Annotated in this window: 57 protein-coding genes and 1 pseudogene (2 of these 58 running past the window's edge); 21 read left to right on the top strand and 37 right to left on the bottom strand. The window is 40.0% G+C overall.

Annotated elements, in window-relative coordinates:
- On the top strand, positions 1 to 1,614 hold the 3' portion of the coding sequence (locus ACIGG7_RS15540) for a peptidoglycan D,D-transpeptidase FtsI family protein (protein ID WP_397550207.1). 183 nt of this gene lie to the left of the window's left edge; 1,614 of the gene's 1,797 nt are visible here — the last part of the coding sequence; the start codon falls outside the window, past its left edge; the stop codon is at positions 1,612 to 1,614.
- Between the two features lie 181 nt (positions 1,615 to 1,795).
- Here ACIGG7_RS15540 and ACIGG7_RS15535 read toward each other — a convergent pair whose 3' ends face one another.
- On the bottom strand, positions 1,796 to 3,040 hold the full coding sequence (locus tag ACIGG7_RS15535; protein ID WP_397550206.1) for an esterase/lipase family protein: 1,245 nt from the start codon (positions 3,038 to 3,040) through the stop codon (positions 1,796 to 1,798).
- 1,287 nt (positions 3,041 to 4,327) lie between these two features.
- Positions 4,328 to 4,864 (bottom strand): ribonuclease H-like YkuK family protein, encoded by a 537-nt coding sequence (locus ACIGG7_RS15530; RefSeq protein ID WP_224940727.1) that lies wholly within the window; start codon positions 4,862 to 4,864, stop codon positions 4,328 to 4,330.
- Positions 4,865 to 5,350: 486 nt separating this feature from the next.
- Here ACIGG7_RS15530 and ACIGG7_RS15525 point away from each other — a divergent pair, with 486 nt between their 5' ends.
- The 11 genes from ACIGG7_RS15525 to ACIGG7_RS15475 all read left to right on the top strand — a co-directional run bounded on the left by ACIGG7_RS15525 (position 5,351) and on the right by ACIGG7_RS15475 (position 15,302).
- Positions 5,351 to 6,430, top strand: a complete 1,080-nt coding sequence (locus tag ACIGG7_RS15525; RefSeq protein WP_397550205.1) for a glycosyltransferase — start codon at positions 5,351 to 5,353, stop codon at positions 6,428 to 6,430.
- Positions 6,431 to 7,317: 887 nt separating this feature from the next.
- Positions 7,318 to 7,794 (top strand): GNAT family N-acetyltransferase, encoded by a 477-nt coding sequence (locus ACIGG7_RS15520; protein WP_397550204.1) that lies wholly within the window; start codon positions 7,318 to 7,320, stop codon positions 7,792 to 7,794.
- A 191-nt stretch (positions 7,795 to 7,985) separates the two neighbouring features.
- A complete protein-coding gene (locus ACIGG7_RS15515; protein WP_397550203.1) occupies positions 7,986 to 8,792 on the top strand; it encodes an undecaprenyl-diphosphate phosphatase in 807 nt (268 codons plus the stop codon).
- Between the two features lie 120 nt (positions 8,793 to 8,912).
- Positions 8,913 to 9,245: a DUF6678 family protein gene (locus tag ACIGG7_RS15510; RefSeq protein ID WP_397550202.1), complete on the top strand. Its 333-nt coding sequence runs from the start codon at positions 8,913 to 8,915 to the stop codon at positions 9,243 to 9,245.
- Between the two features lie 77 nt (positions 9,246 to 9,322).
- Positions 9,323 to 10,036 carry a hypothetical protein gene (locus tag ACIGG7_RS15505; RefSeq protein ID WP_397550201.1) on the top strand — a complete coding sequence of 238 codons (714 nt, stop codon included), beginning with the start codon at positions 9,323 to 9,325 and terminating at the stop codon, positions 10,034 to 10,036.
- A 152-nt stretch (positions 10,037 to 10,188) separates the two neighbouring features.
- Positions 10,189 to 10,551 carry an SH3 domain-containing protein gene (locus ACIGG7_RS15500; protein ID WP_397550200.1) on the top strand — a complete coding sequence of 121 codons (363 nt, stop codon included), beginning with the start codon at positions 10,189 to 10,191 and terminating at the stop codon, positions 10,549 to 10,551.
- 901 nt (positions 10,552 to 11,452) lie between these two features.
- Positions 11,453 to 12,295 (top strand): tyrosine-type recombinase/integrase, encoded by an 843-nt coding sequence (locus ACIGG7_RS15495; protein ID WP_397550199.1) that lies wholly within the window; start codon positions 11,453 to 11,455, stop codon positions 12,293 to 12,295.
- Between the two features lie 142 nt (positions 12,296 to 12,437).
- A complete protein-coding gene (locus ACIGG7_RS15490) occupies positions 12,438 to 14,093 on the top strand; it encodes a M3 family oligoendopeptidase (RefSeq protein ID WP_397550198.1) in 1,656 nt (551 codons plus the stop codon).
- Positions 14,094 to 14,161: 68 nt separating this feature from the next.
- Positions 14,162 to 14,425 carry a CPCC family cysteine-rich protein gene (locus tag ACIGG7_RS15485; protein ID WP_397550197.1) on the top strand — a complete coding sequence of 88 codons (264 nt, stop codon included), beginning with the start codon at positions 14,162 to 14,164 and terminating at the stop codon, positions 14,423 to 14,425.
- Between the two features lie 123 nt (positions 14,426 to 14,548).
- Positions 14,549 to 14,746 carry a DUF6366 family protein gene (locus tag ACIGG7_RS15480; protein WP_397550196.1) on the top strand — a complete coding sequence of 66 codons (198 nt, stop codon included), beginning with the start codon at positions 14,549 to 14,551 and terminating at the stop codon, positions 14,744 to 14,746.
- 79 nt (positions 14,747 to 14,825) lie between these two features.
- Positions 14,826 to 15,302 (top strand): DUF4367 domain-containing protein, encoded by a 477-nt coding sequence (locus ACIGG7_RS15475; protein ID WP_397550195.1) that lies wholly within the window; start codon positions 14,826 to 14,828, stop codon positions 15,300 to 15,302.
- Positions 15,303 to 15,849: 547 nt separating this feature from the next.
- Here the strand turns inward: ACIGG7_RS15475 and ACIGG7_RS15470 are convergent.
- From ACIGG7_RS15470 to ACIGG7_RS15425, 10 genes are all read right to left on the bottom strand, one after another.
- On the bottom strand, positions 15,850 to 16,308 hold the full coding sequence (locus ACIGG7_RS15470) for a staygreen family protein (RefSeq protein WP_397550194.1): 459 nt from the start codon (positions 16,306 to 16,308) through the stop codon (positions 15,850 to 15,852).
- A gap of 63 nt (positions 16,309 to 16,371) precedes the next feature.
- Positions 16,372 to 17,136, bottom strand: coding sequence for a hypothetical protein (locus tag ACIGG7_RS15465; protein ID WP_397550193.1), 765 nt, complete (start codon positions 17,134 to 17,136; stop codon positions 16,372 to 16,374).
- A 158-nt stretch (positions 17,137 to 17,294) separates the two neighbouring features.
- A complete protein-coding gene (locus tag ACIGG7_RS15460; RefSeq protein ID WP_224940731.1) occupies positions 17,295 to 18,716 on the bottom strand; it encodes an alanine/glycine:cation symporter family protein in 1,422 nt (473 codons plus the stop codon).
- 263 nt (positions 18,717 to 18,979) lie between these two features.
- Positions 18,980 to 21,418, bottom strand: coding sequence for a DNA topoisomerase IV subunit A (gene parC, locus ACIGG7_RS15455; RefSeq protein ID WP_397550192.1), 2,439 nt, complete (start codon positions 21,416 to 21,418; stop codon positions 18,980 to 18,982).
- A 3-nt stretch (positions 21,419 to 21,421) separates the two neighbouring features.
- Entirely contained in the window at positions 21,422 to 23,392 is a 1,971-nt protein-coding gene (gene parE / locus ACIGG7_RS15450) for a DNA topoisomerase IV subunit B (protein ID WP_397550191.1), read from the bottom strand.
- A 281-nt stretch (positions 23,393 to 23,673) separates the two neighbouring features.
- Positions 23,674 to 24,081, bottom strand: coding sequence for a CoA-binding protein (locus tag ACIGG7_RS15445; RefSeq protein WP_224940734.1), 408 nt, complete (start codon positions 24,079 to 24,081; stop codon positions 23,674 to 23,676).
- A gap of 201 nt (positions 24,082 to 24,282) precedes the next feature.
- The gene (locus ACIGG7_RS15440; protein ID WP_224940735.1) at positions 24,283 to 25,182 is read right to left on the bottom strand and encodes a glycine betaine ABC transporter substrate-binding protein; all 900 of its coding nucleotides are present in this window, start codon (positions 25,180 to 25,182) and stop codon (positions 24,283 to 24,285) included.
- Positions 25,183 to 25,205: 23 nt separating this feature from the next.
- On the bottom strand, positions 25,206 to 25,862 hold the full coding sequence (locus tag ACIGG7_RS15435; protein WP_224940736.1) for an ABC transporter permease: 657 nt from the start codon (positions 25,860 to 25,862) through the stop codon (positions 25,206 to 25,208).
- Positions 25,859 to 26,842: an ABC transporter ATP-binding protein gene (locus ACIGG7_RS15430; RefSeq protein WP_397550190.1), complete on the bottom strand. Its 984-nt coding sequence runs from the start codon at positions 26,840 to 26,842 to the stop codon at positions 25,859 to 25,861. Before ACIGG7_RS15430 ends, ACIGG7_RS15435 begins: the two co-directional genes overlap by 4 nt.
- Positions 26,843 to 27,038: 196 nt before the next feature.
- A complete protein-coding gene (locus ACIGG7_RS15425) occupies positions 27,039 to 28,316 on the bottom strand; it encodes a purine/pyrimidine permease (protein WP_397550189.1) in 1,278 nt (425 codons plus the stop codon).
- A 199-nt stretch (positions 28,317 to 28,515) separates the two neighbouring features.
- Here ACIGG7_RS15425 and plsY point away from each other — a divergent pair, with 199 nt between their 5' ends.
- Positions 28,516 to 29,100 (top strand): glycerol-3-phosphate 1-O-acyltransferase PlsY, encoded by a 585-nt coding sequence (gene plsY / locus ACIGG7_RS15420; protein ID WP_397550188.1) that lies wholly within the window; start codon positions 28,516 to 28,518, stop codon positions 29,098 to 29,100.
- Between the two features lie 226 nt (positions 29,101 to 29,326).
- Positions 29,327 to 30,481 carry a CapA family protein gene (locus ACIGG7_RS15415; protein WP_397550187.1) on the top strand — a complete coding sequence of 385 codons (1,155 nt, stop codon included), beginning with the start codon at positions 29,327 to 29,329 and terminating at the stop codon, positions 30,479 to 30,481.
- 55 nt (positions 30,482 to 30,536) lie between these two features.
- Here ACIGG7_RS15415 and ACIGG7_RS15410 read toward each other — a convergent pair whose 3' ends face one another.
- On the bottom strand, positions 30,537 to 30,797 hold the full coding sequence (locus tag ACIGG7_RS15410; RefSeq protein WP_397550186.1) for a hypothetical protein: 261 nt from the start codon (positions 30,795 to 30,797) through the stop codon (positions 30,537 to 30,539).
- A gap of 119 nt (positions 30,798 to 30,916) precedes the next feature.
- Between ACIGG7_RS15410 and ACIGG7_RS15405 the strand changes: the two genes are divergently transcribed.
- Positions 30,917 to 31,207, top strand: coding sequence for a HesB/YadR/YfhF family protein (locus ACIGG7_RS15405; RefSeq protein ID WP_224940741.1), 291 nt, complete (start codon positions 30,917 to 30,919; stop codon positions 31,205 to 31,207).
- A 50-nt stretch (positions 31,208 to 31,257) separates the two neighbouring features.
- Here ACIGG7_RS15405 and ACIGG7_RS15400 read toward each other — a convergent pair whose 3' ends face one another.
- The 7 genes from ACIGG7_RS15400 to acnA form a co-directional block, all read right to left on the bottom strand.
- Positions 31,258 to 31,563: a hypothetical protein gene (locus ACIGG7_RS15400; RefSeq protein ID WP_397550185.1), complete on the bottom strand. Its 306-nt coding sequence runs from the start codon at positions 31,561 to 31,563 to the stop codon at positions 31,258 to 31,260.
- Between the two features lie 71 nt (positions 31,564 to 31,634).
- A complete protein-coding gene (locus ACIGG7_RS15395) occupies positions 31,635 to 32,051 on the bottom strand; it encodes an acyl-CoA thioesterase (RefSeq protein WP_397550362.1) in 417 nt (138 codons plus the stop codon).
- 184 nt (positions 32,052 to 32,235) lie between these two features.
- Entirely contained in the window at positions 32,236 to 32,454 is a 219-nt protein-coding gene (gene tlp, locus ACIGG7_RS15390; RefSeq protein ID WP_224940743.1) for a small acid-soluble spore protein Tlp, read from the bottom strand.
- Between the two features lie 76 nt (positions 32,455 to 32,530).
- Positions 32,531 to 32,674 carry an acid-soluble spore protein N gene (locus tag ACIGG7_RS15385; protein ID WP_044336998.1) on the bottom strand — a complete coding sequence of 48 codons (144 nt, stop codon included), beginning with the start codon at positions 32,672 to 32,674 and terminating at the stop codon, positions 32,531 to 32,533.
- 103 nt (positions 32,675 to 32,777) lie between these two features.
- On the bottom strand, positions 32,778 to 32,924 hold the full coding sequence (locus tag ACIGG7_RS15380; RefSeq protein ID WP_098354592.1) for an FbpB family small basic protein: 147 nt from the start codon (positions 32,922 to 32,924) through the stop codon (positions 32,778 to 32,780).
- Positions 32,925 to 33,088: 164 nt separating this feature from the next.
- Positions 33,089 to 33,676, bottom strand: a complete 588-nt coding sequence (locus ACIGG7_RS15375; RefSeq protein ID WP_397550184.1) for a peroxiredoxin family protein — start codon at positions 33,674 to 33,676, stop codon at positions 33,089 to 33,091.
- 145 nt (positions 33,677 to 33,821) lie between these two features.
- A complete protein-coding gene (gene acnA, locus ACIGG7_RS15370; protein WP_397550183.1) occupies positions 33,822 to 36,533 on the bottom strand; it encodes an aconitate hydratase AcnA in 2,712 nt (903 codons plus the stop codon).
- A gap of 320 nt (positions 36,534 to 36,853) precedes the next feature.
- Here acnA and sspO point away from each other — a divergent pair, with 320 nt between their 5' ends.
- Complete coding sequence (gene sspO / locus ACIGG7_RS15365) at positions 36,854 to 37,003, top strand: small acid-soluble spore protein O (RefSeq protein ID WP_224940746.1); 150 nt, start codon at positions 36,854 to 36,856, stop codon at positions 37,001 to 37,003.
- Between the two features lie 152 nt (positions 37,004 to 37,155).
- On the opposite strand, the gene ACIGG7_RS15360 is transcribed toward sspO, so the two are convergent.
- Complete coding sequence (locus ACIGG7_RS15360; protein WP_224940747.1) at positions 37,156 to 37,413, bottom strand: hypothetical protein; 258 nt, start codon at positions 37,411 to 37,413, stop codon at positions 37,156 to 37,158.
- 115 nt (positions 37,414 to 37,528) lie between these two features.
- Between ACIGG7_RS15360 and ACIGG7_RS15355 the strand changes: the two genes are divergently transcribed.
- The gene (locus ACIGG7_RS15355) at positions 37,529 to 37,669 is read left to right on the top strand and encodes a small acid-soluble spore protein P (RefSeq protein ID WP_397550361.1); all 141 of its coding nucleotides are present in this window, start codon (positions 37,529 to 37,531) and stop codon (positions 37,667 to 37,669) included.
- A 41-nt stretch (positions 37,670 to 37,710) separates the two neighbouring features.
- On the opposite strand, the gene selA is transcribed toward ACIGG7_RS15355, so the two are convergent.
- A complete protein-coding gene (gene selA / locus ACIGG7_RS15350) occupies positions 37,711 to 39,123 on the bottom strand; it encodes an L-seryl-tRNA(Sec) selenium transferase (protein WP_397550182.1) in 1,413 nt (470 codons plus the stop codon).
- Between the two features lie 100 nt (positions 39,124 to 39,223).
- On the opposite strand from selA, the gene ACIGG7_RS15345 reads away from it, so the two are divergent.
- A complete protein-coding gene (locus ACIGG7_RS15345; RefSeq protein ID WP_224940749.1) occupies positions 39,224 to 39,616 on the top strand; it encodes an Hsp20/alpha crystallin family protein in 393 nt (130 codons plus the stop codon).
- A 380-nt stretch (positions 39,617 to 39,996) separates the two neighbouring features.
- On the opposite strand, the pseudogene ACIGG7_RS15340 reads toward ACIGG7_RS15345, so the two are convergent.
- Positions 39,997 to 40,185 (bottom strand): annotated as a pseudogene (locus ACIGG7_RS15340) (Rdx family protein); the annotation flags it as partial.
- Positions 40,186 to 40,413: 228 nt separating this feature from the next.
- Here ACIGG7_RS15340 and selD point away from each other — a divergent pair.
- Positions 40,414 to 41,466: a selenide, water dikinase SelD gene (gene selD / locus ACIGG7_RS15335; protein ID WP_318246403.1), complete on the top strand. Its 1,053-nt coding sequence runs from the start codon at positions 40,414 to 40,416 to the stop codon at positions 41,464 to 41,466.
- Positions 41,467 to 41,491: 25 nt separating this feature from the next.
- Here the strand turns inward: selD and ACIGG7_RS15330 are convergent, their stop codons facing one another.
- The 4 genes from ACIGG7_RS15330 to ACIGG7_RS15315 form a co-directional block, all read right to left on the bottom strand.
- A complete protein-coding gene (locus tag ACIGG7_RS15330) occupies positions 41,492 to 43,711 on the bottom strand; it encodes an AAA domain-containing protein (RefSeq protein ID WP_397550181.1) in 2,220 nt (739 codons plus the stop codon).
- Between the two features lie 125 nt (positions 43,712 to 43,836).
- Positions 43,837 to 44,472 carry a lytic transglycosylase domain-containing protein gene (locus ACIGG7_RS15325; protein ID WP_397550180.1) on the bottom strand — a complete coding sequence of 212 codons (636 nt, stop codon included), beginning with the start codon at positions 44,470 to 44,472 and terminating at the stop codon, positions 43,837 to 43,839.
- A 147-nt stretch (positions 44,473 to 44,619) separates the two neighbouring features.
- Complete coding sequence (locus ACIGG7_RS15320; protein WP_172655644.1) at positions 44,620 to 44,742, bottom strand: YjcZ family sporulation protein; 123 nt, start codon at positions 44,740 to 44,742, stop codon at positions 44,620 to 44,622.
- A gap of 218 nt (positions 44,743 to 44,960) precedes the next feature.
- Positions 44,961 to 46,490, bottom strand: coding sequence for a glycine betaine uptake BCCT transporter (locus ACIGG7_RS15315; protein WP_397550179.1), 1,530 nt, complete (start codon positions 46,488 to 46,490; stop codon positions 44,961 to 44,963).
- Positions 46,491 to 47,077: 587 nt separating this feature from the next.
- Between ACIGG7_RS15315 and ACIGG7_RS15310 the strand changes: the two genes are divergently transcribed.
- Positions 47,078 to 47,206 (top strand): hypothetical protein, encoded by a 129-nt coding sequence (locus ACIGG7_RS15310; RefSeq protein WP_263628068.1) that lies wholly within the window; start codon positions 47,078 to 47,080, stop codon positions 47,204 to 47,206.
- Positions 47,207 to 47,281: 75 nt separating this feature from the next.
- Here the strand turns inward: ACIGG7_RS15310 and ACIGG7_RS15305 are convergent, their stop codons facing one another.
- Positions 47,282 to 47,854, bottom strand: coding sequence for a 3D domain-containing protein (locus ACIGG7_RS15305; protein ID WP_397550178.1), 573 nt, complete (start codon positions 47,852 to 47,854; stop codon positions 47,282 to 47,284).
- A 310-nt stretch (positions 47,855 to 48,164) separates the two neighbouring features.
- The gene (locus ACIGG7_RS15300) at positions 48,165 to 48,968 is read right to left on the bottom strand and encodes a 3D domain-containing protein (protein ID WP_224940753.1); all 804 of its coding nucleotides are present in this window, start codon (positions 48,966 to 48,968) and stop codon (positions 48,165 to 48,167) included.
- A 390-nt stretch (positions 48,969 to 49,358) separates the two neighbouring features.
- On the opposite strand from ACIGG7_RS15300, the gene ACIGG7_RS15295 reads away from it, so the two are divergent.
- Complete coding sequence (locus tag ACIGG7_RS15295; protein WP_224940755.1) at positions 49,359 to 49,517, top strand: DUF8096 family protein; 159 nt, start codon at positions 49,359 to 49,361, stop codon at positions 49,515 to 49,517.
- A 49-nt stretch (positions 49,518 to 49,566) separates the two neighbouring features.
- Here the strand turns inward: ACIGG7_RS15295 and ACIGG7_RS15290 are convergent, their stop codons facing one another.
- The 8 genes from ACIGG7_RS15290 to ACIGG7_RS15255 all read right to left on the bottom strand — a co-directional run.
- Positions 49,567 to 50,853 carry a methyl-accepting chemotaxis protein gene (locus tag ACIGG7_RS15290; RefSeq protein WP_397550177.1) on the bottom strand — a complete coding sequence of 429 codons (1,287 nt, stop codon included), beginning with the start codon at positions 50,851 to 50,853 and terminating at the stop codon, positions 49,567 to 49,569.
- 317 nt (positions 50,854 to 51,170) lie between these two features.
- A complete protein-coding gene (gene map / locus ACIGG7_RS15285) occupies positions 51,171 to 51,914 on the bottom strand; it encodes a type I methionyl aminopeptidase (RefSeq protein ID WP_397550176.1) in 744 nt (247 codons plus the stop codon).
- A gap of 105 nt (positions 51,915 to 52,019) precedes the next feature.
- Entirely contained in the window at positions 52,020 to 53,288 is a 1,269-nt protein-coding gene (locus ACIGG7_RS15280) for a DUF2254 domain-containing protein (RefSeq protein WP_397550175.1), read from the bottom strand.
- Between the two features lie 63 nt (positions 53,289 to 53,351).
- A complete protein-coding gene (locus tag ACIGG7_RS15275; protein WP_224940759.1) occupies positions 53,352 to 54,038 on the bottom strand; it encodes an LrgB family protein in 687 nt (228 codons plus the stop codon).
- Positions 54,022 to 54,402: a CidA/LrgA family protein gene (locus ACIGG7_RS15270; protein WP_224940760.1), complete on the bottom strand. Its 381-nt coding sequence runs from the start codon at positions 54,400 to 54,402 to the stop codon at positions 54,022 to 54,024. The genes ACIGG7_RS15275 and ACIGG7_RS15270 overlap by 17 nt, the downstream gene beginning before the upstream one ends.
- Before the next feature lie 109 nt (positions 54,403 to 54,511).
- Positions 54,512 to 55,165, bottom strand: a complete 654-nt coding sequence (locus ACIGG7_RS15265; protein WP_318246405.1) for a type 1 glutamine amidotransferase domain-containing protein — start codon at positions 55,163 to 55,165, stop codon at positions 54,512 to 54,514.
- A gap of 163 nt (positions 55,166 to 55,328) precedes the next feature.
- Positions 55,329 to 57,491: a DNA topoisomerase III gene (locus tag ACIGG7_RS15260; protein ID WP_397550174.1), complete on the bottom strand. Its 2,163-nt coding sequence runs from the start codon at positions 57,489 to 57,491 to the stop codon at positions 55,329 to 55,331.
- Between the two features lie 150 nt (positions 57,492 to 57,641).
- Positions 57,642 to 57,671: the 3' end of a M24 family metallopeptidase gene (locus ACIGG7_RS15255; RefSeq protein WP_397550173.1), read on the bottom strand. Its footprint extends 1,068 nt past the window's final position; the window shows 30 of its 1,098 coding nt (coding positions 1,069-1,098); the start codon falls outside the window, past its right edge; it ends in the stop codon at positions 57,642 to 57,644.

The raw sequence follows: 57,671 nt of genomic DNA, 5'->3' as shown, positions 1-57,671 counted from the left end.
AGGGGAACAATATTTGATCGTAACGATCATGCTCTTGCAAAAGACACTCCTTCATATAAAATGATAGCGATTTTATCTGCATCAGTAACATCTAACCCTGAAAAGCCCAACCATGTTGTCGACAAGAAACGGACAGCTGATGTGTTGTCTAGATATATTCATTTAAAAAAGACTGAAATTTACAAACTGTTAAATAAAGAAGGAAAGTTCCAAGTAGAATTGGGAGCTGGAGGTAATGGAATTACTACCGATATGAAAGAGAAAATCGAGAAGGAGAAATTACCTGGAATTACCTTTGTTACAAACAATAAAAGGTCCTATCCAAAAGGCATGTTTGCTTCTCATACAATAGGACTCACTCAAGAAGATGTGAAAAGGAATGGGAAAACAATCAACGAAGGTATCATGGGAATTGAAAAAAGCTTCAACTCATTCCTTACTGGGAAAGATGGACAGATCAGATATGAGAGTGACTTTTGGGGATATATATTACCGGATACAGAAAAGACCGTCATCCCCCCAGATCATGGTGATGATGTTTATTTAACCATTGATGTAAACATCCAAAAAATTTTAGAAGACGCATTAAATTCCGTTGATAGCGAATACCATCCTAGAAAAATGTTTGGCATCGTATCTGACCCCACTACGGGTGAAATATTAGCGATGGCTCAGAGACCATCCTTCAATAATGATACAAAAGAAGGGATAGGTGAAAGTTGGTCAAACTTCATAGTTGAAAGTTCTTATGAACCAGGATCGACAATGAAATCATTCTCTTTAGCGGCTGCAGTTGATAGTAAGGCATTTGCCCCGAATGAATACTATAAATCTGGTCAATATTTTGTAAAAGGCTACCCATCCCCAATAAAGGATTGGAATAGAGGAAAGGGCTGGGGAACCATTACATATTTAGAAGGATTACAAAGATCCTCTAACGTAGCTTTTATTAATCTGTTAGAGAAAATTGGAACAGAAAAGTATTTAACTTATTTAAAATCATTTGGGTTCGGGAATAAAACAGGCATTTCCCTTCAAAATGAAGCAAAAGGTATACTACAATATAGCAATCCAATTGAAAGGGCTACAACCATTTTTGGTCAAGGAAGCACCGTGACAGCACTTCAGATGATCCAAGCTGAATCAGCAATTGCTAATGGCGGAAAAATGATGAAACCATTTGTTGTTTCAAAGATAGTTGATAGCGATTCAAAAAAAATCATTAAAGAGTTTCGACCAGAAGTCATCCGCACTCCAATTACGAAAGAAGCTGCTGAACAAACGCGTCATTACTTAACCTCGACTGTCACGTCCGATATAGGGACAGGCAGGAGATTCCAACTGTCTGATTATCAAGTCTCTGGCAAATCAGGTACTGCCCAAATACCAAATCCAAATGGAGGAGGTTATTTAACAGCTCCCAATGAGTATTTATTTTCATTTTTGGGAATGGCTCCAGCTGATAATCCTGAATTGATTGTTTACGTAGGGGTGGAAGAACCCGATTTACAACCAACAGAAATTGGATCCATTCCTGTTTCTAAAGTATTTAATCCTGTGATGAGAGATAGTCTTAAGTATCTTACCCGTTTAGAGGCAGATAGCATTAAATGAAACACAAACGTAAGTAGGCAGACCTTTTCTCCCTTATAAAATAAATACAAAAATGATTCATTTCCATAGCAGTCTTCTTCGTACATCACGTTAAAATAGAGTAGGATTCTGGTAAAACGCTTTAACATCCTTGATTATCTCAATGGTTACCAGAATCTCTCATACAAAAGGGATTAAACCTCTAATCGAGACTTGGTAATGAAGCTAGTTCCACTGAAATTTCTCGATAAAATGCACGGATGTCGCTTAACCCGACAGTGTCATACAAGCTCAATCCTATAAAATCAGCATGGTCCCATCTATATTGAGTCTTGTGATAATTCCAAACACCTTTCTCACTCGTACTTTGGGCAGGCTGTGCCTTGTGTCCGTTCGGATATTGTGAAGAAGGAACACTTACTAGACCGTCGTTTGGCCACCATGAAGATCCAAGTTGATTATTTTCATATCTACCAATATAAAATCCAGAAGGGTATAATAGTGGATTCATTGAAGGAAGGGGGACATTATACCCAGTTAAGGGAGAATGAAACGTAGCATCCCCTGTATAAGAAAAATAATATACATCTGAATACGTTTTCATTTTTTCGTTTAACTCTTTAGCGCCTTCTATTGAAAGGTCATATTGACTTGTATCCTTGGTTTTCCAGAAAGGACTGTTAAACATTCGTTCTACATACGAGTAAACCGGTTCATTTCCCTCTCTTTTCAAGCCCCAATGATCCAGTTTGAAATCATAGTTGAAAGATTCATTAGAATGCAGGTCTGCCAAATTAATATATTTGTAAACAAACCCTTTTAAAAAGGGCATAAAGTTTTCTAGTTTATTGGCAAAAGGGGATCCATCATGAGGAGTAGCCAAGGTTGTGATGCTATGCACCCAATCTTTTCCCCCATCGTAAAGACTGGACATCTGTTCGGCATCAGGATTATTTTTGTGAAAATCCTTTTCTTCTTTACTGCCCGATTTCAGTAATTCCAACAACATCCTTGAAGTTTGTCCACCCATACTGTGACCAAGCAAATGTACTCGATTCACAGCATTCCAATCCGTTTTGACTCCAGAGTATTTCTTTCCGAAACGAAGGTGATGATGTTGTAAAGAATGAGCAGCCCCATAGTCAACGGCACCACCCTTTATGTAGGCAAATAATTCGGCTGCTCGATCCCAGTTACTTGATACGGGACCGACCGCAGCTGTATATGTTTCAAATCCCTGGGTGTTTAAGTAGTTCTCAATATCATGAATTCCACCCCAGTAATAAAAATTAGAAACTTCTTCTTTACCCCAACCTCCAACTCCATGAATAAGGATGATTGGGTAATCATTGGTCTTAAATTCTCCTGGGCTTGCTGACACCTTTCTTTCTGGAAACAATAAGAATAGCAAAAACAAAATAATGATCATCTTACTAACATGAACCATAATTCCACTCTCCTTTATCTGAAATTTCATACTATTAAGATAATATAGCTGTATCTATAAGCCAATAGGCTAAGTGTCATGTCAGCCTTTTGAACGATAGTGTTAAACTATCGAGATTGTCGCTAATATGAACCGCATGATACTAACACAACTCATGTTGGTGAGGGATATATTCAGAGAGAAGGTTAACGATAATGTGATTCCTGTTTAGATACACAATTTTGGGATGGTAGTGTTTCTATAAAACATGTGAAATAACTTCTCTGAAGAGTAAGCAGTAAAAACAAAAGTTTCTTTAATGAGGGGAATTTAATTACTAAAGTAATTGAAAATATGAAGTTTGAGGGAAAGGGTTTTATGGCACAACGGAACATTTGTTCTGTTTGCAAGAAATAATCATATCAGTTAGAAAATAAGAGATATATGGAGAAAAATAAAGGAAATAAAATGAAGGATGCTGGGAAATATTATTTTCTTGGCATTTTTAATTCGCGACAATAGAAATATACACCGTAATTTGTTTATTTTCATTTTCTTCATTATTCACGTTTAATCCAAATCTGGCATGTTGCATAGTATATCAATAGAAGAGAGGTGAAAAAATTGAAAAATAATAAATGTGTTTCTCTGGTAGTTCCCGCTTATGACGTTCAATAGGGATTGGATGCTATCATCCCGATTATTATTCCAGGTAGCAAAACCAGGGTCAAAGGATACATAGTGGATTGTAATCCGGATAGTAAGGAAGGCATAAAAAAAAGAACCCATCCAAATCCGGATGGGTAGGCACATTACCTAGTGATCACGTCTGCATTTATGGCAGTGACACTTATGGCAACAATTACATTGGTGTTCAAGCTTTTTAGAACATCCGCAATCATTACTGTGGTGTTGAGGTTTTTTCTTGTGACATCCACAGTCATGTTTATCTTTTATTTTGAAACATCTTACTTCATCTTCGACATCTGTTCTTTTTTGTCTGCTACAATCTTTAACATCACATGAACAGTGGGTGAACATCAAGTTGTCCCAAAAACGGCAACGATCATGATCATTTCTTCTGTCTTTTTCACACCAATTACAACATGGGAACCACATCAGAAATCCCCCTATCTTATATAATTTGTCGAAGGTAAAACCTCGACTCATTATATACTATGTAGCTTTGTCCACAATGCTTAGGCTGATGTCATTTTTCTAATGCATTTGCATAAGAGAAGATGATTTCTTACATTCAAATATACATCATGGACTGGAGGGGGAAGAGGCAGCACAGATGAATATTCACTATTTTGTGTAACGGTTGGCATAACTAGAAGCCACGAAGGCATCCGGTTTGATTTTCGGTTCGACTCCCATTGCTTCCATTCTTGCGACCATTTCCTTTACAAACTTACGTGTTTTGTTCTGTTTCCCATTCCCGATATCAATATGGCCCTCCATTGTAAATGTAGCTCCAACATAAATATAAGGGAGGACTATATCAATTAATTGATTTTTTCTTTCCACAGTAAATAATGAAACGATTTCTTCAGATAAGGATAACTCATAGGAGATCCGCTCATGCAATTGCAGCATTCTCCTAGGGATTAATACTTTTCTTATGCATGCCCAGACACCGTTTCCTTCATTTAATATCACAATTCCAGTTATGAATGTGGTATGGGATTGATGAACTTGAGAATCAGTCCCCACCATTAATCGATAGTTCCCATTGGGCTCTGATTGCATGAACTTCACAATATGATCAAAAACCTGGTCAAATGACATCCCAATTTCCTGTAGATTTTGAAATAAGAAGTGATTATCTTTACAGTTTTTCATCTTGTCAAATCACAGCTTTCTTAACCAATTTGAAAACGTAAAATTTATTTTTTATATACTATGATAAGAATTTATTAAAGTGTAATGAAATAAATGCTGACGATTTATTTGTATATTTTACTTGGAGAACCATTCAAAATGTGGTGTTTTGGCATGAGCTCGTTTTTTCCAAGGGGCGGTCTGCATCTCGAAATGGCCAAGATAAACCCGAGGGTCGCATTTCTGACGCTGGTAACCGCACCGTTTCCGTCAAAATAATCGTCCAGAATCCATTTTTAAACCGGATATTGTGTAGAGCGAAATTAATATATTGCCTGTAAGATCAATTTCTGATAGATAGGGAGAAAGCTCTTCCAATGGGGTCGTAAAAACGGGATATTCAACATAGGATAGGAGCGTTCAACATATTATTAGACGCAAGAGAATAGACTTTTTACGAGGGGCATTATTCCATTCTAGAAAGATAAGGAGAGGGTGGTGAAAGGAATGATGGCAATGGATAATAAGGGAATCTTTTCTACCCATCGTCGACTCGCCGTCATTGATACGGACTTTCCTTGGAAACAGAGCGGGTTCCGCTATTGGGAATTTATCGAAATCCTGAGGCAGCGGCCGGATACAATATTTTTTGCCACCAATGTAAGGCGAGAAGAGTTTCCTGTCCCGGTATATCCCTTTGAAGCCTTTGAAGAGATGGCAAAACAGAGTGGGATAACAGATGTTTATTGTGTGTTCCTGAATCTTGCAGGCAGCCTGCTTGGGAATACGACCTTACCAAGCGGATTATCTATTCTAGGCTCCAATCCTAGTTGGACTATATCTTCCTTTTTGAATGAGAAGGGCATTAAGTTGCACACGACTCTGTATCCAGGTGGTGGTTTGTCTCCTGATGTTTCTCCGCTATTTCTTAAACAGGTGAAAGAAGGATGCACCTGTATTTTCACCAACATTCAGGAGGTTCTGGATGAGATTCCAACCAGTATTTTTACCCCAGTAGCCATCAATACAGATTTCTATTCTTATAATAAGAAGCCCGCTAAAGATAAAATCATCATCACCTTTGCTGCACATAGGGGAGTACGTAAAGGGTTTCCTCTATTGGCAAACGTTTTTAATGAACTCGATGATTGCTTCTATCTAAATATTATCGGAGACTGGCAGAATCACCTTCATTTGTTAAAGAACGAGAATTATTCTTATTATGGACTTTTACCGCCGGAAGGGATGAAAAAGATCTATCAGCATACGCATTTATTCATTTATACAGGTACGCAGGATCGGTTCATCATTGACGGGTTCCCGGTTACGGCGGCTGTTGACGCGATGTCAACTGGATGCCTGTTGGTCTCTACAAATCAAAGAAATGACCGCTTGACCCTAGAGGACGGGGTGGACTACCTGGAGGTTGAGCCTATGACCTATTCCATCATTAATGCGTTGAACTGGGTAAAGGAACACTTTGAACTGGCAATGAAAATAGGCCAAAGAGGATCAGAATCCATTAGGAGACAATATGACTGTAAGAAAATCGTGAAGAAGAAACTCCATCATATCTTTCAATCGTAGTCTTCCTAGAAAGGAGAGCAAAAATGTCATTATATGCTACCCCTTTTAGACTGCCTGTCTGGAAATTGTAAAAAGTAACCAAGATGAAGATGTTGGGAAAGTGATATTTCGGCTGAGTGAAAGTGTAATCGAGGAAAAGATTTCCGGGTCAGACGATCCACTGCAAACAAATTATCCTAAGCGCCCCCTATAAAAAGTATAGGTCATTGAAGAGATACTACAAGAATAATCTGTGCTTTTGTGTCATAACAAGGGAAGCATAAATTAAGGATTAAATGGTATTAGAAATATTCATTATAATAGTGGACTAATTTAATCATTAGAATATATATTCAAAATTAAACAATAGGGGAAGATTCCTGACACAAGTGTCAGGAATTGACGAGCGACACAAAAGTCCTGACACAATTGTCTTTGGTATTACTGTATTTTATAGTAACCAATCTGGACTATTGTGTCATTTTTTTTGACACAATAGTGGTTACAATCTTGTTAAATGACACAAAGGTTTTAACAACATTGAAAAAGTCATTACAAACCCTTATTCCGTTAAAGGGCCATTTAATGGAAGAAGGTGTTGTAAGTGTTGGGTTATTTTGAAATAATTGGTATTAAGTTAGATTAATATTTAGCATTGAAATATTTTTAGCTAATTGGTAATTGGAGGCACATTATATAGAGCATTAGCCTACATAGGTGGCAGGGTCCATGCGGAAAGTGGGAAATATATTTAGAAAGTCTGCTTTAGTTATCCATCTAATGAATGTGAGTATGAGCGCATACAGTCAGTCACCAGTCAAACATTAGTCTTCATGAATTGTTTTCTAACATAAAATGACCATTCTTTTCTGAGAGATAGTTCAATGTAATAGTAAAGGCGGCTAAACATGATTATTAGAGAAATGAGTACTTATGATGTTGATAAGGTAAAAGAATTAGCAACAATTACTTGGAAGGCTACATACAGTTTATTAATTCCTTTAGAGATCCAAAGGAAAACCTTGAACGAGGCCTACTCTAAAGAGGTGATGGAAGAAAGATTTGAAAACAGTGTAATGTTAATTGCTGAAATAAATCAAGAAATTGTTGGATATGCCTTCTTTTCGCAGCGGGAAAATAAATCAATTGTCCATCTTGAATCGCTTTATGTTCATCCTGATGTACAAAAGCGTGGAATAGGCCAACAATTGTATCAAACTGGATTAGATTACTTTCCAAAAGCCAAACGAATAACTCTTCATATATTAAAAGGTAATAAAAGCATTTCATTCTACAAAAAATTAAAATTTGAAATCGAGAGCGAGATTTCAAATAAGTTTAATGGTCATCCGGTTATATTTATAAAAATGAGAAAAGGAATATAAAGTAACGCTCATCCTTTTGGTCCTGGTAGTTGCTTACGATTCATCTGAGATTAATTTAATTCTTATTCTGTTAAAGGGCAGCTTAACGGAACAATTCGAAACTTTAAAAATCGGGCTTCGTCTAATAACCAAAGTTTAAATCGATGAATGAAAAGAAATGTTGGATAAATATTTTAGGTGGGTGTTTCTTTTTGGATGAATTGATCATTATATTAAAATATGCTTTTTTAGGTGCATTACAGGGGTTTACAGAACCTATTCCTATATCTTCAAGTGGTCACTTGGTTATTGCCCAAGAATTCTTAGGAATAAGCGTACCAACGAACGATTTTAGTTTTGAGGTTTTAATGAATTTTGCCTCACTTATCGCAGTTATTATTGTATATAGAAAAGATTTAATAAAGTTAACCTTTAATGGTTTTAAATACATAACTCAACGAGAAGAAGCACATAAAAAAGATTTTAAGTTTATTGTATATTTGATAGTTGGGACCCTTCCTGCTGGTCTCTTAGGCTTGTTATTGGAAGATTGGTTATCAGAGAAATTAAAAGGGGTTACTCCAGTCGGTGTGGCTTTACTCATAACAGGCTTAGCCTTATGGCTTATTAGAAACCTAAAAGGTAGAAAAAGTGATAAAAACCTTAATTTTCGAGATGCAATAATCGTTGGTTTTGCCCAGGCTATTGCTTTAATACCAGGCATCAGTCGGTCAGGAGCCACAATTGTTGCAGCGATGGGAATTGGTATGAAAAGAGACACCGCGTTAAGATTTTCTTTCCTACTGTACATTCCTGTCAGCCTGGGTACGATATTACTTAAAATAGATGATTTAGCTTTTAAAGAACTTCTCGTCCCATATGTTGTTGCATTTACTTTATCTCTTGTTTTTTCTTATTTTTCTCTTAAATGGTTTATGGGAATTATGGAACGAGGGAATATAAAATACTTTGCTTACTACTGTTTTGTGGTTGGGTTACTAATAATATTTTTCTTTTAATATCTACATTGTTCTTTACATTATAGGGGGGTGCTGAGCAAGCAGCCGCCCTTTATTCAAGTAAAGTGGCAGTTTAGCTGAATAAGCAAATATTCGAATTAAGCAGCAAAGAGGTGAGGGATGATGGAAAGTAAACAAAAACAACAATTAATGAATAATACAAAGTGGGAAGAAATTAGAATAGCGATATATAGTTGCCCATATAATGTCCAATGGCGAACAAAGGATCTCGAATCGGGATACATATCCACTTGGGATGGTGAATGGTACTATCATTTTAAGGAAAGAGAATATATAACAATTGAGTGGTTAGAGATAAAGGTAGATGCCGGGGAAATTAGGGATGAAGTTATTATCATACTCCGTAATATCCACGTTCCTGGTGTGGTTAGCGACAAAGTAATTAGGGTTTATGGGTATGTAGAGGTTGGTAGCTTTATGGACTATCTTTAGAATTTTCTTCTTCAACAAACGGGCAGGATAATGGAATTAGGGTGAGTTTTAGGGAACACTAAAATGAGGTGTTCTCTATGAAAATTTACATCAGTTTATTAATTAGTCTCATTTTTGTGATTAATCCTTCTATTGCAGGAGCAAAGCTCGAAGGATATGAGGTTGTTAGTCGCAACGATAAAGAGAATATAACTCTTTACGGAAAGAAAATCGATGATTTATATAGGGGGTTTAAAATTGATTTTAAAGGTCAAATTTACACAAGACCTTTTTGGAATAGCGTAACAAGCCCTACATACGCTTCACAAATTTTCTATATAGACATCAACAAGGACAAAAAGGAAGAGCTAATCATTACCTTGACAACAGGGTACGGTACTGGTTTGTTATGGGAAGAAGTTCACGTTTTTGACACGCTGGATAATCGACTAAACGTAAACGAAATGATTGTCGATAATCCTTTAGCAATTATTTATAAGAACGTAAAAACAAAGTTATCAAATGAGGAAGCGGAAATCCGAGTAGGAAATAAGGAGTATAAAGTCGATATAACTCCATTTGAAATCAAAGCTGAGAACTTATTTGATGATGTAGGTTTCGGGAGCATTATTGATTATGAAATAATTAACAAAAATCTTTTGGTCAAAGTGAGTGGGCAAATATCCCCTGCAAGTTATATTGGAGATGTTATCATAACTTATGAATACCGCGATAAAATGTATCAATCGAAAACAATTGACTTTATAACGGATATTGATAAAAACCCTTTTTATGGTCCAGTTAAACATTAAGCGATATTCAAGTAAAGGGGGCTTATCCGGAATAGGGTAAGCTTTTTTTTGTTTAAATTTTTCTTGAGTATGCTGCACTATTTTGAAATAATTGGTATTAAGTTAAAGGGCAGTTAAATGGAATAACACTTACAGGAAACCGGAGGAATAGGATGAACAAAAATAGAGAAAAAAATCTTGTTATTAAGTATAAACATATCAGTAGTTATCCTAACCCTATAAAACTTAACAAGGGACAATCAGTAATTGTTGGAGAGAAATATACTGGGAACGAAGAATGGAATAATTGGGTTTATTGTTTAACAGCAGATAAAAGCTCTGAAGGTTGGGTACCTGAACAAATTATTGAAGGAACAAGAGATAACGGAACAATTTTAGAAGATTATTCAGCAAAGGAATTAAATATGAAACAGGGAGATCGCGTTATTAAATTAAAAGAATTAAATGGTTGGTACTGGGTTAGGGATTTGACCGATTATGAAGAAGGCTGGATACCAAAACGAATTACAGAATAGGAAACCGAATGAAAAGTATAATCTACATATTCTTTAATCGGGAGCAATCACTGAAAATCAGGTAATGGATCCAGCTATTGCCCTTATTCGATTATCGGGCAGTTTACTTGAATAAGCAGGATATTTAAATAAGTGTTATTTCTCTTCTTAGTATTGAATACAGTTTTACTAAGAAGGGGGTTGTCTCGTTAATGAAAGATAATAGGTATTTGTTTGCATCAATCATAGGGATAGTCGGTTCTTTAATGGGGCTATATATATGGAAAGACTATATACCAAAATCAACTGGAGATACTATTGACGATTGGATATGGATATTAAGATTGAAGTACGTTATTTTTCTTTATATACCAAGTTGCATAGCTTTGGTCGCAGTAGTGTTTCGTAAAACTCATCTAATGCTATTAGCCTTTCTAATTAGTTTACCCTTAATAAAATATATTGGAGTTAAGCCATTTATCTTCCCGGATACTCTACCTTTAGTTTACTATCCTCTTGTCTGTTACCTTGTTTCATCCATTTTGATGAGAAATGTTTCAAATGATTCTTTAAGTACCTAGGGCGTTTGCTGAACTAGCATTAGCCCTTAGTTCAAGTGGGAAATATGAGGTATCTGAAGAATAGATAAATTATGATTTTCAGAAATCAATATTAGGGGGTTGGAAGTTGAGACGACTATTAGTTGGCATATTGTTCACGATGCTTATCCTTATAGGGCTTTACTTTTTGACCACATTAGGTGCTTAGAAGTCGTTATTCCATTATAGGGGGCGCTAATGGAAAATCGGTTCCTTTCGGTCGGAGAAATATATTTTAATAACCTTGTATAAATAACCTTCTAATGGGGCACACTTAAACCAAAGTTTACTTGTTTGGCAGCCTCGTAGGAGTTGATGAAATTATGAGAATGTCTGAAGCATGGGAGAAATATCAGTTAGATAAGAAAATAGAAGGGTATTCCCCATTAACATTAAAAGCTTACTGTTTCCAATACAGTCTATTGTTAAGACACTTTGGTGACATCAACATAAAAGACATCACAACGGAAAATCTGAAAAGTTACCTTATTCATTCTGGAGAACACTTAAAGCCAACAAGCTTGGGACATCGGGTTAGATGCATCAGATCTCTATTTAAATGGATCCATGATGAAGGCCACCTACATTACAATCCTGCTTCAAAATTAAAGGAGCCAAAGATAGGAAAAAGAATTCCTAAGTTTCTAACTGACATAGAAATTGAACACCTCAGAGAAGCTTGTCAAAGTTCATTAGAAAATGCTTTGTTTGAATTCTTCTATTCAACAGGTTGTAGAATTGGAGAAGTTGTAAAACTAAACCAAGATGATATCAACTTCTCAGCGAACTCCGTGATTGTTCATGGAAAAGGTGACAAAGAGAGGGAAGTGTATTTTAATACTCGCTGTTCTTTATGGCTGAAAAGGTACCTGGATGAACGAGACGATCTGGATGGTTGTCTATTCATCACAGAAAGGAAGCCCCAAAACAGGATGAGCATTGATATGGTGAGGTACATTATAAAGCGGATATCAAAACGAGCAGGGATAAAGAAGAGCATTCACCCTCACCAACTAAGGCATAGTTATGCCACGCATTTAATTAATAACGGTGCCCCACTGGAAGTAATTCAAAGTCTTTTAGGACATGAAAAAAGTGAGACTACAAAGATTTATGCTCAACTTAGTGGAAAGCTGCGACAGGATTTCTATTGCAAATATTTTTAATGTTAAAGAGTTTCACCCCTTTTGGGTGTGAGGCTCTTTTTTTATCGGGCCATTTAATGGAAGAACATATTGATTAGTAACTTAATGTTTGAAATAATTGGAATTATTGTAATGAAATGAAGCCAAAAAAAGGAGAAATATAATGAATGATCATTTAATTAACTTAAAAGAAGATTTTGAATATCTTCTTAATGCTCCAATAACGTCTGAATCGGTTTTTTTAGAGTGGATAAAAAAAGCTTCAAGTTTGTTAGACTCTGTTCAAGAACTTATTACGATTTCTTATATTAACTATCAATGTAATATAGAAGGAGTACAAGAAAATAAAGCATTCACAGATAGCCAGGAAAAACTGAAACCTCTTTACCAAGAATACAAATCAAAAATTGATAATAAGCTAATACAGCATAATGATTATCTTAAAGATGATCATTTTAATTATCTAAAAGATAGAATTTCAAATTCTACTAGTTTGGTAAATGGAGAAAATTCATCTTTAATTACGGAATGTGACCAACTGATAGCAGAGTATTTTTCCCTTCAAGGGCGCATGAAAGTTAATTGGGAAGGGGAAACGATTCAGGTTCAGGAACTTATTGGGATGCTTTACGATGAGAGTAGATCTATAAGGGAGCGCGCATATTCACTCATCAGCAAATCATATGAGGAGAAAGAAGAAGAATTTCAATTAATAATGGATAAATTAATTTCGTTGAGAGATAGGATAGCAAAAAAAGCTGGATTTTCAAATTATAGGGATTATATGTTTTCTTATTATGAAAGGCTGGATTACTCTTATAAAGACTGTGAGGAAATGGCAGAAGCTATTCGTTCTGAAGTAGTTCCTTTTATAGATCATTTAAACCGAAGGAGAAAAGATTCACTAAAAGTGTATTCTTTAAAACCTTGGGATACTAGAGTTACAGGGAACGAGAACAAACTAAATGTTCCATATCATGATACTAATGAAATGCTGAAAGTCTCAGAAGAACTGTTAGAAAAACTGGACCCTTCTTTTTCGAATCTATTTAGGATGATGAAGGAGAGTGATAAATTTGATCTCCTTACTAAGGCCGGAAAGGCACCAGGTGGATTTTGCGAATTGCTTCCACAATCTAAAACATCATTCATTATGTTAAATTTAGCAAATACAAAAGATGATTTACCTATTTTTCTTCATGAAATGGGTCATGCAATTCACCACGACTTAATCAAAGACATAACTATTCACCACTATAAACAATTACCAATGGAAACTGCAGAATTTGCTGCCATGTCTATTGAGCTTCTTACACTAGATACCTGGAGGGCACTGTACAATTCAGAAGAAGAATTATTATTAGTAAAAAGAGAATTATTTCAGCAAATACTAGACTTTCTCCCAATAACCGTAGTGGTAGATCAATTTCAGCACTGGATGTATACGAACCCTCATCATTCCCATAGTGAAAGGAACAATAAATTCAAAGAGTTAGTGGCCTTATACGATACTTCAATTATTAACTGGACAGGTACTGAAAAGTGGAAAGAGATTCAATGGATGGATATTATACATATTTTTGAAACACCGTTTTACTTTATCGAATATGCCATAGCACAGGTGGCAGCACTACAGCTTTATAAGAAATACAAGCAAAATCCTGAACAAACCTTAACCAGATTTAAGAAAGCATTAGCACTAGGATCTTCCAAACAAATTAAAGAAGTATATGAAGAAGCAGGTATCGAGTTCAATGTTTCAAAAGAAAATATTAGAGAAGTTATGACTTTAATAAGGGAAGAAATCGCAATGCCCTGAATTCTCTATGTTCAATTAAAGGGGCAGTATAGTGGAAGAAGAGAAATGCTATTATTGAGGTGATTAAAATGAAATACACTTGTCCTTGTTGTGGATATAAAACATTAGATGAAGAACCTCCTGGGACTTATGACATATGTGGTATTTGCTTTTGGGAAGATGATGAAGTTCAATATGATGACCCTGAATATGGCGGTGGTGCAAATATCCCTTCTTTAAGGCAAGCACAGAAAAACTATGTCTTATTTGGGGCGTGTGAAGAAAGGTGTATTAAGTTTGTAAGAAAACCAAAAGAAAATGATGTCAAGGACCCTAGTTGGAAACCCTTGTAGCTCTTAATAAAGTAACGGGGCAATAACGGGAGATCAGCTAATTGATCACATGCTATCGACCTTCTTCAATTAATGGGCAGGATAGTTGAACAATGGTCTCTTCATTAAGGGGGATTAATTAAAGTGGAGAATAACAAGGAAAATCCCGAAAATCAAAGAGAGAAGTTAAGGCAAGAGGAATTTAAAAAGAATCCTTTGGGGGAAATGAACAATCTCAGTAATCTTGGAGATTTAGTGGGCAACTTAAGCTGGAAGAGCACAGGTTTATTGATATTACTTATAATTATTGGATGTATTATATTTTTACTTGTTGCTAAATAGGTTATATTCCTATTCGACGTAGCTTATTTAAACTTTGTGCTCAGTTGTTCGTAAGTAATTTATAAAGGATGGGGACATAATGAAAAAGATTTTTTTATTGCTATGTGCAGTATCTTTTCTTCTAATAGGGTGTAGCGACATCAGCAATGGAGGCAGTTTAGTGACATTTGATAACAACCAACTTGAAAGTGATTTAGAAAACCAAGGTATTGAACCGAAATTACCGACAGAGTTTCCGATAGCTATTACAAACTATGAGATAATGAAACCTCCTCACGAATCACCTAGACACGAGATAGAACTAACAGGTGAAAACGGGGAAGTATTCACTCTAGTTATCCATTCAGCTCCAGTTACTTACGATGGAGAATTGGAGAATCAAGAAAAAGTAAAGATAAACGGAAATGAAGGTGTCTATGCTGTAAATGATGTGACTGGTCCATCTGTATATTGGACAGATGGCGATTATCATTACATTTTAGAATATCAAACGATTGGATTAGATACAGAAGTTAACAAAGAAACAATGATGGCAATAGCGAAATCGTATGAATAGAGTGAGTGGTAATTATTTTTCTAGGTTTACATAATGTAAATTATAGGAACCTAAATAAAATCCGCGTTTTCAGTCTCGTATCAAAAGTATACTATTAATAATGAGACAGAAGAAAAAATTTGAACGATCGTCAAATTACATATTATTTTACTGAACCTCACTTTAGTGTAAATATCAATCATGCCGTTCCATGGATTCTAATTTTGTCTGTTAAGTCGTGACTGATGGGTTCCGGTAAGTCACCATCTAAATTAGTTTGCTATTATCTGATTATTCTCCAGTTCTTTTTATTGTGGAATTTGAGTTCATTTCAAATATTTGATTCCGGTTTCATTTTTCATTTCATGCTGGATTTATTTTTCGTTTGATTAGTTTACATAATGCCAAGCTGCTCATTCTTACTTTCTAATCTGTTATTCTGTTTGATGCGAGCATTTGAACCATTCCATTTTGAATCGAAGTCTTCTCCCCCTACGTTATCTTCTATAAATGCCGTACAAAGAAAAAAAGCATAAAGAGTCCATAAGGTCCTCTCTATGCTTGTGCGTTATTTAATCAAATATTGTCTTGGAGTTCCTAAATACAGGGTCTGCTGATATTCAGGGAATATAGATTCAAAGCAAATGATGATCGGTGCATCAAGTAGCCATGGATAGTACGCATAAAAGCCTTTATCCCCGTTGACCATTGCAGCTAATGCAAGTGGTAGCTCCTTCTTGAATATCATATAGCGGACATTGGAGAGTTGTTGATCGAATTCTCCTCCGCTAATATATACTGTTCCTGAGAACGTATATTGACCTAGATTCCGTTTCCATTCTCCCAATACTTCGTCCCTCATGGTCATATTAATCTTCCCTGGGTCAAAGTGGCAGCCGATACTTAAAAAAAGTTCGCCAGTCGTATCACAATGGGTTAATGTGTATTTCCTGTTATCGATGGGGTTGAAAATGGATGCAGGAGGTACATATTGAACAGCTAGGTTTTCCGGCTTAAATTCACTCATGTGTATGCCTCCTTCACAAAAATGGGCTTACAACAGAGTATGACGATAGCCTATAATCGGTTCCTAGCTCTCCCTCCACTTTATTTTAATCAACTTCCATTTGCCGTCTTCATAATACCAATAGGATGTGGCTGTTCCGATACCATCCGCATGGTAGGCTCCGCTAATTTGCTGGTAACCCTTCAAGCCTTTCCCTGATTTACCGAAGATCCGGTCTGGTTCGAAAAAGGCATATGGACCAACCATTAATTCCATTGGTTCATTTAATTTGCCTTCTGTGTAGATGCCTAATCTTTCATAATCCTCTTTACGGTCACTTAAGTCTATCGTGTAAGATTGATTTGTGTCCACAAACGTAATGGATGCCTTGTACTGATCCTCAAACTGGGCTGTAATCGTAAGGGGATCTGGTAAACCTATATCAACCAGTTTATTGTCTGCCAATGTATGGAGAGACATGGAGTAAAGTCCACCGCTTCCTCCCGTTGCTGAAGAATACAGCATATCTTTAATACCATCATGATTTAAATCAACGAATTGAATTTTTGGTTCGTAGCCGCCCTCATAGTCAATCCGGATGTCACTTCCTTTGGACGTTTTGATGTCTGCCCAGATTTGTTTAAGGAACAAGGCGTCAGGAGAAAACGGAATCGCCTTGAGTGTGATGGTGTCCTTTTTACCATCGCCTGTTACATCCTTCTTATATACCGCTACGGTCATTTCATTCACCGGCTGATTTTCAGGGGGTTCGACTGAAAAGTTCCCAGCAATGGCGTGGAGCGACATAACAAAGAAAGCACCGAATGCAAATAGTAATTCTTTTCTCATGATTCTCTCTCCTTGTTTGAAAATGATTCAATAGTATTCTCACCAGAAAAGGAAATTCTATGTAATCATCCCTATATAATTTTTCAAGTAATTCCGTAGCAAAGCATTTTTAAGGAATGTATAAAAGGACCAACCTGATAGGCTGGTCCCTTCTTTCTTTATTGTTTTCTAGTTTCAGGTTTAGCTTCCCAGCTTTCGATTCCTTTCAATCCATCGATCGTGTTTGAATAGAAAACGGGATCTTTCCCCTGCCTTTTTTGTTCTCTGTAATCCTTTAATGCTGCCAATGCAATCTTGGCAAGTAACGTAATCGCTATAAGGTTGATGATCGCCATCAGACCCATGAATAGATCTGCCAGGCTCCATACGATATCAAGCTTTACAACCGCTCCGAATATCACCATTCCTAGAACGGCAATACGGTAAATGAACAGGGATACCGGACTGTATTTTATAAACTCGATATTTGTTTCCCCATAATAATAGTTTCCGATGATCGAACTGAAAGCGAACAAGAATATGGCGACAGCGACAAAGGTGTCAGCCCAAGATCCCACATGGAAGCTCAATGCTGCCTGAGTCAATTGAATTCCGTCAATTCCACTCGTATATTGATCGGATAAAATGATCATGAAGGCTGTTGCCGTACAGATCAGTAACGTATCGGTGAAAACGCCGAGTGTTTGAATAAGACCCTGTTTAACCGGGTGTGTAACACCAGCGGATGCAGCTGCGTTCGGTGCACTACCCATACCGGCTTCATTCGAGAATAAACCACGTTTGATCCCCATCATGATGGCTGCTCCGACTCCGCCGCTTGCTACTTCCCGGATACCGAATGCATTCTCAAAAATGACGACGAACATATTAGGAAGCATCGTAATATTCGTGATGAGAATGTAGAATGCAAGAATCAGATAAAGGACCGCCATGATCGGTACCACGATCTGAGTGACACTGGCGATACGTTTGACGCCACCGAATACGACTAGGGCTGTCAATGCAGCTAGAATGATCCCTACAGTCAGTCGATTGAATGAGTATGCTTCTTCCATAGCAAGTGAGATGGTATTGGATTGTACTGAATTAAAGACAAGACCAAAACAGAAAGTGATGATGACGGCGAAAAGGATTCCCATCCAACGGGCATTTAATCCTTTTTCCATGTAATAAGCGGGGCCACCGCGATATCCATCTTCACCGTCTTTCACTTTGTAGATTTGAGCAAGAGTACTTTCTACGAAGCTTGTTGCTCCGCCAAGTAAAGCGATGAGCCACATCCAGAATACTGCGCCTGGCCCTCCGCCTGCAATCGCAGTTGCTACTCCTGCAAGGTTACCGGTACCTACACGTGAAGCCGTACTGATTGTGAAAGCTTGGAAAGAAGAAATCCCCCGCTTTCCCTCAGCAGAGATCGTCGTTTTATCTGTTAATAATCTGCCCATTTCACCTAAATAACGGAATTGAGCAAACCTTGTGCGTAATGAAAAGTATAATCCTAGTCCGATCAATGCAACGATGAGTATGTAAGACCACATATAATCATTCAGGATACCTACTATACTTGTTAATAAATCCATTAATGTTCCCCCCAGTTGTTAAAGTTTATGACAAAAATTGTATGAACCTATGTATGTTTACCCATTCTGACACTGTTATAATCTATCAAAAATAAGATCTTCCATCAACTGAAAAATTCATATTGTTGAAAGAATATTAATTGTTGTACAATATCATTCCGTTATTGTACAACAATTACGAATGAATATGCACGATATATTCATTTAGGGAATGTTGAAATAGAAAAAACGACCAGAAAATATCCTGGTCGTTTTTTTGAAAGCTATTCTTTTGTATCAGGTACTGGAGACTCTGCCCATGTTTCACACACTGAACCGCTATCCCCTTCATCGATGACGAAGGATCCATTTGAGTAGCGGTCATTTGGCCTAAGGTCTGAGACAATTACCTCTTCTGACTTGCCTTTTGTCGTAATCAGTCCCACTTTGTCCGGGTCTTTTACAACTTCTATGCTGACTACCCGATGGGGATTGGATTTTAATTCCCTCAGCATGATGACTCCGCGTTTGGCACGAGATGTCTTCTCGAATTCCGCTAACTTCATTTTCTTCACGGCACCCCGTTGGGTAGCTAAGAATATGAAATCCTTTGCCGGTTCTTTCACGATCTTGCCGGATACAACAAAATCGTCTTCCTTTAGGTTGATCCCTTTTACGCCTGCTGCCCTTGGTCCCACAATGTTTACATCTTCTTCTGAGAACCAAAGTCCGTAGCTTAAATGTGTGGCGATGAATACATCGTGTGTTCCATCTGTTAAGTGAACATCCACCAGCTCATCTTCACCTTTTAGATTGATTCCCACAAGTGGGCGTGAGTATCGTTGTGCTTTGTATTGAGGAAGCTCGGACCGCTTGATCATCCCGTTTTTCGTCACAAAGAGTAAATAATGTGCCGGATCAAATTCCTTGATCGGAATGGCTTTAAGCACTTGTTCATCCCGGTCGATCGGTACGATGTTCCCCACATGCTGACCAAGATCCTTCCAACGGATATCAGGAAGCTCATGGACCGGACAATAGATGTAGTTCCCTTTGTTTGTAAAGACAAGAAGGACATCTGTTGTGTTCATCTCGAATTGTCCAAGCAGCCTGTCTGTTTCTTTCATGGCGAGATCCTGGCCATTTGAGGCAGAATAAGAACGAAGGCTTGTCCGTTTCATGTATCCATCACGGGTAACGGTTACCATCACATCTTCACTGGCAATCAGAACTTCCAGGTTAATCTTAATTTCTTCGATTTTATCTTCAATGCGGGTTCGTCTCTCATCAGCGAATTGCTTTTTGATCGCTTTTAATTCTTTCTTGATGACACTGTAAAGCTTGCTTTCGCTTTCTAAAATCGCCGTCAATTCTGCAATCGTTTTCGCTAATTCTTCCGCTTCGGCCTCGAGTGCTGTGATATCCGTATTAGTTAATCGGTATAGCTGTAAGCTGACGATCGCTTCTGACTGGGCTTCGGTGAATTGAAATTTCTGAATGAGATTGTCTTTAGCATCGCGCTTATCTTTTGAAGCACGGATAGTAGCAATCACCTGATCTAAAATGGAAAGTGCTTTAATCAAGCCATCAACGATATGCTGTCGATCCTTCGCTTTATTCAAGTCGTGTTTTGTCCTGTTGGTTACCACTTCTTTTTGGTGCTCGATGTAGGCATCCAATAGTTCCCGGAGCCCCATCAGTTTAGGGCGACGGTTATGTATAGCGACCATATTGAAGTTGTAGGCGATCTGAAGGTCACTATTTTTGTATAAATAGTTTAACACGCCGTTTGCATCCGCATCCTTCTTTAACTCAATGACGATACGCATTCCATCACGATCCGTTTCATCACGGACTTCTGCGATTCCTTCCACTTTTCGATCAACACGGAATTCATCCATTTTTTTGACGAGATTCGCTTTATTAATTTCATAAGGTATTTCCGTTATGACAATTTGTTGTTTGCTTCCGCGGATATTTTCAATATCTGCTTTACCCCGCACAACGACTTTCCCTTTTCCGGTTTCATAGGCTTTCTTTATGCCATCGACCCCTTGGATGATACCCCCGGTTGGAAAGTCGGGTCCTTTTAGTACCGTCATAAGATCATCGACTGTACTATAAGGCTTATCCATACGCATGATGGCAGCATCAATGACTTCACCGAGGTGATGTGGTGGAATGTCGGTTGCGTACCCGGCCGATATACCGGTAGAACCGTTGACTAAAAGGTTCGGGAACCGAGAGGGTAAGACTGTCGGCTCGCTTGATGTATCATCGAAATTCGGGACAAACTCCACGGTTTTTTTATCAATATCCCTAAGAAGCTCCATTGAAATGGCAGAAAGACGTGCCTCAGTATAACGCATGGCAGCAGGAGGGTCACCATCGACGCTACCGTTGTTACCATGCATTTCAACAAGGAAGTTACGTACCTTCCATGTTTGACTCATCCTAACCATGGCATCATACACGGATGTATCACCATGTGGATGATAGTTACCGATAACATTACCAACGGTTTTAGCCGATTTTCTGAAGCCTTTCTCCTGGGTGTTTCCATCAACATACATGGCGTAAAGAATGCGTCGTTGTACTGGTTTTAACCCGTCGCGTGCATCCGGTAATGCACGCTCCTGAATGATGTATTTACTATAACGGCCAAATCGGTCGCCAAGCACCTCTTCCAGAGGTAAATCCTGATATCTTTCTACAGTTGTCATCTATTACCCCTCCTCTGGCACCGTAATGTTTTCATTTTCCAGAATGCTTCCGTCTTCTTCTAAACCAAAAGCTACATTACTTTCAATCCATTTACGGCGCGGTTCTACTTTGTCACCCATGAGTGTGGTGACACGTCGTTCGGCGCGAGCGGCATCATCAATGCGAACTCGGATCAACGCGCGTGTTTCAGGATCCATCGTCGTTTCCCAAAGCTGGTCAGCGTTCATTTCCCCAAGACCTTTATAGCGCTGGATCATATAGCCTTTTCCAACTTTGGAGATGGCCCCTTGAAGCTCATCATCCGTCCATGCATATTCAAGTTTTTCCTTTTTGCCTGTACCTTTACTTACTTTGTACAGCGGGGGAAGTGCAATATACACTTTTCCTGCTTCTAATAATGGTTTCATATAGCGGTAGAAGAAGGTCAACAGGAGAACCTGTATGTGAGCTCCGTCTGTATCGGCATCGGTCATAATGACAATCTTGTCATAATTGATGTCGTCAACATTGAATTCTGGTCCTACACCGCCTCCGATAGCATGAATGATCGTATTGATTTCCTCGTTTTTAAAGATATCCTGCAGCTTTGCCTTTTCCGTGTTGATGACTTTCCCCCGCAGAGGAAGGATCGCCTGAAATTTACGGTCTCGGCCTTGTTTGGCAGACCCACCTGCTGAATCACCCTCCACTAGATAAAGTTCATTACGTTGTGGATTTCTCGATTGTGCTGGTGTTAATTTTCCTGATAGGACGGTTTCTGAACGCTTTCGTTTCTTTCCGTTCCGGGCATCCTCTCTTGCTTTACGGGCCGCCTCACGTGCCTGAGCCGCTTTAATGGATTTTTTGATAAGAAGGGAGCTTGTATCCGGATTCTCTTCTAAGAAATAGAGTAGATGCTCCGATACGACAGCATCGACAGCGGATCGTGCCTCACTGGTCCCGAGTTTGCCTTTTGTTTGACCCTCGAACTGCAAGAGATGTTCCGGAATCCGGACAGATACGATACTTGCCAATCCTTCCCGGATATCGGTACCTTCCAAGTTTTTGTCTCGATCTTTCAGTATGCCTGCTTTCCGTGCATACTCATTAAAGACTCGGGTCATGGCTGTCTTTGCTCCCGCTTCATGGGTGCCTCCGTCTTTCGTCCGTACGTTATTGACAAAGGAAAGAATATTTTCAGAGAACCCGTCATTGAATTGAAAGGCGAATTCCACTTCGATATCGTGATGATTTCCTTCGAAGAAAGCTACGGTATGAAGCGCATCTTTTTCTTCATTCAGATATTGAACGAATGCCTGAATCCCGCTTTCGAAATGGAAGACTTCTTTCAGGTCATGTCGGTCATCGATGATTTCAATTTTTAACCCTTTTAGGAGGAATGCAGATTCCCTTAGGCGTTCACAGAGCGTTTCATAATTATATGTAACGGTACTGAAGATGCTTGCATCTGGTTTAAAATGAATACAAGTACCGGATTTTTTCGTTTTGCCAATCTTCTCAAGGGTAGTTTCTGGCTTACCCCCATTAGAGAAACGCTGCTCATATTTGATACCGTCCCGTTCAATCGTAACGACAAGCCATTCAGACAAGGCGTTTACAACCGAGGCTCCGACACCATGGAGGCCTCCACTTGTCTTATATCCCCCTTGACCGAATTTCCCCCCTGCATGAAGAACGGTCAAGATGACTTCAGGAGTCGGCTTGCCAAGCTTATGCATACCGGTCGGCATTCCCCGCCCTTTATCTTGGACTGAGATGCTATTATCTTTATGTATCGTAACAATAATCTCATTCCCGAAGCCTGCTAATGCTTCATCGACTGAGTTATCGACAATTTCGTATACTAAGTGATGCAATCCTCTTGAATCGGTAGAGCCTATATACATCCCGGGTCTCTTACGAACGGCTTCTAAGCCTTCTAATACTTGAATGGCATCATCATTGTAATCCATGGTCTTATTCTGGTTGGCCACGAACATTCCCCTTTCAAAACTTCTCTAACCTATTGAATGTTAGTTCTTGTAAGCTATTATTGGTTATGTATCTATTAACTATAACACAAGAACGTTTGTTCGTTTACCTATATTCTTTATTTCCTGAGGTAAACCACTATTGCTTATTGTAGCGTTTTATTTAATTTTCGCAAATGATATTTCCGTGAACGGATCGAATGAACCTTTGTTTTGCCCGGTTTATGCCCGTTGCTTTTCCGATAAAAAAACAAGCGGTAAGAGCCGCTTGTTACGAGTGAGATTTATTTGGTTAAAGCATGTTCAACCTTAATACAGCGATCCATTATGACTGTATACCCACGTTCTTTTAAAAAGCGATAAGCGTCTTCATTCACTACACCCAGCTGAGCCCAAAATACGTTTGAATCGATTTGATCGAATTCTTCCGCTATTTGTGGAAGGAATTCCGATCGGCGGAATACATTGACAATATCTATAGGTCCATCAATCTCTAGGAGTGATGATACTGCTTTTATTCCAAGTACCGAGTCAATTTTAGGATTTACAGGAATGATCTCATAACCCTGATCCTGCATTGCTTTAGATACCATATAAGACGTTCGTTCAGGGTTATCACTTAAACCAATCACTGCTATCCGTTTTGAAGCTTTGAGAATATTTCCAATTTCTGTTCTTGATGGATTTTCCATAGGGTGATTATCACTCCTTCGTTGATAGCAGCCACAACATTGTGACCTGCTTCATAAGTCCTATTCTTCTTTTATATCATATTTCCCTCTAATTTTTCAAAATTTTATAAAATTATCTAGATGAAAAGGAAGTGTCAGGGTGGGACTAAAGGGGTTATTTCCCTTCATTCCACTCCTGACACATCTATGGTCAATCCTATCCTATTTTTCAATTAGTCCTTTTGAAATGAGGAAGTCTCGCGCTACGTCCTTAGGATCTTCTTTATCCATATCCACTTTCGCATTCAACTCGCTCATTTCTTTCTCCGAAATCTTCCCTGCCAGTTCATTCAACACTTTCTCTACTTCAGGGTGTTCTTTCAACACTTCTTGACGAATGATTGGTGCAGCATCATATGGAGGAAAGAATCCTTTATCGTCCTTTGTCGTTTTTAATTTGTACCGTTGGATCCGCCCATCGGTCGTAAAGGCAGGAATGATGTCAACATCTCCATTTTTGACCGCTTCATACATAATATTCGGGTCAAAACTTTCCTTTTCTTTGAATTGGAACCCATACGCTTCAGAGAATGCATCGTATCCGTCCCCTTCACGTTCATAGAACTGGTGAGGTGCACCGAAGCTCAAATCTTTTGAAAGAGGGACAATGTCTGAGAATGTTTTGGCATCAAAGTCCTGATCAGCTGTGTATGCAAGGGTATACGTATTCTCAAAGCCTAATGGCTTTAACCAGGTCACATTGAACTTTTTTTCGTACCCTTTACGGACCTGTGTAAGGATTTCATCCGCTGATGCGCCTTTCTTTGCCTGTTCTTTCAGTACCGCTTCTAAGCCGGTGCCGGTATACTCCACGTACACATCGATGTCGCCTTTTTCAAGGGCGGGTGTAAGGATCGAAACTTCTCCGAGTCCTTCCTCCACTTTTACATCAAGGTCGGTTTTTTCTTTGAGAAGTTCAGCCATCATTTGTGTTAGGATGAATTGCTCTGTCCACATCTTACCTGAAACAGTGATGGTATCTTTTCCCCCTCCATTTCCGCAACCTGCAATCACTACTGATAATATGGTGATGAATATGAATCCTTGTAATTTCTTCTTCATTCGTACTCTCCTTTGGATATGGATTATTTTCTTGCTTTTAAGCCTTTAGGTGTGGTCATTCTTTCAAGAAGCTTTAATACAAAATCAAAACTCAACGCAAGTAAGGCCGCGGGAATGGCTCCTGCGAGGACTAGTGCATTATTCCACGTGGAAAGTCCTCTATAAATAAGGTCCCCAAGTCCACCTGCCCCTACGAATGTCGCAAGTGTGGCAACGCCTACAGTAAGGACGGTAGCGGTCCTGATCCCAGCCATGATAAACGGAAGGGCAAGCGGGAGCTCCACCTTGAATAACAGCTGTGAGTTGGTCATCCCCATGCCCCTTCCTGCCTCAATGACCCCTTCATCCACTCCGATGATGCCTGTATAGGTGTTCCTGAGGATCGGCAGAAGAGCATAAACAGTCAGTGCGATGATGGCTGTAACACTTCCTGTGCTGAAAATAGGAATGAGGAATCCGAACAGGGCCAAACTTGGTATCGTTTGAAAAACAGCAGTGATTCCGATGAAAAATTCTGCCGTCTGTTTTTTACGTGAAATATAAATACCGAGTGGCAGAGATATCGCAATGGCGATGAAAATCGATACAAAGGATAAAAATAGATGTTCCAATAACCCCGTTAAAATCGCATCGGAGCGGTTTGTGATGGTATGGATGAAAAGGATTGAGAATGCATTCATAGTGTGTTCTCCTCCCTATACCCTTCTGAGGCTACTGTACGAAGGATGTCACTGGATGAGATAATCCCGATTTTCCTGTCGTCTTTCATTACCATCAGATAAGGCTTTCCAGTTGTCAGAAGTAAACTTGCTGCTTCTTTGATAGATGAATCAAACGGTATCAATGAATATTCCTCTTCTTCAAGCATCATGTGAAACCCATCCCCATCGTCCCTCATAATGTTCATTACTTGCTTATGGGTCTGATGGTCCTTCAGTCGGTTTTCGCCAATGAATGCCCTAACGAATTCATTGGCAGGATCCATCAATAGTTCTCTGGGTGTTGCCATCTGTTCGATTTCACCGTCCCGCATGACAGCAATCTCATCCGCTATCTTTAACGCTTCATCAATATCGTGAGTGACAAACACAATCGTTTTATGTATGGTATTTTGGATGCTTTTCAGTTCATCCTGCAGCTGCTCCCTGCTAATCGGGTCCAGGGCGCTGAATGGTTCATCCATCAATATGATCGGTGGTTCAGCTGCAAGGGCGCGTATGACGCCAACACGCTGCTGCTGTCCGCCGCTCAGTTCAAGGGGATACCTATTCTTATATATGTCTGGTTCCAAACCAACAAGATTAAGCAGCTCGTCCACACGACCTTCATACTCTTCCTTTTTCCACCCTTTTAGACGGGGTATGAGACTGATGTTTTCTTCAATCGTCATATGTGGGAGAAGTCCGATGCGCTGTATCACATAACCTATGTTTCTTCTGAGTTCCACTTCATCCGTATCTGAAATGTCTTTCCCGTCAATAAGAATCTTTCCCCCTGAAGGAGCAATAAGTTTATTGATCATCTTCATAGTCGTCGTTTTACCGCATCCGCTCGGACCAATCAAGGCAACTAGCTTTCCTTTGGGAATCGTTAAGTTGATTCCCTTAATGGCTTTCGTACCATCTTCGTAGACCTTTGTTACATTTTGAAATTCAATCATTTTTCCACCTGCTTTATGAACTGAGAAATTTTCCTAAACATAGAAGGGATACCCTCATTATACAAAAGGTAAACATGTTGTAAATGAATCTGCATTTGTATGATATAGTCTGTGATGAATGTGAAGTAGGCATACAGCATACGAATAAAAGATTTCTTTAACTGCAGAAAAAAACCAGCAAAGCATTCTTTGCTGGTTACGTTCTATGTTTCTTCAGTATAAACTGTTCTACTAAGATGCCCGTGATAGTACCCAGTATCAATCCGTTATTCAATATAGATGCAATGACGACAGGCATTTCCTTGAAGGCAGTGGCCGGAACAAACATCGCCCCCACTCCCACAATCAGTGAGATACCTGCAACAAAATGAATTCTTTCTACGTCTTCTTCTTTTCGATATTCAGAAAGGGCAAGTCCGACCATCTTGATGAAGATGACCGTTGTTACTGCATATCCAACAGGAGCAGGAAGACTGGCGAATATGTTCATGATCTTAGGGATCAAGCTGATAACCATGATGATTCCGCTGCCAATGATAAATGGAATGATCGAATACATTTTTGTTGCAGCAACAAATCCGGCAGAACCTGAAATAGGAACAGACCCAATGGCAGAAAACACTCCTCCTAATAACTGATTAAGACCTGAAGCAAATCCGCTCTTTGTATACCGTTCATAAGTAGGCTGGCCTTTCGCTTTCAACAATTCTTCCATCACCCGGATGGAAGCGATCATATTGGTGGTCAAGAGGAACGTGATGAATACTGAGGTCACGATGACTCCAGTATCAAATACGGGTGCTCCGAAAACAAAGACATGGGGTAAAGAAAACCAGCTGTCTGAAACAGAGGCACTCTTACCAAGTCCCATTATGATAAAGATAAGCCATCCCGTAATCATGGCAAGAATGATCGAATATTGTTGAATCCATTTCCGCTTGTGATTGGAAAAGTATAAAGCAGCCAGGATAGTGAGAACACTTCCGAGGAGGATGAGCGGCTCCATGGATTGCCCTTCATGCTGGATTCCGAACATCCCTTTGATAAAAGACCCGCTTAATTGCAATATCAACAGCATCAGATAAACGAATGTAATCGCCGGAGTAAATAAGGAAGATAGCTTCTTTAAAAGCCCTGTGGCAGAAAGAATGAAGAATATCACTCCACTGACGATCATCCCTCCCTGAAGAACGGATAGTACTTCTTTATGACTGCTATAAAGAGTCCCCGCAAATCCTGCATAAATGGCAAATACTCCCCACCACAATCCGGCAGGTCCTTCGTTGATCGGCAGTTTATGCCCAAATAGAGCCTGAATGAGGCTCGCTGCCCCTAAAACGAATATCGTCCGCTGAATAAATCCAGCAGTATCCGCCGTTGACAGCTGAAATAAGTCCGCAATCGCAATGGGGGCAGCGATTGATCCCGCCACCATAAAGGCGACCCATTGGAGAGCTGATAAAACGATTTGCATGTATGTACACCTTCATTTCAACAATATAAAGTGTGTCCATTTTAACATACTTCCGTTCATTAGATGATGGTCAGTAAGGAATTTTATGTAATGTTATCTAGTTTTAAGAACAGGTACTAATTATTTCTCTTAATTTCTCCCCTTTAAAGGGAAAACATGTTAAAATAAGAGCGGAATAGTTATTTTCAAAGGAGCAGTGATGATGATTTTTGCCCTTATTCTCATACTTTCGTATTTATTAGGTTCCATTCCATCAGGTTTGTTGATTGGTAAGACGTTCTATGGCAAAGATATCCGTGAACATGGGAGCGGCAACCTTGGTGGCACAAACACATTCAGAACCCTTGGCGTGAAAGCCGGAATGGTCGTGACCATCATGGATATTCTAAAGGGAACGCTTGCCACCCTGTTGCCATTGATGCTCTCAAGTGATGTACACATGCTATTGGCTGGTGTCTTTGCCGTCATTGGTCATATGTATCCTGTTTTCGCAAACTTCAGGGGAGGAAAGGCTGTAGCTACATCTGCAGGTGTTCTTTTAGGTTATAATTACATCTTATTTATAATCTTGCTTGCCGTCTTCTTTCTTTGCTTGTATTTGACGAAGTATGTGTCTCTTTCCTCGATGATAGCAGCGGTCCTTGCTTTTACGTATTCAGTCTTTACTGGGGACATTCCCCTGATCATCGTTGTAGGAATCCTGACCATTTTTGTCGTTTACAGACACAGGGCCAATATTGTACGGATCAAAAATAAGACCGAACCTAAAATTAAATGGCTCTAACTAAAAAGCGACCTTAGCAACAGGCAGCCCACTTGGTTGTCCCGCTGCAATGGTGGCTTTTTTTTTGTTGCCTGAAAAAGGTATGGCTCATCCTGCATTTGTGTAAGATGATGAGGAAACGTAGGACATTCAATGAGAATATTCCTCAAAATTCTCCAAATAGCTACCCTTTTCCCCCTGTTTTTTTGTAAAATGAACGTAGTGCCCTAAATAAAGGATGATGAATATGAAAAAGCGTATAATGATAGGGATGATCGTCTGCATTTCTTTGGTATTACTGAGCGGTTTTATCATGACAAGCCAGTATTCCGATTGGAGGACATCTTCCAAAGAGGATAAGTTTACTTCAATCCTGCATACGACCAGGGAGGTTGAAGCATCAGGGAAATCGATCAAAACGACTGCTTCCCTTGCTGCCATTGGTGACATCCTCATTCATGATACCGTTTATAAAGATGCCAAAAATCAATCTGGATATAATTTCACCCCTATGTTTTCTCCCGTTAAAGAGATGCTATCTTCCCCTGATTTCCTGATTGCCAACCAGGAATCAACCCCGGGTGGTGTGGAATTGGGTGTTTCGAGCTATCCGCTTTTTAACAGTCCGAAAGAAATTGTTAAATCTCTTCAGGATGTTGGAGTGGATGTAGTGACCACAGCTAACAACCATTCATTGGATCAGGGTGAAAAGGGTCTTCTGAGCGCGATTGACTATTACGGGAAAATCTCCATGCCCTATGTAGGGGCTTTTAAAAGCCGTGAAGACCAAAATCGGATACGAACTTTTAATGTGAATGGAATCAAATTTGCCCTTCTTTCATATACATATGGGACGAATGGAATCCCTGTCCCTGAGGGAAAAGAGTATCTAGTCAATTTAATTGATGAACAAAAAATGATCAAGGAAATCCAGAAGGCTAAAGAAATGGATATCGATCTGGTGGTAATGAGCCTGCATTGGGGAAATGAATATCAACGATACCCTTCTGAGGAACAGCAAAGGCTGGCAAAGGTGTTGACGGATAATGGGGTTGATATCATATTTGGCCACCACCCTCATGTTCTGCAGCCAATCCAAACGTATAAAACGAGTGATGGAAGGAATGCTGTTGTTGTGTATTCACTTGGGAATTTTCTTTCAGGTCAGAAGGATGACTATAAAGATATCGGGGGAATGGTAACGGTTCAGGTTGAGAAAGCGATGAATCCCGCAGGTTCGACCATTTCGTTTCCATCCATTCAATTCCAGCCGACGTTTGTGTCAGAGAATCATTATAGAAACTACAGGATCTACCCTCTCGATTTTGCAAGCAAAAATGGCATGATAGCCTACACGGAAAATGACATGGTTTCACATATGGTGAACGGTTTGCCGGAATGAGCGAAACCATTTTATTGATGTAAAAAAACGAGCTTCCCTTTTAGGAAGCTCGTTTTTAATGACCACCGAATATGAATGAATTGAAGAATATGCCTGCAAGAGCAAACACGGCCAACAACGCATTAACCAATAAGAAGGTCTTACGGGTGCCCTTGAAGAATAGGGTAACCATCCCGTAATATATGAGAGCAGCCACAACAATGAAAACGCCTGCTTCCATTTGATACTTCATGTCGTGCAATTGTAAAAGAGTCAATACAATTAGACCGGCAAAAATAAATGCACCTATGTAATAGAGTAGTGCTTGTGTTTTCATCACGCTCATCCTTTTTGCGTATTAGTAGATGTTCAGTCTTACAATGTATATAATATGAAATGAAACCTGCTTTGTCCAGAAACGCTCTGGAAATACCTGTAGAGAAAGGAGTCTCATCAATGAACATACATATTTCAAAAGAAGCTCTTACTTGGTTTAAAAACGAAATGCTTGTAGAGGAAGGTGAACAAGTTCGTTTTTACGTAAGGTACGGGGGTTCCAGTCCTCTGCATGATGGTTTTTCATTAGGAGTGAACAAAGACGAACCCGTGGTTCTTGGCAAACGTATCGAAATTGAAAATCGGGAGTTTTTTATCGAAGAGAGAGATTTATGGTACTTTGATGGTCATGATTTATACGTTGAGTACGACCAAAATCTTCAAGAACCATCTTACGAATATAAAAAGTAAGAAAGAAATGGCTGGCCTTCGCCAGCCATTTTGCATTCACGAAAATACCGCTATCCTTTAACAAAACGTGAAATATGATCATGAAGACCTTCTTTTAAAAGGATGTCATATTGGGTATCCCCTAATAGATCAAAATGGGGGAAGCCGTCATCCCTTTGATGGATCCATTCCTTCTTCAAGCCATACTTCTCTCCCCACCGGGATAATGCAGCGATGTCTGAGCAGCCAACTTTTGTTACAGAACGTGCATTGGGAAAGCGTTCATCCAGCCAGAAGTGTGTCAGAAAGGCAATCTCACCCTTCATTACTTGCTGTTTCCATTCTTTTAGTTCTACTTTTGTTAGTCCGAATGCCATGGCGTTTTCCTTTCCAATTTATTTTCTGAGGAAATCCAGGGAAAAGGTTTAATCGAAGAAGTTAACCCGAATTACTTTTTTGCCTTTTCATACGCATCATGCCAATGAGGAAACATTTTTCTTATTGAAATAGGACGGAAATTCTCCTGTTTGACGCACACATGTTTCGATTGTCCAGTGATGGCCAGTTCGTTTTTTCCATTATAGATTTCATATGCATATGTAATGCGGAGTCCATCGTACTCTTCAATCCATGTTTTAATAAATGCTTTTTCTCCATAGCGAACGGGTGATTTATAGCTGACATTCAAATCGATGACTGGGGAGAGAATTCCTTCTTTCTCGATATCAGCATATCTAAATCCTAGGTCTTCAATAAGTTTTGTACGACCTAGTTCCATCCAAACAAGGTAATTTGCATGATAGACAACGCCCATTTGATCGGTTTCGGCATATCTTACTTCTATGGTTTTCTCTGAAATCTGCATCATTACACCCTCTTTATCTAATCAGTATCCTGTCCATTTTATCATAGTTGCGTCAGGCATAGAATTAATTGGCTTCGGAGGATAAGGCTCCTAATTAGCGAAATGAGATGTTGATGAAAAATAATAAAATGACCCGGATAGAAAGGCAACTATTCCTTTAGCCTTTCTGTCCGGGCTGTTCCCTTTATTGCTTCGACTCGTCCTTGATTTCGCTGCGAAACGCCTGAAGGCTCTCTCTGCGACGTTCGTTCTTAGCCTGAATGGATTGAAGCTGCTCTTCGCTATCCGTACAAGCCATTGATTCCTCTGCTCGATCTATATTCTCGATTGTATGCTGAACCATACCTTGAAGCTTCTCAACATTATCACTACGATCATCCGGATTCGGTTTATTCCATGCCATTCTAACATTCCTCCCATCAATGATGAGGGACGGACCTCTAAGGTCAATCCCTCTTTACCTCTTATAAAGGTAAGCGTTATTCACCCTTCGTTTGGATGACTTGTGCATGCTTCCCTGATTTATCCTGCATTTGCTTTCCTTTGTTGCCTCCAGCGGCTCTTGATTGCGTACCGATATGATTCGGTGCAAAATGATTCGGACTTCCCTTTGAGTTACTCATCAACTTCCCCCCTTACTAGTATGATTACCAAATTCGGAAGGATGAATAGGCGTAATAATTGGCAGTAATAAAGGAAAGCAAAAAAAATAAGCCTCGTAATTTCTTACTCGGCTTTGCCTATAGGGCGCTTAATCTCAAGTCTTGCATCGATACGTTCTTCAATGGCATCAATAGCATCCTGATCCAATAGGAGTTGTTGTTTGTTTTCTTTCACAAGATCCGCAAATGATTTTTTCCTTGGTCTGCGCATGTCGATCCCCTCGCTCTCTCATGTGTTTGTATAAATAGTATATCCAAATGTCAGATATTTTAAACAAAGGTCACATTTGGAGCGATTGATGGGTGTCTGTGGCTGTTCAAGTCATTATTTCTTGTACGTCTGTGGCATCATCTCACTGTATGAAGGTCCGTCCCTTACTTAATCAGGGACTTAAGGGTATCGATGTCGGTGATGGCTCCTATTTGCTTATGGGTGATGATGCCTTGTTCGTTGATGATATACGTAGTTGGGACAGTCAGGATGTCGTAGGCATTGTTGATTTTATCATCTGTGTCCAATAGGATGGGGAATGTCAGACCCAGTGATGCTTGGTATTCTTTAACGTTATATTGCGGATCGATGTTGATGGCGAGTATTTCAACGTCCTTGCCGTATTTATCATAAAACTCCTGCAGGACAGGCATCTCTTCTTTGCAAGGAGGGCACCAGGTAGCCCAGAAATTCACAATCACTTTCTTCCCTTTCAATTCAGATAATGTCTTGGCTTCCCCACTCAACGTCTTTAGCTTAAAATCAATGGCCGCATCTCCCACATTCGGGCCGGAATCGTTTTCAACAGGAGTGGCTTCTGCAGTCTCTCCCTCTTCAATATCGATCAATTGGTTATAGGTTTCACTTTGTTGAAACGTGTTCTTAGTGAAGGAATTCGGAGAGGATTTATTCTCTATATAGAATGAAAAGACTAATAAAGTGACAAGCAAAATGCCAAAAATGGATTTCAAAAGAGTGTCTCCCTTCCTAAAACGGATATTTACTATCATCTTATGAAGGCTTGTCTTTCTTTAGTCATGGATTTTACGAGTTGAAGGAGGGAACGTGGATGATGATTAAAAAAAGCCCCGGGATAAACCGGGGCTTTAAAGCATCTTATGCTTGTAATTTATTACGAAGAACCATTTGAAGAATACCACCATGACGGTAGTAGTCTACCTCTACTTCAGAATCGAAACGAGCCAGTACTTCGAATTCTGTTTTTGAACCATCTTCAGCTACAGCTGAAACAGTTAGGATATCACGAGGTTTTACATCGTTGGTCACATTGACAGAAATTGTTTCCTTACCTGTCAATCCTAATGATTCTGCGCTGTCACCCTTCTTGAATTGAAGTGGAAGAACACCCATCATCACAAGGTTCGAACGGTGAATACGCTCATAGCTTTCAGCGATAACCGTCTTGATACCAAGAAGATTCGTACCTTTCGCTGCCCAGTCACGAGAAGATCCCATACCGTAATCTTTACCTGCAAGAACAACTAACCCAGTACCATCTTGTTGATACTTCATGCACGCATCATACATTGGCATTACTTCATTTTCAGGCCAATAAGTAGTGAAGCCACCCTCTGTACCAGGAGCAATTTGGTTACGGATACGGATGTTTGCAAACGTACCACGCATCATCACTTCATGGTTACCACGACGTGAACCGTAAGAGTTAAAGTCACGAGGTTCTACATTATTCGCACGAAGATATTTCCCTGCTGGTGTATCCTTTCCGATGGCACCTGCTGGTGAAATATGGTCGGTTGTAACAGAATCTCCAAATTTACCAACAACGCGAAGACCGCTTAACCCTTGGATGTCCTCAGGTGTAGTCGCTAGTCCTGTAAAGAACGTTGGATTTTGGATGTAAGTTGATGTTTCATCAAAGCTGTAAAGTGGTTCGTTACTTGTTTTGATTTCATTCCAGCGCTCGTTTTCAGAGAAGACATGCTCATATTCTTTGCGGAACAATTCAGGTGTAACGGTTGATTTAACAGCATCCTTCACTTCATCTTGTGATGGCCAGATATCTTTGAAGAATACATCATTACCATCTTTATCTTTACCTAAAGAATCTTTTTGAAGATCGATGTCCACAGTACCTGCCAATGCATATGCAACAACAAGCGGTGGTGAAGCAAGGTAATTTGCTTTTACTAGTGGATGGATACGTCCTTCAAAGTTACGGTTACCTGACAGTACGGACGTCAATAGTAAGTCAGCTTCTGATACAGCCTTCTCGATTTCTGGACGAAGTGGACCAGAGTTACCGATACACGTTGTACAGCCGTAACCTACCAAGTTAAATCCGATATCTTCAAGATAAGACAGTAAACCTGAATCTCTTAAGTAACCAGTTACCACTTTAGAACCTGGAGCAAGGGATGTTTTAACGTAATCTGGAACATTCATTCCAAGTTCCACTGCTTTTTTCGCAACTAAGCCGGCACCTAACATAACGTATGGGTTAGATGTGTTGGTACATGAAGTAATGGCAGCGATTCCGATCGCACCTGTTGGCATCACAACATCTTTTCCATCTTCTGTAGTGTACTTGGCAGTTTTGTTAATTTCAGAAGCATCCAGACCGAAACCTTGCACGCCTTCTTTAGCCGTAATCGATTTATGGAAAGCTTCTTTCATATCAGAAAGTGGGATTAAATCTTGTGGACGTTTTGGTCCTGAAAGATTTGGTTCCACTGCTGAAAGGTCAATTTCCACTACGTCAGTGTATGTTGGCTCTTCTTTTTCAGGTGTGAAGAACATGTCATTTTTCTTTAAGTACTCTTCAACCATGTTGATATGTGCCTCTTCACGTCCAGTCAGACGCAGATAATCAAGTGATTCTGAATCAACCGGGAAGAAACCACACGTTGCACCGTATTCCGGAGCCATGTTGGCAATCGTTGCACGGTCGGCAAGTGGTAATGTTGCTACACCCGTACCGAAGTACTCGACGAATTTCCCTACTACACCTTTTTGACGTAATACCTGTGTTACTTTAAGGGCAAGGTCTGTTGCAGTCGCTCCGTTAGGAAGCTCACCAGTCAGTTTTACCCCGATAACTTCAGGAATAGGGAAGTAAGAAGGCTGACCAAGCATTCCTGCTTCTGCTTCAATACCACCTACACCCCATCCAAGTACACCGATACCATTGATCATAGTTGTATGAGAATCCGTACCAACCAATGTATCCGGATATGCTTCAAAATCACCTTCTGTTGTTTCAATAGCGTGAACGACGTTTGCCAGGTATTCTAAGTTTACTTGGTGAACGATCCCTGTTGCCGGTGGAACAGCACGATAATTTTCAAATGCCTTCTGTGCCCAGCTAAGGAATTGATAACGCTCTGCGTTACGTTCAAACTCAAGGTCCATATTGGCTTGTAATGCATTCGCTGTACCGTATTTGTCAACCTGTACAGAGTGGTCGATAACAAGATCAACCGGGATTTCCGGATTGATTTTTTGAGGATCTCCACCGATATCCGCCATTGCTTTACGTAGAGACGCTAAGTCCACTACCGCAGGGACTCCAGTGAAATCCTGAAGGATAACACGTGAAGGCTTGAATGGAACTTCTGCATCCTTCACTTCAGTGGATCCCCAGTTTGCTAAGTTTTCAACATGTTCTTTGTTAATGACACGTCCGTCAAATTGACGAAGTACAGACTCCAAGAGTACCTTTACGCTGTAAGGTAAACGGTTAATTTTTGTTACTCCTGCTTCTTCAAGCGCTTTTAAACGATAATAATGATAACGTTTTCCTTCTAGTTCGAAAGAAGATCGTGCATTAAATACATCGTTCTTTGCCATTTCGATTCCCCCTCTAAACTACATCACACAATAAGTCGAAAAGTTTTCGTTCTAAACGAACTTTTCTCACATTTACATCTTAATACAAGCGATTACATAAGTAAATAACAATAAAGTTATTGTTTTTGATAAGTTTTACTTATCTAAATGATTAAACTCCTTTGGGTTTCTAGAGAAATATTGGTATAACAACATTTTTCACCTTGTCAAATCGTGTCAGATTTCAATTAATATTATTTTGAAAAAATAAATCTGTTAGCCTTTTCCTTTAATAGGGAGCCTTGTTAAGTGGCATTCTATCTACATGGAGGTGTTCTACATTGGCAAAACGTAAATCAAATCATGTTATGAACGGAATGAATGCAGCGAAATCACAAGGCCAGGGTGCCGGATACAATGAAGAGTATTCCAATGAACCACTGACTGCAGCACAACGTCAGTTTAATAAAAAACGAAAAACAAACCAGTAACTGGTAAGGCTGAACATGTCAGTCAAGCAGAAATGGGCCGAGATGTTCTCCAACCCTACCTCTTTTCCCCTACCCGCTTATGGAAAGAATAAAACCCACTTTGCTGAATATTCAACAAGGTGGGTTTTATAGTAGCCATAAGCGGGTTGAATCTATTGTTCATTTACTTCATTCACAATAGAAGACAAGTCGGATTTGAATTGCTGAAGTTGGGCACGTTGAGTATCCGAAGCCACTTCAAGTGCATTTTCGATTTGTTGATAGGCCTCATTCACTTCATTTTTGAGATGAGCCAGTTGTGAGCCGTAGCTTGCTCCATCAAGTACAAGCTCATTGACCGTATTCTGTACTTCCGTCACGCTCTGTTCAGCCGCTTGAAACGCCTGCTGCTTGTTTTTATGGTAAGGCATGATTGATCTCTCCTTAATCAGAAATTAGCTTTTTTAGTATAGCCAAACACGATTGTATCCATACGTGTGAATAATTCATTCATTAAAAAAGCATTCTAAATGATAGGAGGGATGAATCATGAACAAAAATGATGGCAAAGATATGCGTAAAAATGCTCCAAAACAATCGGGACAGCCTGAGCCTTTGAGTGGATCACATAAAGTAAAGAATCGTAACCATTCCCGTCAAAAAAATAATAGTCACCACGATATGTAATCTATACATGAGGGAGAGCAGCTTTCAGCCTGCTCTCCCTTTTATCTGGTTTCTTGTATGTTATGTAGCGCATGGATGATTTCTGTCATTTCCTTCTGGGAGACTGTCCGTAAATCAAAAAGGACGGCATCCTCTTGAATCCTTGTCAAAATAGAGGGGCTTCCCTTTCGAAGCTTCGCGTGTATGTCTTGTGAGGAAAGAGCAGGATGACTGACGGAAACGATATATGTGTCCAATTCAACCTCAGGCATCGTCCCCCCTCCGACCTGGCTCTTTCCTTCTGTTATGATTGTTGTGAAACCATTCTGCAGTGCTATTATACCGCCAGCAAAGTTCTTGGATTGAATCAGGATGTCTTCTTTGGTTCGCGTGATGGATTCAATGGTTGGATTTTTTTCTTTTTCTTCTCCCTTGATGTAGTGCAATAGCGTCATTTCAAGCGCTGCGAGAGTCATTTTATCGACACGTAGCACGCGGGCAAGCTGATGCTTCTTCAGGTGGTCGATCCACTGCTTTCTTCCAGCAATGATTCCTGCCTGTGGCCCTCCTAATAATTTGTCCCCACTGAATGAGACGAGGTCTGCCCCAGTATGCAGGACTGTCTTGACCACCGGCTCATGTCCGATTCCCAACTGTCTAAAGTCATAAAGTGCCCCGCTTCCCAAGTCTTCATAATAAAGGACATGGGAATGTTTTTTTGATAATGAAGCAAGTTCCTCTGTTGAAACGGAGGAAGTAAAACCTTTGATGATGAAATTGCTCTGATGGACCTTCATTACCAAGCTCGTTTCTTCGTTCACCGCTTCTTCATAGTCTCTTAGATGGGTTTTATTCGTCGTGCCTACTTCGTGTAGGATAGCCCCACTTTCTTCCATGATAGAAGAGATACGGAATGATCCTCCAATCTCCACCAGTTCTCCTCTAGAAACAATTACTTCTTTATCTTTGGAAAGAGCAGAAAGGATAAGAAAAACGGCTGCAGCATTATTATTGACAACCATTGCCGCTTCGGCACCTGTTAACTCACAGATGAATTTCTCCGCATGGGAATGTCTCGATCCCCTGTTCCCTTCCTCAATGTCATACTCGAGATTGCTGTAGTGACAAGTTGTAGTTATGACATGTTCCATTGCTTCCTTCCCTAATCTTGCCCGTCCCAGATTGGTATGTAAAATGGTACCTGTGGCGTTTATGATCCTACTAAGCGACAAGGAATAGGAGTCATGCATCATGGTTTCAGTTCGGTCAAAAACCTCATGAACGAATTGGTCAGAAGTTGGATCAGGCCCTTCCCACTCATTGTTCAAAATGGAAGTACGACATAATGAAATCACCTTTTTCAGCAGGTCCGTCCCTTTTTCCCAGGAAAGGTTGTGATGCTGAAGGAAAGTGCGGAATTGTTCGGTTTGCTGCAGTTCATGAATAGGTGGTATGTGTCGGGCGAGATGGTTCATGGTTAATCCCCCTATTTTCTTTTTCCTCATTATAACACCCTCACCATTTAAATTAGAACGAATACAATATGTAAAAGACGTAGTTGGGGGTCAGGTGTAAATGAGTAAGGATAAGGGGGATTTCTATTTAGAGAACTGGGAGGAGGGTATGAAGGATTGGTTATTGGATCCTGCAACGGTTCAATTGGATGAACAGGAATTCCGAGTAGACTTTCTTGACACGACGGAATCGTTCATCGTGGAAATCGAGACTGAAAATATTTGTCCGGAGGAATTGATCATAAAGAAAAAGGATACTCAATTATTGGTATCGATCATGCTGAAGGATGAAAGTAAAATTAGAAAACGATCCATTCGATTTCCTTTTTGCTTAAAGCAACGAGCCATCACCTATTCCATTGAGCATCATACAATTGAAATCAACGTTCCTAAAAAAGAATGTTCCACCCCTTCATCCTTCGTCATTCGAGTTCAAGGTTTGTCGAATGACTAAAGATCCTTCATTTATATGCCCGTTTTCGTAAATATTGTTACTTTTGAACAAGCGAGAGGTGGTTGATTTCCGCTCCAGGTGCTCGCTTTCCGCGGGGCTGGCGGTGAGCCTCCTCGGGCTTTGCCCTGTGGGGTCTCACCTGTCCAGCGTTTCCCGCAGGAGTCGAGCACCTTCCGCTTCAATCAACTGTACAAGCATAAATGTTTCAGTAATAATACTTTAAATGTCGGGATAACTTACACCAACTTTAGTAGTTGCAGTGATCAATTATAGTTAATAGTACTAATACAGTTCCCTTCACCCTCAGGCACACACTCAATGACAGAGCAACTGCAGGATCACAGGCTGTGAAAAAATAATAACAATCTTTGCGGATAGAGTTATTTATGAAGTTCAATGATCGTTATGATCTGGTTGACATCAGGGAAAACGCCTGTGTCCAGTTTGGAATAAATCTTATCTTCCCCCACTGTAATTTCGAATGCGCCCCCAGAAGACGGCACTAACTTCAATTGTCCAATGTCGGACCTAAAATGATTGAACAGCTGTTCCGCGAAACTCGCGGCTTTAGGTGCGTAGTTTCACATCATGCAAAATTCAATGGTCAACATGATTTTGTTCATCAGAATCCTCCTCCATATCATGTGAATGCGTTTGCTATTATAGTTCATTCTATAGGATGGAAAATGTGCGTGCAAATATTCATCACTTTGTAAAAGTTCTTTGCGCTTCTCCTTTGCCCGATTGCATTTTTTTCCTGTACAATAAGACTATTCATACATAAAGGGGTGAAGTAGATGAGCAAGGAAGAAATTATCCGATTAACAGAACTTTCTTCAAAAGCTGGCTGAGGGTGCAAACTTAGTCCAAGTGACCTGACGCAAGTGTTGCGTCAGCTACCCCCTCAACCATACACTAAGGAATTATTGGTAGGAAGCGAATCATCTGACGATGGAGGCATCTTTCAACTGACAGCCGATCTTGCCATGGTACAAACCGTTGATTATTTCACCCCGATTGTGGATGATCCTTTCCAATTCGGACAAATTGCTGCTGCTAACGCGTTAAGTGATGTGTACGCAATGGGTGGTACTCCCAAAACCGTCTTAAATATTGTAGGCTTCCCCATTAAAAAGCTAGGGGGAAAAATACTTGCCGAAATTCTATCAGGAGCACAAAGCAAAGTGATAGAAGCCGGTGCAGTGACAGTTGGTGGTCATTCCATCGACGATCAAGAACCCAAGTTCGGACTGAGTGTTACGGGTATCGTTCATCCTGAAAGATACTGGACCAATAATGGTGCTCAAGAAGGAGACATACTAGTTTTGACGAAACCCTTGGGTGTAGGGATCATGACGACAGGCATCAAGCGTCAGGTTGTAACTCACGACCAAGAAATGTCCGTCATCCAGGTCATGAGCATGTTAAATAAAAAGGCTGCAGAAGTATTGCAAGAATTCAGTCCGAATGCCGTAACCGATGTGACAGGCTTCGGCTTAATGGGACATGCTTATGAAATGGCAAAAGGAAGTAACCTATCGCTTGAATTCTCCTATGCCTCTATCCCCCTTTTAGAAGGGACGAAAGAATTGGCTGATCAAGGTATCATTCCTGGAGGATCGAAAGCGAACCACAAATGGCTACAAGAAAAGGTCAACTATGATCCTGATCTTACTCAGGAAGAACAATGGATTCTCTGTGATGCCATCACTTCAGGTGGATTGCTTATCAGTTTGCCTGCTTCTCAAGGTGAAAGATATCTTGAAGAACTAAATAAGCACGCCATCACAGCCAGTATAATCGGTCGCGTCAAACCGAAACAAAATTGGAGTATCTCGGTGAAAAAATAAACGGTGAATCCTTAGGATTCACCGTTTATTTTTCTTCAATCATTTTGAAAAATTGGCCTGTTATTTTCTTTGATAAAATTCTTACGTGGAATGGGAATGGATGCGCCCCATTTGCAAATGAGTTGAACCAAATCACTTTATCGTCAAGTGCAATAAAAGGAATCGAAGTTGATGAGTCCTTTAATACGATCTTTGCATCCTGAGCTGATTCAATACCTGATTGACAGCGAATCACCACCTGCTTATCTTCTGCTGCAGTTTGTAATGCCATCATTAATGGTCGTGGAATATCTTTTTTATCTTGGACGTTCACTATAATTTTGGTTTTTGCTGCTTTAAAATCTTTTAATAACTTATTGAAATCATTGGATTCGATCCACTTCATTTTCTTTGTGGACGTGGGATAGAGTGAACTGCTATTCTCACTTTTTCCTTCAAGTTGAAGGTGAGAAATCAATTGATGTACAGGTTTGGATCTATCGGTCTTTTGTTGAATGAATGCATCGTTTCCAACAAGGATAAACTTCCCCCTTGCACGAGTGATGGCTACATTAATAAGCCTTTCGCTTCCTTTTTGGGTAATCAACCTTCCTGGCTTACTGTGGGATTCCCCATCAACAAGATCAAACAGAATCATATCATTTTCAGATCCTTGAAAGCCGTGAACAGTAGATGCATATAGATCCTCAGAAGCCCGCCCACTCCTTACTAATTCATCCAGCAACAGATTATACCATTTTGCCTGAGCTCGATACGGTGTCACCACACCAATTGAAGGCAACCCATCCCCCATTGCCTGAATAATCAGCTGAATAGATACCAGACTCGATAACACATTCCATCTTGATCCTTTTTGAGTTTCTGCCCACTCCGTCCCTTCTATGAGTGAAAATAATACGGCACCATATGAAGGAAAGGGTTTTTTTTCGGTGATGCAAGAACGAATCGCTTCTACGGAAGGATGATCTCCCACTCTTGAATGATAAATATAATGGTTGGAGAATGATGAAATACTCGGGTGCATGCGTCTCTGTTCCGGAAGCAATAATAGTTGGGGATGATCCTCCCCTCTCTCTACGGCATCCGCCACACCTGATGAATGAAAGATGTCTTCCTTTAACCATTTGACTGCCATGCTGTGAAAAGAAGTTGAAATGGGTGGCAGCTGTTTGAAGTCCCCACAGATGATGATCCTGTTCCCAAGCGACGCAGCGAATGCAACTTGGGGAACATATGCCATACTTGCTTCATCCACAATGATTAGGTCGAATTCCTGTTCATAAAGGAGCTTATCGATAGCTGCTTTCGATAGAGTTGTCCCGATCACTTTAGCCTCTGAGACCAGATCCCCTTCTCTCCTCTTAAAGGTTTCTTTGATTTTTTGGTAATGTACTTCAAGTTGTGACAACCTTTCTGAATCATATGCAGAATAGGTTTTGGATAACTTTTTTTTCAGCCTTTTTCTATAGATTTCAACCTTTCCTTTTTCCTCGGAAAGGGATGGGTCCTGTTGTTCCAATAATTGAAGAACATTCAAATCTGTGACATCTTCATTTATACGTTTTCTGCTTGCTCCGTATCTTATGACTTCTCCAGGTATCCACCTGTCATGGCTGCTTAGAAAATGATGCATTTCTTCTATTAATACATCCACTGCAGCATTACTATGGGAAAGAAGGAGCACTTTTTTTCCCTCTGAATAATGATAAGCCGCCACTCGGGCAAGGGTATAGGTCTTTCCTGTACCCGGAGGTCCCCACAGATATGTGACGGGGTTATACTTGCTTCTGACATATGCTTCGTGCTGTGGTGATTTATATTCAAACTGTTTTTTGTTTTTTTCAGGAAACATAACCTGGTGAATTCGCTCTGTTTTCCCATGACGTTCCTTGGCCTCATCCAATCGTTCCATGAGCTTTTCAAGGATGTCCCAGGGTTCATGAAGAATCTGTCCATAGGTAAACGTATCTCCCAGAAACTGATCGAACTCAAGTATGCACTCACGGTCCTCTGAACTAATCACCACGCCTTGGATCAAGGATTGCTTACGCTTAAAGATGACGCTTCCCCCCTCGGGTAGCAAAGCTTGATAGTGAAAGGTGAACCAATAGATATAAGCACCTTCCTCTTTTCGTATGCATCTACCTTCTTCAATAGGGACACCTGAATTTTCTCGTTTTTTCAACTGTAGAATTTCCATATCAAGAGCAGTTTTCCACTCATCTATCATGTTCATTATTTTCATCGTAATCACCTTTGTCATACTTTAAAAATCAAGAACCTTATCATATCAATTTATTGAATGCGTGTATAGGTAATCAAAAAAAGAACCGTTCACAAAGCAACGGTTCTTTTGATCTGGTTCATCTATTACATAGGCTTTCCTGTTGTTTTCTTATCCTCTTCCACGAATCGATCAGCATAATACAAAACGTCTTCTACATATTGTTCACTGTGATTATAGGCAAATACCGCTTGTTCGATATTTCCATCAGCCGCCCCATTTCGTGCCAGATAGTTAGCGGCACTGAATATGGCATCTTCTATTTGGAAAGGATCCGCTTTTCCATCCCCGTTTGCATCCACCCCGTATCCTCCATATTTCTTAATAATAGCGGGGTCTGTCTTTTGATCTGAGGGGATGTTTCCCTCCCCAAGTCCTGAGCAGCTAGGGTGTGACCAGCCTACAAAGGTACAAGGCATGAATTGCATGTGTCCTTCAGCTCCCGCTGGAGAAACAAGCGTCTTCATTGTGGAGAATTTCGTCTCAACTCGATGATGAGCGGCCAGTAAATACCAAGGTACACCGTATTTTTCCTGAGCGGCTTTATAGATAGGGATATACTGGGCGGGAATTTCTTCTTTTCCAATCGAAGAAAGGTTATATGATTGATCCCCAATGTTGACAGCATAATAAAGCGCTAAAATGACGAAGGGGATGAGTATGATCCTTAAAGGTGATGAAGTTTTCTTGTTTTTTGGCCGTTTTTTTCGTGTTTTAGGCATGGGGTCGATCCTTTACAAGGGAATTTATACTCCTTGTATTCTAATATGATATTCAATCGCTGACAATCCATAAAGGACAAAAAAATGCCCCCGAACAGCGATTTATCATCAGCCATTCGGAAGCACCTAACCATTATCTATTTAATGTTAACAAACAAACGCTGCTCCAACGATAATTAAAAGGATGAATAAAACTACGATTAACGCGAAACCACCAGCGTAGCCACCACCGCAGCCATATCCATATCCAGGGTATCCATATCCATACATCATCAGTCACCTCCAGTTATCTTACTACGATATTAATGTATGTAGTGGACAAAATGTAGGTTAATGAAATTCATCAAACATCCTCCGCCAAGATTTTGCGAACATGACTGATTGCGATGAATAAAGGGTTCTTCCTATATGAAAGATGTCAAAAATGATGAAAACGTCCAGTTCAGCATAAAGAAAACGCCTGGAAGCTTCCAGGCGTTTTAAGTCGTTTACATTTGTTCTTTAGGTTCTTTCGTTTTTCTAGGCTTAGGCTTAATGTATAAACCTAATTCCTTTTTCTCCTGATTTAGTGACTTGTACAGAGAAATCATCATGAGTGCCATTATCACTGAGAACGGCAATGCTGCGACGATCAATGCATTCTGTAAAGCCTGTAACCCACCGCTATATAGTAAAATCAATGCCACGGTAGACTGTGCAAGTCCCCATGTTAATTTAACATAGTTTGGTGGTGTTAACGAACCGTAAGTGGTTTGCATCCCTAACACAAAGGTAGCTGAGTCAGCAGATGTGATAAAGAATGTTCCAATCAGCGTGATGGCTATGACAGAAAGGATTGTTGACCATTCAAATCCGTTAAAGACGGCGAACAGAACTTCTTCTGTATTAAGATCCGAAAGAGCTGTACCGGCTTGTTGCACTTCAATTGCAGAAGTACCGAAAGTAGCGAACCAAATGAAGCTGACAAGAGCAGGTAGAAGTAATACCCCGATCAAGAATTCGCGAATGGTCCTTCCTCTTGAAACACGTGCGATGAAGATACCGACGAATGGTGACCAGGAAATCCACCAAGCCCAGTAGAAAATGGTCCATCCATTGATCCATGAACGATGCTCTTCGTTTAATGGCGCAATCCTGAAGCTCATTGCGGCGATGTTTTGAATATAAGCACCAATCGTATCCGTGAACATATTCAAGATCAGTAACGTAGGTCCGATGAAGAACACTAATACGAGAAGGGCAATGGCAAGTACCATATTCGTATTGGATAAGTATTTAATTCCTTTACTTAATCCTGACCATGCTGAAATCATAAACAAGACGGTTACCACACCGATAATGATGGCCTGGACGGTGAAGTTGTTTGGAATATCAAGCAGGTAGGAAAGCCCGCCATTAATTTGTGCTGCTCCGAATCCTAACGTTGTTGCAACCCCTACGACCGTGGCGAATACGGCAAGGACATCGATGACCGTTCCCAGTGGTCCATTCACTTTGTCTCCAAAAATAGGCTTCAACGTAGCGGAAATTAATCCCGGTTCATCTTTACGGAATTTATAATAAGCAAGTGCTAATGCAACGATAGCATAAATCCCCCATGCGTGAATGCCCCAGTGAAAGAATGTATAACGCATCGATTCTTTAATTGCCTGGTCAGTTCCCCCTTCTGCCATTGGAGGAGCCATATAGTGAGACAGCGGTTCCGCTGCCCCCCAGAATACTAAACCAATTCCCATACCTGCACTAAATAACATGGCGAACCATGTTCCTTTTGTATACTCAGGCTTTTCATCCGGTTTTCCTAATCGAATCGTTCCCATGGGACTAAAGATTAAGAACACACAGAAGATCACAATTACTGTAACTAAAATAAGATAATACCAACCAAAAGTCGAAGTAATGAAAGTCTGCATATTAGCTGTTATGGTTTCAAACGATTTTGGTGCGATTGCTCCATACCCGACGGCAGCAACAACCAGTAATACGGTAATCCAGAAAACATTGGATATTCTCTTCATAAAATTCTCCTTTCCAAATTCTAAGGTTTTTTTAGCTCATTTCTTAATGAAGGGTACTACAGTGGGATTCGAGGTGTTTATTCAAGCAATATGTACACCTACTGCAAATGCCCCCTCATGTTGAAAGAGTCTCAGTTAATGCCGATGGGAAAATGTGCATTCTGAGGATGAGGGAATGATTACTTATTACCTATTCCCTAGTCACTCTCTTATAAAACCAACATTTGTTACCCTATCAGAAAGAAGTTTACTTTTGCAAGTGAAAACTATCATTATTTTTATTAGTCTTTGTCATTTTTTGAATTTCATTCCTTTTCTTTTTCATCGCATTATCCCTCTCTTTCTGTTTCTTCATCTGATACTAATTGGAAATGGAATCGCTTTACTCATATGGTGTAATAGAGATATCCCCTCTTCTTTCATGGTATTTTCTCGCCTTGACTTATATAGGTTGATCTCAAAGAAATAATGTCGCTGATACTTGAAAGGATGGGGTAGATGAATTGGAAATCTTGGTGTCATTTATATCTATTATTCAATACTCTTTGGGAGAAAATAATGATGACATCTACTTAGGAGGTAATCCGATGAAAAATCATAAACAAACACAGCATGAGGCATCAAAAAAATTGGCTAAACAACAAATGGGTGAAGAAATAGAACTGAAATCCGTCGCTCCAGCTGCCAGAAAGAGTAAAAGCACAGAGGGGAAATAAGCAATGGAGTTCATACTATAGGAGTAAAAAAGAGCATATGAAAAAGGACGCCGACAGTGGCGCCCTTATCATTACTTACTCTTTTATAATTTTGACCTTTACATCTCTTACCCCATACTGAAGGGCATCCTTTTCTTTTTCCATATAGATGTCGATGCGGTTCCCTTTAATTGCTCCGCCTGTATCTTCCGCACGGGCATAACCGTACCCTTCTATATAAACCTTAGATCCGAGAGGTATGACGCTTGGATCTACTGCAATCACTCTCGCATCAGGGTTTTCAATTAAATCGACCCCTGTTTTCGTAATACCGATACAACCCTCACAATGTGCTGTATAAGCCGTTGCTTTGATATCTAGTTCTTTAACAACGTTATCGTCCTTCTTCTCCGTAGTCTTTGCAGATTTTACAGCTTGCTCAGTCTGAGATTCCTCATTCACAGAATACCCTTCTTCTAACAATTGCTTGCGTGTGCCCACCTCATCGATGGAAACATGATATCGATTGGCGATTTCCCACAGGATATCGCCTTCTTCTATATTATGATAATCATTTATGTCAGTATCATTGCTTTCCGCTGATGCAGAGGCAAGTCCGATTGTAAGAAAAACTGTGAAGGAAAAAATGGAAAATAATACTTTTTTCATCTTGTTAAATTCCTCCTTTTGTGATTGGTTAAGAAACCAACAGTTGAAATAGTAACATAGACTTACCTCAGGCACATAACAAACTGTTTATAAACCAATAACAATTAGATGACAAGCATGTAATATTTCATTAATTCTGTCGACTCTTTTAAAAGAATTCTATGTATTTCATATGGAGGGAAATATTGTTTGGTTTCTGTGAGTAGTATAGAAAGATATGGTTTCATGTATTAGAAGATTACCGGATGAAGGATTTCAATGATGAGCGTAAAAAAACCACTGAGAATAATTTCTCAGTGGTTTTACTCTATTATTTTGTTTCAAGGATTTTTACATTTACTGTTTTTCTTCCGAAATCAAGTGCTTGATCTTTTGAAGGAAGGAACACGTCAATACGGTTACCTTGAATGGCTCCGCCTGTATCTTCTGCAGTCGCGTAACCATACCCTTCAACATACACTTTAGATCCTAGTGGAATAACATCCGGATCTACTGCGATCACTTTTGCATCAGGATTTTCTTTTAAATTCACGCCGGTAGCCGTTGTACCTGAACAGCCATCACAATTTGCAGTATACGCAGTGGCTTCTACCGTAATTTCTTTTACTGCTGTTTGTTCAGCGGCAGGTTCAGCTTGAGCTGGTTCTGCTTCTTTAGTTGGCGCTTCAGCTTCTGGAGCTACTTCTGCTTCTTGATTCTTAGCAGGGGCTTCTGCTTTTTCAGAAGTATTTGCAGCAGCTGAAGTTGATTTATCGTCTAGATTGATGATTAGTTCTTGTCCTGGAATAATTAGGTCGCTATCAAGGGCATTCCATCCCACAAGACTGTCAACTGAAATTCCATAAAGGGAAGAGATTCCCCAAAGTGTGTCACCTTTTTTTACTGTATAGTATTCCTTAGAAGAAACCTGGAGTTCCTGGTCAGGATATATAACGTGCGAACCTAGGTTATTCCATGTCATGAGTTGATCAACTGATGTTCCGTATTCCTGTGCAAGTCCCCATAATGTGTCGCCTTTTTTTACTTCTATGTTCTGTGCTGAAGCGCTAGCTCCACCAGACACTGCAAGTGTTGTAAATGCAGCCACAGAAATAATCGATTTTTTAAGTTTCATAGAAAAATTCCTCCTTATGTAGCTAGCGGTTTATTTATTTTTGCTAACAGGGAAAATACTAACATAGTAAAATCTCAATTCAATAACAGGAAAATTAACATCGTGCGTCAAGAATATTTCACTTCTGTAATAGAAAGTGTTTTCCTGGATGAACTATCATATAGAGGAAGACTATGGATAAAATAAAAGAATATTTTAGATAAAAAGTTAATTTATGGACTTTCACTGCATATTTGATGGCTCAAAAAAATGAAAGAAATGCCTACGTTAAGGCACGGTCTCGCAGTGTGGCTATCGCAATAATTGGCACCCTTTGACGATTTTCGCTTAACAAGTTAGCGCATTCCCTCTATACTATAGAAAGAAGTATGGTGTTAATGGGGGAAGACAATGAAGGAAGAACAAGAAGAGAATATCGTCCTTTATAAGGATGATCCTGACGAACATAGTGGTCGTTGCGAATGTGGGAACAACATTTTTAAATCCAGGGTGCTGGATGGAAAGTTTTTTCGTAAGTGCCAGGAATGCGGTAAAACCAAGATTGTATAATAGTAAAAGAAAGGGCATAAGGGATTTAATCCCCTTTGCCCTTTCTTTTTTATGTGTTCATTTTTTGAATGATGGTGGAAGCGAATTGTACCAATTCATCTGTCGTATGATTTATTTTCTTAATTGCTTCTACTATGTGATGTAATTCTGATTGGTTCCGTTTGAACATGTCCATATAGTTTTCCATTTCCATCTGGACCGTCATGATTCCACTTTGGACATTCCCAATCTCCTGACGTGAGTTCTCTGTCAAATCAGTCATGTTACGGACGCGATTTGACACAATGCCGATTTGCTTGTTGCTTTCATTGACGAGCTGATGGATGGAATTACTCAGTTCCTTCGAATCTTCCGCCAGTTTTCTTACCTCTGATGCCACCACTGCAAATCCTCTACCTTCATTTCCTGCCCTTGCAGCTTCAATGGATGCATTTAATGCAAGAAGATTTGTTTGCTCAGCTATTTGCTGAATGGAGTTAGAGAGCGGTGTAATCTGCTCGGCTATATCCTTAACCCCTTTAATTTCTTTCAGTAAGGTATTGATTTGTTCTGTGATGATCCCGAAGCTCTCAATCATATGATCCGTTTGATCTTTATTCATTTTAGAAAGTTGAAGGAGGTTTTTGCTGCTTTTTTCGGTATTTTCTGATTCTGCCCGGATTCTTTCAGCTTTTGTCGCAGTCTCATTCAGGCTTTGTTCCGTTTGACTTAAGGATGATCCGAGTTCTGTATTCATGTTCAGCATTTCTAATTGAAGTTCCTGGTTTTCCAGATGCAGCTTTTCAAGTTCGTCCATTCTGCTCTGTATGTAATATTCAGATACGATACTCGCATCTAAATGAATACCGTGATCTATTGCAACAAGAACAGATGCAAGCTTAGAGGGGTCATTTTGATATAATTCAACAATCTTTGGAATTAATAGATGCTGGATCGTGGTGTAAGTCGAAATAAACCAATCAATCGTCACTCCATTTCGGTTATGAGTTTTGCCCATCCGTTCTCTCATGGAAAAATACTCATCATTCAGTTCACCAGAAAATAAGGACCTGAAATAGTCATGGAAAACGGCCTTTAATCGTTCCCTGCTTGAATGGTTCACGGCAATCTCGACTAAACTTGGATGCTTGTACAAGTGATCAAGTACAGTTTCGAGGAAGGTGTCTGATAGTTGGTCGTATACGGGAAGGATCTCATTTAATTCTTGAAGGTGGTGTTCTTGAAACTGCATATAATGTAGTCTTTCATTCAATTTTTTATCTTTCAATACAATGACATTTGATTCGCGAACGAGCACAGGTTCATTCTTTGGTTTTTTTGAGAATAATACAGCCATTTTGAGGTGCCTCCGATATAAATGTTATTTTTTGGGCTAATTGTATAATTTTTGTACAACTACAATAAGTATACTTTACCCCAACTTTTTTCCTAATACAATCATTTTGTTTACAAAGTATTCAAAACTCTCTATTGTTTGATTCTATGGAATGTATGAATGAGAATCTCTACATGCAGTTTGACGGGGAATTCGAAAGTGCGACGAACCACTTACATTATGCTTATACTATCACTTATACAAAACATGTACAAAAGGAGGGACGGACCTGCGATTCCAGGAATATCTCCCGGAATCAAGGTCCGTCCCTCTCTTCTTTACTTTGTTAGGATGATTGGTTCATCTTTGGTGATGATGATGGTATGTTCAATTTGGGCAACGAAGCTGTTGTCCGGGGTGATGTATGTCCATCCGTCTCCTTTTTCGACTACGTTTTGGGCTTTTGTGGAGACAAATGGTTCAAATGCGATGACTGTTCCTTCTTTTAATAAAGCGTTATCCCAAGGATCGAAGTAATTCAGGATGTGGTCCGGTTTCTCGTGCAGTGAGCGACCAACCCCGTGCCCGGTTAAATTCATGATCACAGTGTATCCATTTTTTCTCGCCTCATTATTTACGGCTTTTCCTATTCCGTTCTGTTTCGAACCGGCTCTCGCCTTTTTGAGTCCTGCCTCGAATGATTTCAGCGCAGCATCACACAAATCTGTAAGCTTCGGATCGCCTTCGCCGACAACGAATGAAATGCCTGTATCTGCATAATAGCCATTTTTAGATCCAGATACGTCTATATTGACAAGGTCCCCTTCATTAATAACCCTTTCTCCAGGGATGCCGTGGGCAACTTCTTCATTTACGCTGATGCATGTAAACCCGGGAAAGTCATATTCCCCTTTTGGTCCTGAGATGGCATCATGCTCTTCAAACAATTTGCCAGCCCTATCGTCCAATTCCTTAGTGGTAACGCCAGGTTTTGTGTGAGTTCGCAGCTCATCGCGGATCATGGCAACAATACGCCCGATTTCTTTTAATGCTTGTAAGTCTTTATCCGTTTTGACAATCATAATATCTTCCTTCTCTATTTGAATTTCCTTCCCTTACTATACAGAAACATCCTGCATTTTTAAAGGGAAAGCCTCTCATGAAAGGAGCTGGTTTTCAATCATCCATCATTGTTCAGGTGTCAGTCTTTTGATCTTTTCGTTTAAATAGTACAAATCCCACTCCTGCATTTGATCCATATCCATTCCATGCAGTACATATTTATGAAAATCGTAAACAATATGTTTCCGGTCCATATTTCCACTTTGGTCTATCATAATAAGTGAGTCCATGATAGATAGGATCACAGAAATATCGCCTTTCCCATAATGAACAATCTGATAATACGTGTTATAGAGAATGTGATTGAATGAAAATAAAGTCACCATGACCCGGGGATGCCGGTCATCATCATGCAACGTAAGGACCCCGTCCTGGATCCGGTGAGTTTCACTTAGGATCAGTCCTAAATATTTTATTGAATCCCTTGCTGTGTTGGGATCATTTATGCCGGGAGAAATGGCTCTCAGGGCTATTTCCACTATCTTTTGTAAGGAATAGGCAAGGTCATATTCACCCATTCGTTCTCTGCCAATGAATAGATATGGGCTTAAATCTTTTTCATGCTGTTGATGGCTATGGATGGAGAAGAGAGTTTCTCCTTCTTTTACAAAATCACCTATACCTTTTTCAAAATTGATAAGAACATCCTCCTGAGAAGCGTGATTCACCAATGCTGAAAAGTCTATATATTGGATAAATCCAGTTTTATGAGATGTATATTCCCTCACTCTATCGTATTGAACCGGGATGGTTTTGTATGGATGAATCTCTTGATCTTTTTGGATTTCCTGATAATAGTCAATCACCTTTAACGCTTCTTCTTCCAAGCGCTCGATTAAGCGGCTGATCTGAATGGAAGTCGCAATGTGGTGAATGAAGTAGGCAAAAAAAGCCAGACAGACAATGGCGTAAAGAACTCCGATAAAAGCAGATGATACCAGATGCTCTTCAAGGCTCTGCCTCATAAATAAGAGAGAAATGATGGAGTAGATAAAGCCGCCCAGAAAAATCCCCAGGCCTCTCATTGTCGTTTTATCCTTCACAAAATTTTGAAGGGTTCTTGGTGAGAACTGAGATGAGTATGTCGTCAGCACAACCATCACAGTAGAAAATGTAAAGGTGGTCATCGTTAGTAGGGACGATGCAATTGCACTCAATACTGTTTGAGCCAGGTCAATGCTCGTCAACATCATGACCGGGAGGAACGGTTCAATTTTATGTATCCAGTATGTATCCAGTGATACAGTGGTGATGGCCAGCGCCAACGAAGCTGAACTGTAAAGAGCGGGAACGACCCATATCCCTTTTCGGATTTTCATAACGAATGATTTCACTGCTGGCCTCTCCTTTGTTCATTAGGTGTGCGCTCCTTTATAGCTTCTCCCTTCACCCTTTTTTCAAACCAAAAGAAATAGGATAGGAATGAGAAAAGACATGATGGTGGCAGTCAATGCCATGGCGGCGCCGCTGACAGCTCCTTCTCTCTCTCCTTCTTTTATGGCTTGGGCTGTACCCACTCCATGGGAGATGACACCGAATGGAAGGCCTTTAGCAATCGGGTGTTTAATGCCGATCACCTTCAGGATTGTAGGGATAATCATGGCACCTATCATACCTGTGACGATGACTACCGTGGGGATGACTTCGATTTTCGCCCCAATCTCCCTCCCGATTTCAACTGCCACTGGAGTGGTGATGGTTTTTAATAGTAATGATCGGCTCCAGTCAGTCGGGATACCTAAACGGATGCTGATGTAATAAGACACCAGCATGGACATGCCACTTCCGAACAGAATGCCTAAAAGGATGGGTTGAATGTTTCTCATGAGCAATAATCGATGCTGATAAAGGGGATACGCAAGGGATACTGTCGCCGGACCAAGTAAATAGGTGATAAGTGAAGTGTCATGTGCATATTCCTTGTACGGAATATCCAAGATCAATAACGTGATAATAATCGCAACCGTACTTAGAAAGATCGGGATCGTGAACGGATTTGGCCAGTGCTGATGGATTCGGACAGCAAGAAAAAAATATAGGAGTGTAATGCCTGTTGTGAGCAGGAAACTAATGAGATCGGTCATATGTTCTTTTCTCCTTCCAATTGATGAGCATTTCTGCTGATACAGAAGTGACTACGAATCCAACTAGTCCACTTACGATCAGAATAAGGGCAAGCTTCCATCCCATTTCAATAAAATACGGACCAAGGACAATTGCACTGACCGATAAAGGGAGGAAAAAGAAGGAAAAGTGTCTTAGAAAAAATCCCGAGCCGTCCATCAATATCCTTTCATTTAGGACCCCCGTCAATAATAATAAAAATAAAAGCATCATCCCGATGATGCTTCCGGGGATTGGTAGGTGAAAGAAGGATGTACACCATTTTCCGATTTCATAAAAAATACAGAGAATAGCTATTTGTATCATGATCCGGATAGCTTGCATATGCTTCCCCCTTCTCCTCTTTCTTCTCCCGATTTTATCACATTTGATGATCATTTTGAGAACAAAAAAAGAGCATGGTTTGAACCCATGCTCTTTCTGAAACAATTTGTTACAGCACTTTAACGAACGCTTCCGCAGCTGACTGACTGGATTGTGGATTCTGACCAGTCACGAATTTTCCATCGGTGATCACATGATTGCTCCATGCATCAGATTTTTCGAATTGTGCTCCCTGTTCTCTCAATTTTGTTTCTAATAAAAAGGGCATCAGTGAATCCAGTCCTGTTTGCTGCTCTTCTTCGTTCGTGAATGCCGTTAAACTTTTTCCCTCAACCAGCCATTTACCATTTGAGAGTTTCGTTCCGACAAATCCTGCCGGACCGTGACAAACAGAACCGATCGCCTTATCATTTTCAGCGAAATGGGTCAACGCTTTCTTGAGCTCTGGACTCTCAGGAAGGTCAAACATGGTCCCGTGACCTCCCGGTAAGAAGATACCGGCATATTCATTCACATTCAATTGGGAAAGGACCAATGTTTGATCGAGTTCCTTCGTGACACCTTTCCATCTTTCCACCTGTTCATCATCAAGACTGTTTGGATCCAGTGGAATGCGACCTCCTTTTAAACTTGCCACATCCACACTGTAACCTTGATTTCTAAATTCTTCATATGGTTCAGCGAACTCAGATAACCAAAGACCTGTTTCGTGTTCGTCGTCGATTTTGCTTTCGTTTGTTAACACCATCAATATCTTCTTCAATGTATACCCTCCATTTTTTCAATCGTTGATTTCCTATCACTCTTTTGTTTTATCCATTTTAGAGAAAAATAAACTTCTTCCAATCAATATTCTCTCCGAGGTTGAATGGTCAAAAAAGAAAAAAGCGGCTCCAAATAAATGAAGCCACCATTTCTCATAGGGGTTAGTTAACATCAAATTGGAATTGGATTTTTTTCTGGTGGGTATCCCAGCTTAGGTAAGCCGAAAATTCCTTTTCCCCTTTCTTGAAACCGTCTATTCGATCGGATTTCCCCTCTTTTAATACTTGTTTAACGATTTTTTGGGTGATTTTTTTTGATAGGATGGTCTTGGAGATCGTAAAGCTGCACTTCGTCTTTTGATAATTGGAACATCCATAGAATTTCCCTTTATCGATGACCTTACCATCACATTTCAAGCATCTGCCAAGACTGGCTTTAGTCGCAGGTTTCCCTTTCTTTCCCTTCCTTCGTTGGATGGAATCTGTATCCAGATCCTCGAACTTCCAGGTCTGGGATTCTTTAAGGGCATTTTGAACGAGCCGATCACTTAATTTTTTTACTTGTTCCATAAATTCGGGTGCAGACGCTTTTCCTTTTCCTATTTCTTGCAAGCGCTGTTCCCATTTTGCCGTCATTTCCGCTGAAGATAACACATTCTCCCCAATTGCACGAATTAATACTTTGGCTTTATCAGTTGGGAAAACAATATTTTTTTGGATATCAATGTACTTTCGGTCCTTAAGCATCGTGATAATCCCGGCCCTTGTCGCTTCTGTTCCCAGTCCCTCTGTTTGCTTCAGCACTTTTTCCAGTTCATCATTATCCATATGTTTACCCGCGGTCTTCATTAACGTTATCAATTGTCCTTCTGTATATCGCTTTGGGGGCTGGGTTTTTCCTTCTTTAGTAATGACCTTCTTCACGAATCCTTTATCCTGTTCGGCAACTGGTGGCAATAGAGGATCGTCTTCTTTATCATGCTGCATAAGGACTTTACGCCAACCCTCCTGTAGGATCTGCTTTCCTTTAGAAATGAACTCAGCCCTATCATCCACGATGGTGGTGATGGTAGTGTAATGTATGATCGCTTTGTCATGATGAGCAGCGATAAATCGCTTCACGACTACATCATAAATCTTTCTCTCATCTTCTGGTAAAGAGCCAGGGTCAGTTACTTGTTCCGTTGGGATGATGGCGTAGTGATCGGAAACCTTTGCTTCATTTACGAATCGTTTATTGTTCAATAGACTTGCTTCCGGAGCGGGGATCCATTGATTGTAGGGGCTATATGCCTGTAGCTTAGTCATGATTTCCGGAAAAGCTTCCGCTTCGCCTTTTGTTACATATTGGGAATCTGACCTAGGGTATGAGACGATCCCTTTTTGATAGAGCTTCTGGAGCACATCCAGTGTCTTCTTTGGAGAGAACTTATACATTTTATTGATGGTTGCCTGCAAGGCTGAAAGATTGAATAGTAAAGGGGGAGAGAACTCTTTTCTCTCTACGTTCATGTTCGTTACGGAAGCGGGTTTGTTTTGACAAAAAGAAGCAATCTTTTCGGCAAGCTCACGTGATTGTATTCGGCTCTCCCCGTCCTTTTGCCAAATTCCTTCATAGGTGTAATCACCAACCTGAAAATCGGCCTTCACTTCCCAGAAGGGTTCACTTCTAAAACGATCAATTTCTTCATCCCTTCTCACAATCAACGCAAGTGTCGGTGTCTGGACCCTGCCTGCAGAGAAAACATCCGACATCCCCTGCTGTTTTAAGAGGATACTGTATACTCTTGAAGCATTCATCCCTACCAGCCAGTCGGCACAAGCCCTTGAATAGGCTTCATAATACAGATTTCTCATCTCGGTTTCTTCTCTTAAACTCTCAAATCCTAGTGTAATGGCCTTTTCGGTCAAGGAAGAAATCCATAATCTCTTCATCGGTTTCTGTACGCTGGACATGGAGACGATATTCCGGATGATCAATTCCCCTTCACGTCCCGCATCACCGGCATGAATGATTTCTGTCACTTCCTTTTTATTCAGCAGTTCTTTGATGACGGAGAATTGTTTGGCTTTGGCCCTCTGCAGTTCATACTGGAATCTATGTGGGATGATGGGAAGATCATCGAGTGTCCACTTCTTCCATTTGCTTTCATATTTTTCAGGGCCTTGAAGCTGAAAAAGATGTCCTACTGCCCACGTAATATAAGCCCCTTTAGGGAATATAGCGGTTGGATGGATTTCGATGTATCCTTGACGTTTCCTGTGTGGGAACGGTTTGGCAAGGGTTGCCCCTTGATCGGGTTTTTCAGCTATAACGACTTTCATAACATTCTCCTGTTCCGTATATGATGCTTTAATTATAACATTTTCAAGAACTCTTGTTCTATTGAATTTAGAAATTGTTGTTCAGTTTGATATGAATGGAAGACATCATAAAAAGAAGGCTAACGCATAAACGTCAGCCTTCCTATGTGTCTATTCGATGATTTGAAGGTCTTTAGGGTA

Source organism: Rossellomorea sp. NPDC077527, from assembly GCF_044542955.1.
GTDB classification, from domain to species: domain Bacteria; phylum Bacillota; class Bacilli; order Bacillales; family Bacillaceae_B; genus Rossellomorea; species Rossellomorea aquimaris_E.
The sequence above is the reverse complement of the archived record's forward strand: the minus strand, read 5'-3'. Positions and strand labels throughout refer to the sequence as shown.

Bases quoted from the DNA above. Each gene is read 5' to 3' on its own strand.
- ACIGG7_RS15485 (WP_397550197.1), top strand. From the start codon at position 14,162: ATGAAATACACTTGTCCTTGTTGTGGATATAAAACATTAGATGAAGAA.
- ACIGG7_RS15410 (WP_397550186.1), bottom strand. From the start codon at position 30,797: ATGAAAACACAAGCACTACTCTATTACATAGGTGCATTTATTTTTGCC.
- ACIGG7_RS15505 (WP_397550201.1), top strand. From the start codon at position 9,323: ATGAAAATTTACATCAGTTTATTAATTAGTCTCATTTTTGTGATTAAT.
- ACIGG7_RS15430 (WP_397550190.1), bottom strand. From the start codon at position 26,842: ATGATTGAATTTCAAAATGTAACAAAGGTCTACGAAGATGGTACGAAA.
- ACIGG7_RS15525 (WP_397550205.1), top strand. From the start codon at position 5,351: ATGATGGCAATGGATAATAAGGGAATCTTTTCTACCCATCGTCGACTC.
- ACIGG7_RS15270 (WP_224940760.1), bottom strand. From the start codon at position 54,402: ATGCAAGCTATCCGGATCATGATACAAATAGCTATTCTCTGTATTTTT.
- ACIGG7_RS15300 (WP_224940753.1), bottom strand. From the start codon at position 48,968: ATGAAACTTAAAAAATCGATTATTTCTGTGGCTGCATTTACAACACTT.
- ACIGG7_RS15470 (WP_397550194.1), bottom strand. From the start codon at position 16,308: ATGAGTGAATTTAAGCCGGAAAACCTAGCTGTTCAATATGTACCTCCT.
- ACIGG7_RS15395 (WP_397550362.1), bottom strand. From the start codon at position 32,051: ATGCAGATTTCAGAGAAAACCATAGAAGTAAGATATGCCGAAACCGAT.
- ACIGG7_RS15315 (WP_397550179.1), bottom strand. From the start codon at position 46,490: ATGAAGAGAATATCCAATGTTTTCTGGATTACCGTATTACTGGTTGTT.
- ACIGG7_RS15400 (WP_397550185.1), bottom strand. From the start codon at position 31,563: ATGGCATTCGGACTAACAAAAGTAGAACTAAAAGAATGGAAACAGCAA.
- ACIGG7_RS15490 (WP_397550198.1), top strand. From the start codon at position 12,438: ATGAATGATCATTTAATTAACTTAAAAGAAGATTTTGAATATCTTCTT.
- ACIGG7_RS15445 (WP_224940734.1), bottom strand. From the start codon at position 24,081: ATGGAAAATCCATCAAGAACAGAAATTGGAAATATTCTCAAAGCTTCA.
- ACIGG7_RS15475 (WP_397550195.1), top strand. From the start codon at position 14,826: ATGAAAAAGATTTTTTTATTGCTATGTGCAGTATCTTTTCTTCTAATA.
- ACIGG7_RS15385 (WP_044336998.1), bottom strand. From the start codon at position 32,674: ATGAGTAACTCAAAGGGAAGTCCGAATCATTTTGCACCGAATCATATC.
- parC (WP_397550192.1), bottom strand. From the start codon at position 21,418: ATGACAACTGTAGAAAGATATCAGGATTTACCTCTGGAAGAGGTGCTT.
- plsY (WP_397550188.1), top strand. From the start codon at position 28,516: ATGATGATTTTTGCCCTTATTCTCATACTTTCGTATTTATTAGGTTCC.
- tlp (WP_224940743.1), bottom strand. From the start codon at position 32,454: ATGGCATGGAATAAACCGAATCCGGATGATCGTAGTGATAATGTTGAG.
- ACIGG7_RS15495 (WP_397550199.1), top strand. From the start codon at position 11,453: ATGAGAATGTCTGAAGCATGGGAGAAATATCAGTTAGATAAGAAAATA.
- ACIGG7_RS15380 (WP_098354592.1), bottom strand. From the start codon at position 32,924: ATGCGCAGACCAAGGAAAAAATCATTTGCGGATCTTGTGAAAGAAAAC.
- acnA (WP_397550183.1), bottom strand. From the start codon at position 36,533: ATGGCAAAGAACGATGTATTTAATGCACGATCTTCTTTCGAACTAGAA.
- ACIGG7_RS15465 (WP_397550193.1), bottom strand. From the start codon at position 17,136: ATGAGAAAAGAATTACTATTTGCATTCGGTGCTTTCTTTGTTATGTCG.
- ACIGG7_RS15360 (WP_224940747.1), bottom strand. From the start codon at position 37,413: ATGCCTTACCATAAAAACAAGCAGCAGGCGTTTCAAGCGGCTGAACAG.
- ACIGG7_RS15290 (WP_397550177.1), bottom strand. From the start codon at position 50,853: ATGGCTGTATTATTCTCAAAAAAACCAAAGAATGAACCTGTGCTCGTT.
- ACIGG7_RS15275 (WP_224940759.1), bottom strand. From the start codon at position 54,038: ATGACCGATCTCATTAGTTTCCTGCTCACAACAGGCATTACACTCCTA.
- ACIGG7_RS15510 (WP_397550202.1), top strand. From the start codon at position 8,913: ATGATGGAAAGTAAACAAAAACAACAATTAATGAATAATACAAAGTGG.
- ACIGG7_RS15500 (WP_397550200.1), top strand. From the start codon at position 10,189: ATGAACAAAAATAGAGAAAAAAATCTTGTTATTAAGTATAAACATATC.
- ACIGG7_RS15460 (WP_224940731.1), bottom strand. From the start codon at position 18,716: ATGGATTTATTAACAAGTATAGTAGGTATCCTGAATGATTATATGTGG.
- ACIGG7_RS15330 (WP_397550181.1), bottom strand. From the start codon at position 43,711: ATGAAAATAATGAACATGATAGATGAGTGGAAAACTGCTCTTGATATG.
- ACIGG7_RS15320 (WP_172655644.1), bottom strand. From the start codon at position 44,742: ATGTATGGATATGGATACCCTGGATATGGATATGGCTGCGGTGGTGGC.
- ACIGG7_RS15305 (WP_397550178.1), bottom strand. From the start codon at position 47,854: ATGAAAAAAGTATTATTTTCCATTTTTTCCTTCACAGTTTTTCTTACA.
- ACIGG7_RS15415 (WP_397550187.1), top strand. From the start codon at position 29,327: ATGAAAAAGCGTATAATGATAGGGATGATCGTCTGCATTTCTTTGGTA.
- ACIGG7_RS15535 (WP_397550206.1), bottom strand. From the start codon at position 3,040: ATGGTTCATGTTAGTAAGATGATCATTATTTTGTTTTTGCTATTCTTA.
- ACIGG7_RS15435 (WP_224940736.1), bottom strand. From the start codon at position 25,862: ATGAATGCATTCTCAATCCTTTTCATCCATACCATCACAAACCGCTCC.
- selA (WP_397550182.1), bottom strand. From the start codon at position 39,123: ATGAACCATCTCGCCCGACACATACCACCTATTCATGAACTGCAGCAA.
- map (WP_397550176.1), bottom strand. From the start codon at position 51,914: ATGATTGTCAAAACGGATAAAGACTTACAAGCATTAAAAGAAATCGGG.
- ACIGG7_RS15325 (WP_397550180.1), bottom strand. From the start codon at position 44,472: ATGCCTAAAACACGAAAAAAACGGCCAAAAAACAAGAAAACTTCATCA.
- ACIGG7_RS15345 (WP_224940749.1), top strand. From the start codon at position 39,224: ATGAGTAAGGATAAGGGGGATTTCTATTTAGAGAACTGGGAGGAGGGT.
- ACIGG7_RS15405 (WP_224940741.1), top strand. From the start codon at position 30,917: ATGAACATACATATTTCAAAAGAAGCTCTTACTTGGTTTAAAAACGAA.
- ACIGG7_RS15295 (WP_224940755.1), top strand. From the start codon at position 49,359: ATGAAGGAAGAACAAGAAGAGAATATCGTCCTTTATAAGGATGATCCT.
- ACIGG7_RS15520 (WP_397550204.1), top strand. From the start codon at position 7,318: ATGATTATTAGAGAAATGAGTACTTATGATGTTGATAAGGTAAAAGAA.
- ACIGG7_RS15530 (WP_224940727.1), bottom strand. From the start codon at position 4,864: ATGAAAAACTGTAAAGATAATCACTTCTTATTTCAAAATCTACAGGAA.
- ACIGG7_RS15425 (WP_397550189.1), bottom strand. From the start codon at position 28,316: ATGCAAATCGTTTTATCAGCTCTCCAATGGGTCGCCTTTATGGTGGCG.
- ACIGG7_RS15260 (WP_397550174.1), bottom strand. From the start codon at position 57,491: ATGAAAGTCGTTATAGCTGAAAAACCCGATCAAGGGGCAACCCTTGCC.
- ACIGG7_RS15310 (WP_263628068.1), top strand. From the start codon at position 47,078: ATGAAAAATCATAAACAAACACAGCATGAGGCATCAAAAAAATTGGCT.
- ACIGG7_RS15440 (WP_224940735.1), bottom strand. From the start codon at position 25,182: ATGAAGAAGAAATTACAAGGATTCATATTCATCACCATATTATCAGTA.